Raw genomic sequence first — 57,671 nt, forward strand, 5'->3', positions numbered from 1 at the left:
CTCCCTTAACTTTTTTTATTACTTTCTTCCGCCTTTCCTTAACTCCATAATTCAACTTAAATGACCAATCTACGGCACCTCGAGGAGCAAAGGTGTTCGCCGATTAACGAAAATATGTGATGAATTGCAGTGATTCGAAGACAATGAGCCAAAAATCTAATATTTTTATTATTTAAAGTGAACCTTCTTCGCGAAATTCGTCTAAACTTTTCTTTGAATACGAAATATGATATGGGAAGTTAAAGAATGAAGGAAACTATTTATTTCAAAAGGAATCGAGCAAGAACGGACAGTTTTAAATTTAGATTGCGTGAAAACGATTCAAAACATCCCTTTATTCTTTTTTGTACTATTTGTTAGGAGTTCTTCATTATGAAAGATAAAAATCCTTCTGCCTTATTCATTCAAAACTGCATTCAATTAATCTCCGGCGAAGATAGAGAACATTATGTCCATAGATATTATGAATTCATCAACGGAGGGGATCGTATGTACGGTTCCAATGCCCCCATTTCCGAAGAGGAATGGAAGGGGCTCGCAGTAACAAAACAAGCGGAGCTTGCGGAAAAAATGCTGAATGTTCCTTCTTTAAGCATCCGATATCCAGGGACTTTCAGTGGACCTTTAACGAAAGATATGCAGATGTTTATCGGTTTGGATCAGTTGGAATCTTTGAGTGGAGATTTTATGATGGTGGAATCTTATACGAAACTTTTGGAACTACCGAAACTGGATCAAATCAGATTCGATATATTTGGACATTCAGCAGGTCACACGAACAATCATTGGAGTGTCTTAGATGCTTTGTTGTTCCTTCATACAGAAGGTTTTCAAGGCAAACTGGACGGACTTCTGAAATATAAGGAAGAACTAGATCTGGCGAAACCGTTTTCTCTCCAATATGTTTTAGAGACCGAATCCGGAATGGATACATCAACCGAATCTCTAAAAAAAATAATCACGAAAGAGTTTTTGTACAAGAACTTTGCGAAATAAAAATCGAACAGAACGAAGGAAATTTTATGACAACTAGATCCCAAGAATTCATTCAAAACTGCACTCAGTTGCTTTCCGGCGAAGAGGGAGAATATTATGCTTATAGATATTTTGAATTCATAAATGGAGGTGATTCTTTTTACGGTTCGCACGCCCCCCTTTCCGAGGAGGAGTGGAAGGGGCTTACATTCGCAAAACAGGCTGAACTTGCCGAAGAATTGCTGAATGTTTCTTCTTTGAGTATACGATATCCGGGGACATACAGCGGGCCTTCCACGAAGGATTTACAAATGTTTGTCGGTTTGGATCAATTGGAATCTTTGCAAGGAGATTTTATGCAAGTGGAATCTTATACAAAACTCTTGGAACTGCCGAAATTAAATGAAATCAGTTTCGATATATTTGCACATTCCAGCGGTTATGCCATAGGAATATGGAGCGTTTTGGATGCTTTGATGTGCATTCATACGGAAGGTTTTAAAGCTAAAGTAGAAGGGCTTTTGAAATATAAAGAAAAACTGGATCTGGCAAAACCCTTCCCTATCCTACATAAAGATCTTTCCGGGCTGGAATTAAATAATGATGAGTTATATAAATATCTAAAAGATTTGATTGCTGAAGACTTTTTATACAAAAACTTTGCGAAATAAAAAGGAGCAATTCAATGAAATGTTTAAAATGCGGACATACAAACGACTACAACTCTAAATTCTGCAACCAGTGTGGAAAAGAATTAAGCACTTTCTCAATGAGTGAAAACGATAGAGTGGCCCAACAAATCAATCCAACGAGAGAGACATTCAAATCCATTATTTCTTGGATTGCTGGAATTTTCTTTCTTCTTTTGGCAATCGCATCTTTGGTTCCAGAACAATTCCATTTATTAGGTTTCTTTACTTATGGTATTATAAGTTATTTGCTGATACCTCCCTTTAAATCTTATTTAGAAAGGTTATTAGGCTCCAAAATACCATTGGCTCTTAACATACTGATCATTGTGATATGTTTTATAGCGGGATCATCCACTATGCCTGGATTAGAAAAGGAAATAGAGAAACAAAGGAACATGCAATCACAAACAAAAGAACCTGAGCCACAACAGAGAACTCAGTCACAAAGTCAAACACAGACTCAATCGCAAAGTCAAACCCAAAGTCAGAAGATTCAAAAAAGATAATCTTTTAACCCATGCGCCAAGGATCGCAGTTCCTGCTGACCGAGCGTCCCGTCGAGGGAGAGCCTGGTCGGTGCTTGAAATCAATTTCTATTTCAGGTTTATTTCCGAGGCGCCCCACTACAATATTCAATCCTATCTAAAGTTATTGGATGAAAATTATGAAAACTATAGTTACAGATGTTATGAATTTATTAGCGGAGGGGATAGTTTATATACCAGTAGTTTTCCCGTTAAGGAACCACAATAGAAAGAGTTTTCTCACCAAAAACAAGCGGAGGTTGCGGAAACATATCTAAATGTCTCTTCCTTGTATATAGGCTATCCAGGCACAGAAAGCGGACCTTATGCGAAAGATTTACAGATATTCTATGGTTTGGACAAATTGGAATCTTTGACGGGAGATTTTATGATGGTGGAATCTTATTACCATCTCCTTAAGTTGAAAAACTTGGATCGTCTGAATGTCGACACATTTGCGCATCTCCTAGGTTATATAGATAGAATTTGGACTGTTTTTGATGCACTGATTTTTTCTCACGAATACCAACGTAGGCATATCGTAGATGTAACAGGAATTTTAAAATACAAGAAGGAACTGCAACTGGACAAACCGTTCGATTTTTACTCGGAAGACCCGAAGCTGAAAGCACCTTCCAAAGACGAAGACTTGAGCGATTGGAACGGTTGGGATGAATGGGAGGAGAATTCAAAAAAACGATTACTAAAGAATTCTTATATAAGAATTTCGCGAAATAAGAAAGAAATTCGAATCAACAATTTTGTTATTTATATGTTTTTCATAGCGCCAGGGATTGAAGCGAAGAGCCCGGTCGGTGGAAAATCCAGGTCCAATCATATAACAAATTCGAGGCGCACAAAGAACGAACTCGTAAAGGAGATCTAATGACGGCATGGTCACAAAGCATCCTCTTTCACTCGAAATTTCACCATCTTGGTGATCAAAGCCAAAGGAAGCGGTTCTCCGAAAGGAAATTGAATCGTACCTTTGGAATATTTGTATCGAGTCAGTGAAGATTCAAATTGAGTGATCGGGCCGGAAGTAGGATAAAACCCGATGTGTTTTTTATTTGCAGCAAAATAAACCAAGTTTCTTTTGAGAGCAAAAGCGGGCATTCCGTAACTGATTTTTTCCTCTGCTTTAGGAGCCGCCTTTCGGATTGTTTCTCTCAATTGTTGTAACATCTTTTGGACGTCTTTCGGGAAGCCTGAAATGTATTCATCGATCGTTTGCACCTTAGCTTTTTTAGAATCCATCTACTGCACCTCGGAACCGTATGCAGTCAGTTTATTTTGTTTTGCCTAAGTCAGGAAACTAAAATTAGAAAGGGAAATAGGAGCGAGAGAGAAGAAATAAATACTTTACATTTGAATAGTATATATTTAAATAGATATGTGCAGATTCCAAATCCGCAAAATAGAATCAAACGAGGCACCAGCTCTCATATCGAGGGAAGGTTTGCGAAAACATTCCGAGAGGAATGGACGGAAGACCGCGAAGAAGATCTACAACCGAAGTACATCAAAACGGAATACCTAAAAGAATATCCCAAATCTCTTCTTTCCAGAAACGATTCCCCCGACATCCCTTATGATTTAAGTTTGAATCCTTACAGAGGTTGCGAACATGGTTGTATTTATTGTTATGCGAGACCGAATCATGCCTATGTGGATCTTTCTCCGGGAATCGACTTCGAATCCAAAATTTTCATCAAACAAAACACTAAAGAAGTGTTTATAGAGGACTTAAAAAGAAAATTCAAATCGGGAAATAGAGATCCGATCGTTTTCGGATCCGTAACGGACAGTTATCAGCCAATCGAAAGAAAAACGGAAACCACAAGAAGGCTTTTGGAAACCGCTCTCAAGTTCAAACAGCCTGTAGAAATCATCACAAAATCTTCTCTCATCTTAAGAGATCTGGATATTTTAAGCGAAATGGCAAAACAAAATTTGGTTCGAGTTTGTTTTTCCGTAACGACTCTGGACAAAGAACTTTGGTCCAAACTGGAACCCAGAACTCCAGCACCTACCAGAAGAATGGAAGCGATCGAAACATTGACCGGTGCAGGCATTCCAGTCATCTTGATGTTCGCACCAGTCATCCCTTTCCTAAACGATCATGAAATGGAATCCATCGTCCGAGAGGGAAAAGAAAGAGGGATCTCTCAAGCCATTATGATTTTAGTCCGACTTCCCTATGAACTAGGGGATCTGTTCTCCAATTGGCTTACGGAACACTACCCTTTGAAAAAAGATAAAATCCTGGGTCTATTGAAAGATACGAGAGAAGGCAAACTCTATAAGTCGGGTTTCGGACAGAGAATGACTGGCACAGGAAATTATGCGGAGCTATTACGAGCCAGATTTCAACTCATCCGCAAACAATTGGACTTAGAAATGAAAACATACAAAAAATTGAATACGGAACTTTTTCATATTCCTTTGGAATACCAAAGAAAAAAAGTCCAAGGAGAAGAATTTTTACCAGGTTTGTTTTGAAGGTTAAGAGATGCCAGTAGTCAATTTACGATAAGCGGTTGTTATATTTTCTTCTTTCATAAAATAGGTGCCGATGAGTACGGAATCTACGATTCCTTTACAGTCATCCCAATCTTTGGAAGAATGAATTCCCGATTCAGCCACTCGAACCAAATGATTCGGAATCAAAGGTGCAATCTCTTTCACTAAATTAGGATGAATGGCGAAAGTATCCAAATCTCTCGTGTTGATTCCGATCACATCCATCCCAAGTTCCAAAGAAAGTTCCACCTCTTCTCTATTATGTGTCTCTACAAGAACGCCCAATCCTAAAGATTTGGCATATTGAAACAATTCTTGCAGTCTGCTTTTTTCCAAGATGCGAACGATGAGTAAAATTGCGGATGCTCCATAAGAATAAGCTTCCTGAATTTGGGACTCATGAATGATGAAATCTTTTCTAATGACCGGAATGGAAACGGAACGACTGACTTGGTTTAGGTCCTCAAGAGAGCCGTAAAAATAATCCCTGTCGGTTAAAACGGAAATGGCACTGGCACCGCAGGTTTCGTATTCCTTTGCGATGGAAACCGCAGAGTAATCGGAACGCAAAATCCCCGCACTGGGACTTCCTTTTTTACATTCAGCGATCATCGTAAGAGAAGAAGCTTTGAGGGAAGATGCGAACGGATACAGAGGAACTTCCCTTTTCGGAAGGGAAGAGATTGAAATGCGGGAAATTTCCTCTTTTTTGGTATCTACGATTTTATGAAGGATGGGATTCGTAGAAACTTACCTGAAAACTAAAAGGATTTGAGGGCAGCTTCTTCGGAATCGTAAATATCGAATAGAGAAGTAAGTTCAATGACATCAAAGATCCGCTTCACTGCGGGTTTGATATTGGAAATTTTAAGAGAACCTTCTTTCGAATTGAGTTTACGGAGAGTGGAAATGCAAGCTCTAAAGCCGGAAGAAGACATATATTCCACTTCTTTCATGTTCAAGAGGACTTTTCTATGGCCCCCATTGTCAATCAGGTCCATTAGACCTTCTTCTACTTCGTTTGCTACGGAAACGTCCAATCGACCTTCCAGGTAAACAACTAGTTTTCCATCTTTGATCTCGTGTTTTAGCACTCTTTCACCCGAACCTGATATGATTTTACAAAATCATCGCTTTTTCACTGACTGTCAATCAATGTTTTCTCAAGAGATTTCCGACCGTTCCGAACTGCTCCGATACGACTTTTTTCTCATTTTAGGAGGTGGTATCTCCGGCGACTCCGCCGCACGTCTTCTTAAAAAATATAATAAAACTGTTTATCTTGCGGATCGAAAACAAACGAATCCTCCCGACTCCCCCTATTCTCTTGTTTTCTCGGATGAAAACATACAAGAAGCCACTGCCAACATACAATGTGTCATCAAAAGCCCCGGGATTTCGCCGACACATCCCATTTTAGCATCTGCCAAGAGTAAAAAAATTCCCATACTATCCGAGATCGCTTTGGGAAGAATCTTCTATCAAGGAAAACTAGTAGGAATCACAGGGACTGACGGTAAATCAACTACAACCGCGCTCACCCATCATATCCTTTCTTCCGAATATCCGAATGCGGTGGTAGGAGGAAATTTAGGAAGACCGTTTACTGATTTTTGCGACCAAAATGCGGATCTTGTCGTTTTGGAACTCTCCAGTTACCAACTGGAAGATTCACCTAACTTAAATTTAACTGTATCAGCGATCACAAATTTAGCACCGGATCATTTGGAACGACACAAAACGATGGAAAATTATTTAGCCGCCAAATGGAAGGTGGCCGACTTGGAAAATCCGAACCATTGTTTTCTCACGCAAAGAAAGATTTGGAATCGAATCGAAGAAAAAAAATCAACTTATCCAAGTAAGGTGATATTTTTCGGAGAAAACTTAGACGATGGGATTCGAATCGATCCGGTGAAACGACTTATTTCGACTTCGAAAGATACCTACGAAACGAATTCATTCCCTCTGCCAGGAAATCATAATCTCCAAAATTTGGCAGTGGCCATAGGGATCGCAGAAGCATTGCATGTTCCTAAGGAAAAAATCATTTCCCGATTTTCCGACTTCGAAGGATTACCTCATCGCTTCAAAAAGCTGAAAACATCGGAACATCCTCTTTTCCCTAAACTCACAGTCATAAACGATTCTAAGTCCACAAACCTTCACAGTATGCTTTCCGGACTTTCCGGATTTTCCCACCAGGATAAAGTTTATTTAATATTAGGCGGGGAACCGAAAGAAGAAAGCCTCGATCCTTTTTTTGCCAGATGGAAAGAGATAGACTGTGAAGTTTGGATTTACGGAAAGGCGGCAGAGGTTTGGAAACAAAATTTTCAAACGAATGGGAACGATCGTTTTCACTTAGTTCCTCGTGTGGAAGAAGCTCTGCGTCAAATCAAAACGATTCTTATCTCCGAAACGAAAGACAAACTAACATCTCAAAATCGAACTTTATTATTTTCTCCCGCTTGTGCCAGTTTCGATCTTTATAAAAACTTTACGGAACGAGGAGAAGATTTCGAAAGATGTGTGAAGGAGTTGTTTCTCTCTTAAAGAGAGAAACTTTTACCCTTGCATTTTTACTAGTAGTTCTACTCAAAAAATTCTTTCTTATTTTCAGCTCCTTCTTCTTTTTTTCGAACCAATCTATAATCTTTTTCCTCTAAATACCGTTTGTTTGTTTGAGAGGAAAAAACGATGATTCAGGCAACGGAATACCCAGGATGTTATAAAGTGAATCTCACTAAATTGGATTTGGAATCTATGGGAAATTTCGAGATGGAACTCAATTCTCATCTTTCTCCCCGGGAAAAAGTCATCCTTCTGGATTTTGCGGAAGTGGAAGAAATCTCTTCCGCCATTCTGGGAATTTTACTGAAGAAAAAAATGGAGATGAGAAAAGGCGGATGTGAAGTTTATCTTTGGAACGTAAAACCGATCGTTCGCAGAATCTTAAAGATCACTAAACTAGCCCAGTTTCTGCTAATGCAGCAACAGGCTAGTCTCGGTATTCCTGCAAACTGATCTTTTGCAATAGATCCGTATAATGATAATACTTAACCCCTGAGGTATAAACGATAGAGTCAGACAATATTTGATACGCACCGATTTTATACATAAGTATGTCTTCCTCAATCGGCTCGGGATTTGCTGCCGAGTAAACGATCACTCTTTTGTTTGTGATGACTGTGGCCAAATTCCCCAAAGAAGACATTCCGCTTACAATCTCTCCTTCCAAAGCATTTTTCTTCCAACTGTCCCAGCCGGATAAATAAACATAAGTTCGACGGTCAGATTTCGCAGTGATCCCGTTGTTTCCCAATTTGAATTGCATTCTTTCGTCTCCGTAAAGACTTTCGGAAACCCATCTGCGATTCGAAGAATCGATCGCATGTAATTTTTTATTGGTGAGTATGACCGCTACGTTCCCTTGCACTTCCCGGTAAAGAACGACTTCTCCCACGATCTTTAAGACTTCATTCGAACCGTCTCCGAACAAGGCACGTAACTTATCGTAACCGGTAAAAATAGTGAGAGTGTTCGTAATGGGAGGGTAATCGGTTTGATCTGTAATTTCCGATCGGAAAGAGAAAGGTTTAGGATCGTGACCGGGATCGAATAAAGTTCCGGGAACAGGCCGGGAAGGATTTGTGTTTTTTATGACTGTGTAGGATTGAGAGAACAGAGGAAAACCTAACAACGAAATAAAAAGTAAAGTCGAAACGGTTTTAAAGATCGACGAACGAAATAGATTCGAAATTTGAGCCGGAAATTTGGCAGCCATTGAGGTTCCTTGCGGACAATGTCGCATCTCTCTTTATTAGCTTACAAGCTCAAAATACTAACAAAGAAATAAAATGACCAGGCAAAGGGATGCGTAAATGCATCACCCTTCCAAACGTTTATGAAGGGTTTTTTCGTAAACTTTGCTTTCGATAAAGATATCCAAAAGATCTCCGTCGATATGCTGGTCTCTCACTTCCATCTTTAAGATATCGAATGCTCTTTCTAGCGGCACCGCTTTTTTATAAGGACGGTCTTTGTCCGTAAGCGCATCGAAAATATCCGCGATGGCCATCATCTTCGCCTGCACGGGGATCTCCACAGCACTGAGTCCTCTGGGGTAACCTCCTCCGTTCAGTTTTTCATGATGACCATGAGCTATGGCAGGAACCATTTTCAATTCCTTGGTCCAAGGAATTTTACTTAAAAATTGAAATGTATGTTCTACGTGAGATTCGATCTCTCTTCTTTCATCGAAGTCGAGAGAACCTTTACGAATGGATAAAAAGCCGAATTCCCTAGGCTGCAATAAAGAGATTTGATTTCCATCCGTTGTTTGGTAACTGAGTTTGGAAATTTCTTCCAAAAAGTTGGAATTACTTTCTTCCAGAATGGAAGGTTCGTTGGATTGTGCGATCACACGAACCATTTCTTCCATTTTCTGCCTTTCCATTTCATATTCCAATTGGATGGACTGTTCGAACTCCGAATAACCGGAGTTACCGTGCTTTTTCAAGTAGTCTATTTTTTTCTGTGCCAGCTTCGCTTCTACGTCTTTTACGATAAAATGAAAGCGCCATCGGATGAGATCCAATTCGTATTCTTCCAATTTTTTAGCTTTGACTAGAACCTTTTCCCGAACCCCTACTTTTCCGAAGTCGTGAAGAAGAGAAGCGTATCTGATTTCCTTAATTTGGGCGGGATTAAAATTCAAATCCTTGAATCTTCCCACTCCGATGGAACTCACTGCCTCCGCCAAACCTACAGTATATTGTGCCACTCGGAAAGAGTGACCGGAAGTGGTTGGATCCCTGGATTCGATGGCGGATACGCTCGCAGTGACAAAACCTTCGAATAGGGTTTCGATCTCATGAACCAAATTATTATTTTGGATGGCGACTGCGGCTTGTCCTGCTACGGACATCACCAGTTCTTCGGAATATTTATCGTATTCCAAGGTATGATTGCTTTTTAACTGATCCAAAGTGAGCTTCAGATGAAAGTTTTTCTTTCTATTGATGAGCTGGATGACTCCCACTACTTCATCATGATGGTCTTTCATAGGAACAACTAACATAGATTTGGAGTAGTAGTTACTCATCCGATCGAAGTCGCTGTTGAATTTGTATTCCTCTTTTCCCGATAGTTCGTAGACATTAGGAATGTTCAGTTGTTTTCCCGTATAGGCAACATAACCGGCGATACTTTTTTTGTTGATAGGTAGAATGAACTCGTCGGAGTTCAAATCCAATGCGGAGATCTTAAATCGGAGATTTCGAGGATTTCCTTTTTCGTCTTTTTCAACAAGATACAAAGAACCTGAATCCGAATTGGAAATTTCCCTGGCGGAGTTTAGAATGTCTCTCAGAAGTTTCGTGAAATCTTTTTCATTCGCAAGACTGATTCCGATGCGGGTGAGTTTTGAAATTTCATTTGTGGATACATTGATTCGTTTTTGAAGTTCGAATTTATCCACCACCATCTGCAGGCTAGTGAATGCATTGACCACTGCCTTCACTAAAAAGATGACAGGAGCCTCTTCCGGAACATTGGTAAAAAACAATTCCTCTTCTATGGAGAGTGCCTGAAAACCTGTGTAGTCAATGGGTGCCTTTATGATAAAGGAACTCATCACGGAAGGATGGAGTTTTAAAAAATTGTGAATTTCCTCATGGCGGGACTCCAGTTCACCTCTGGAAATATAAAACAAAACCTTTGCAATGTTATGTTGGGAATCTTCTTCTATCTTATCCAAGTCGGAAAGAGACAGAACCTTGGCCCTGATTTTTTTGGAGTAGTCTGAGATGCGACCTTCAAAGTAAAGATCGTCGGTAATGATGAATTTATGTTCCCGTGTAGATTCTTTTGTCACATAGAAAATATCGACCTAATCGGGGCGGATGTCTATTCTTTTAATAATTTTTTCCCTCTGCGCCTTCTTTAGGCAATAGATAGACCGCAGAAGCAACTAGACAAGACAACAAAAACACTGTTAACAAAAACAAACTCTGCACGGCCAGCATAACCGAAGGAGGGTGAAGCCATTCCTGATTCGGAAGACTCAAATAGGGAAGAAACAATCCGATCCCTCCTGCAACCAACTGTCCGGAAACCAATAGAGAACTTCTGTCGGACCAGTTTTTTTTCCTAAGCCACAACTGCAAAAGATGCAGAAACAACCCTGCAGAAAATGAAACCGGAATCAAAAGCAAATGAGTGACCCCCAAAGATGCGGACACAAGCGCAGAACCCGCAAAAAAAGGAAGTAAGGACAAACCGAACCCTTCCGAGAGTTTTTTTCTAGCTTGAGAGACAGCCAAAAACCCCAGAACGGAAGAAAGGGAAGCAAGCAAAAGATCGATGGAAAGAAAATAGAACCTTTCCTCGGTTATCCGGCCGGAAACGATCGGAATAACAAAGGGAAGAGAGAGGAAAAACAAAGACGAAACGAAAGAATCAGGGATCTTCTTTTCCAAATCCTCATCGGCCAAAGGCTGAAAAAAGATCTCCTGGAACCAGGCAATGCTGCCGGAAACCAGAAACAGAATCACAAAGCCCCCTCGTTCCAAAACTCCCAGCTCCGTAAAACTACCGAGTGAAAAATGGAAGAATAGGAAGGGAAACAAGCCCAATCCGATCAAACAAATGTAAATCAACTGGGAGGATGTTTTGAGTTTAGGGAGAACCAAATAAGAACCCATAAAACTAAAACTCAAAAATAAAACCAGATTCGTAAAACTAACAATAGGTTGTTTTACAAAATAAAAAGGAAGAGAAATACGGAACTGATCCAAAACGGAAAACAATAGGTAAGCAAAAACCAGAAAGAATACCGAGATAAAATAGAATTTGGAACGGAACTGTTTCGCATAAAAGAACTCGGAAACTCCTACCAAAACAACTAAAGAGGAAAAAAAGGAGATGATGCTGGTTTCTGGCTGGAATGGATGCATTTGCATATTACCTTTCGCTCAATGTGAATTTAGAAAGAGTATAAGGAGGTTCTCCGTTTCGATCTAAACTTTGAAAGTTATGATGGAAACCTCGTATGGATTGAAAACCGATTAGGCTAAATTTTGCCTGTCCCTTCGGCTTAAACAAAATGCTTCTATTGAAAAAATATAGAACAGGATTATCTTTCAGATGAAACGCTACATCCATAAAATGCGGCTGAATTTTAGTATAAGTTTCGTAAATATCGATCGAATTCGCAGCCCGCATAATGATCGTTTTGTCTTTTAAATTTGGGATACTTCTGTTTTTTAAGATCCAATGGTTCGGATCGGAATACTCTGTTTCGAATTTCCCCACACCGTCTGCGGAAAGAATACGAATGTTTCGGAAAGAATAAAGTCTGTCCTTTTTATCGGAAGGAACTTTCTTCAAAAAAAGATCCACTTCTTTGGGAAGTTCCCAAAGCACCACTTCCATTTTTGGAAAATGATAAGCAACCGATTGGGAAGTGATTCCTGGAGCATCAGGGTTGTTCAAAGCGGGACCTATATCTAAGAAGACAATGTTCTCCCCTTTTTCAAAAGACTTCTTTTTGGGAAATAAAGACTCTTTCAAATAAGAAAGAGAAGGAGTTCCGAAAAAATCTTTTTCCAAAAGATCGGAAAGAAACTCATTCGTATCTTCCAGCCGATTTTCATAGGTTCTTGCGCGGATCTCTTCATCCTGACCGGAAAAAATATAACGACCAGTGTAGGATCGAATCACAGCTTCTTCCAAGCCGGTAAATTCATTCTCCGTAGGTTCCGCATACACTCCCGGTAAAATAAAATCGGGAACTAGGCAAACGGCAGAACCAAGAGGAACAATTGCGTTGTAAGGAGAAAGCCTGGTATAAACTTTATAAAAACGATCCGCTTCTTCTTCCGCGTTTTTGGCGGAATAAATTTTTGCCAAATTGAAGTAACTGTAACGATAAAAGAGTTTATCTTCTATGTTTAACATTCCTTTTGCGGAGAGAATGTCTTCCCAAATCGATTTTGCGACATTCGCATTTCCCAATCGGAACTGAGCCGCTGCCTGCAACACCAAAGTATGAAAATTCAGTTCATGATTGCTCAAGTTCTTTTGAAAAAGGATGGATCTAACTTTGCTTAGATAAGGAAGAGAAGCTTCGTAAGCTCCTAAGTCGTATTGCAATTTTCCTAAATCGAAATAAAACAAGGCTCTTTCGAAATCGGTGAATACGGACACTTGCGGTTCCACTTTAAAAAATCCGCTGAGAGCCACTTCCTTTTGGTTCAAATCCGCAAGAAGAAGAGAATGATACCAAAGATTGATCGTAGTCTCTTTGTCTCCGGAAAGATCCAAAGAGGAATACATTTCTTTTGCTGAAGTGAGATAATAAAGAGCTTCTTCTTTTTTTCCGATCTTCACCAAAATTTGCCCGAGAAGGGACAAAGAGTGAGCGTATTCAAAATGATAAACTTGTTTTAGATTTTCCCTGGTTTTACGGGCGATCTGTAGATACTCGAAAGATTTTTCCAAATCACCGGAAAAAAACAATTCTCTTCCGATGCGGTAGGCAAGGAGAGAGTGATACATCGTATCGGAAAGTTTTTTATCTTCCCATTCTTTCCAAATATCCTTATGAGAAGACACCGACTTCCAAACAAGCAAGGCCTTCGCCTTTTCATAATACAAAAATGCAGCCCGAGGGGAAGACAAAGCCAAAGTTTTATATATATCTAACTTTTGTTCTGTGGAAACGGAAGAAGAGAATAAAATCGTGTAGAGACCGAATTCCGTTTCGGATAAAACTTCAGAATTCAATTCGGGATTGAGCAGAGCCAGTTTGGGAGGATGCAGAAGGATTCGATGCAGTCGAATGGTTTCCCGAATCAAATGTTCATAACTCTTTAAAATGAGAAAGGGAGTTTTTCCCAAGTCGGCCCAGGGAACGGAAAAACCGGATTCGGAAAAATATTTTTTAGTCTGCGGGAAATAAATTTTAGGAGAAAAGGAGAGAGAACCTTTTTCAATTTCAAACTCCCCCTGAAGGACGATATGCAGGCGGTTTTGTTTGACGAAAGATAAATCGGAATTCTCTCCGTAATAAACAAGATCGGAACCTTGTGCAAACCCTAGACTTACAAGCTCCCTTACCGCTTTCGCATAGTTTTTGGTTTCTTGATAATCGTTCAGCTCCCAGTCACCCAAGGAAATATGAGGGATCAGATCGGGAGAATGATAGGATTTAGGAAGAGATTCCTTGCGGATCGTGTCGCGAATAGAATAGTATAGCGGAGGATAGGCGATTGTCGCCAGTAAGATTACGGTTAGAAGTGCATTTTTTTGAAAACGTGACAAGGATTTGCTTAATTCTAAAAATATGAGTTTGACCCAGTATTCTTAGAATTTTGCAAAATTCAAGGAAAAAACGGGGGAAGCCCCCCGCTATTAACGTTTGAGTCCTAGTACTTCTTGGATCATCTGATCGGATGTCACAATCGTTCTAGAGTTGGCCTGGAAACCTCTTTGGGTTACGATCATATCCGTGAACTGATCGGAAAGATCCACGTTGGACATTTCCAAAAGACCTGCGTTGATCTTTCCTCGCCCTTGGGATCCTGCTTCTCCGATGTTCGCCTCTCCGGAGTTCATGGAAAAACTATACATAGTGTCCCCTTCTTTGTTGAGACCGGCAGGGTTCGTAAAATTAGCCAATGCGATTCTGGCAAGAGGTTGTCTCACTCCGTTAGAGAAAACACCTGTTACAGTTCCAGTATTGTCAATAGAGAAAGATTCCATATAACCCATTGAGTAACCGTCCTGTTTCACCGCTTTCGTAGTGAAATCAGAAGAAAACTGTGTGATTCCTCCCACAAGGCCAGCTTCTCCCAGATTCAAACTGAACGTTTGTTGAGTAGGATTTCCAGGAAGACGGAAGGATACCTTCGCCTGAAGTTTTCCTGTAGTTTGAGAATCAACTCCGTCGGATACGCTGATGATTTTCCCGTCAGGAGTGAAAGATACTTCCAATTCAGTATTTCCGGATACTTGCGTGTTTTCCCCGCCTGTTCCAGCAACGTCTACGGAAAGTTGAGTCGCTTCATTCAAGTTCATTCTCATCTTCCAAACATTGTCTCTCAATTTGTAGAATTCCACTCCTAACTGGCGTGTATTTCCTTGTTCATCGTAGACATTAATGGAAGTTACATGTCCTCTTCTTTGGCGAGGATCCGGATCGTTGATGTAACGTTTGATGTCTTCTTCCGTTGCATCCGGCGGAACCGCAGGAACAGCAGCGTTCAGGTTGGATTGAAAGTCAACGTTTTGAGTGGCACGAGCAGGTTCTTTCGAATAAAGAGGGATGACGATGTCTTCGATGGAACCTGCGGAGTTGATGTATTTGTTACCTGTATCGTCGAGGCGGGAATTCCATCCTTGCACCTTGAGTCCGTTAGCAGGATTCACATAATATCCGTTTTTATCTACGTTGAAAGCACCAGCTCTAGTATAAAACTGTTTATCTCCGTCTTTCACGATGAAAAAACCTTCTCCGGAAACGGCAATGTCAGTGTTCTTTCCGGTAGTTTGAAGAGCACCTTGTGTCATGATTTTATCGATAGCTGCGATGAGAGATCCTAAACCGACTTGTTTCGGGTTTGTTCCACCGATATTTTCTTTCGGCTCAGAGGCGCCTTGCAATTCTTGAGAGATCATATCCTGGAATGTAACTCTCTCCGTTTTAAATCCGTGCGTGTTCACGTTTGATATGTTGTTACCAATCACATCCATACGAACTTGGTGGTTTTTCAATCCGGATACTCCGGAATAAAGTGATCTCATCATAACTTTCTGCCTCTTTTTACCTTATCGTCTACTTTCGATTAATCCTGATATGCTTCTTGTTTTTTTAGAGTATTATTCGGATACTCCGTTGGAAGTGTGGATTGTTGAAGTGGAGCGGCAACAGGTTGGTTCTGTGACCTCGCTTCCGCTTTCAACAATTCCGGATCCGAAATCAAATTGATCTTCGATACATCCATCATTCTTCCATTTACTCTAACGTATGTTTTGCCTTCATTGTCGAAAAGAATCGCTCCTGCGATTCCGGTTACGTCTTCCCCTGTCACAAGATCAGGGCCGGAAACCATCTTTCCAACAACCGAATAACTTTGTTTAGATTCCATTCTCTGAATCCCGGAAGAGATGTTTTTCATCTGCTCCAAAGAAGAGAACTGTGCCATTTGTGCGATAAAATCCTTATCCTGAACCGGATTGGTAGGATCTTGATGAGAAAGCTGAGTAAGAAGAAGTTTTAGAAAGTCATCCTTTCCCAATTCCTTCTGTTTTTCACGGATCTCAATCCCTTTCAGTCCGCTCGTTTCCTCTTTTTCCAGTTGATCCAAATGTTTATGGATATTGAATGATTTTTCCGATTCGAAATATCTGCTTCGGATTGCGTTTTGGCTGGATAAATCTTGTATTCCGTCAGGCATCTTTTTTTTTCCTTATCTATGCAAAAATCTCGAAACCTTTGTCGATTCGAGTATCCACTTCATTCACTTCGGACAAGCCGCTTAACTTTTGTTTATTTGTATTTTCGAAATATGCGTCTGCGTATTCGGGGTCATAGTTCCATCCCTTGTCTTGTCTGTTTTCGGATAAGGAAGAACCGGAATCGTCCCAAATATCCACGAGAAGGGTTTCCAATTCTAATCCTGACTCTTTCAGTTTTTCTTTGAGTCCGGAAATTTCCCCAGTAAGAAGAGACTTCATCTCTTCACTCTCCACAAGAATACGTCCTTCCACTTTCTCTCCGGTGACGCTGACCTTCAAAGTCAAACGACCGAAATCCTTAGGATTCATTACGATTTCCGCAGTGGATTTCCCGTTTTGTACGATATCGAAACGAGCTTGTTTTACCAGTTCTTCCATATTCTTTTGAAGAGCCGCTTTGGAAGGAGCCGCATTCGATTTTTCGGATCTTAATACTTCTTCGAATTTAGAACTAGATTTCAACTCTCCTCCGAGAGAAAAACCTTCCTGCTTGAAAGATCCTTTTTTATCTCCCTGATTGAAGGAGCCTTCTTCCGAATTCCCCGAAGAAGACGAATGAGTATTTACGGGAACACTGACAACTTCTTGTAACTTAGGTTTGTCGGAAACCTGAGGCTGTCTGGATTCGGATCTATTGAATTCACGATCCTTCACGCCCATGGACCGAATCGTTTTTTCGGAAATGACATTGGAATCGGAAATCATCTCCTGTTTGTCTTTGGATGTTTCTTCCTTTAAGGAAACTTTTTTGGAGGAACTCGTTTCTTTATTTTTCTCCAAGTGTTTGCCGAAAGAAACCACCTGCTCTTGTTTTACGGGCTCTGCTTTGACCGTTTCTTGCGAAAGTTTAGGTTGTTCTTTGGATACATTCGTTTGAGAAGAAGTTGTTGTTTTAGAAGTAAAAGAACCTGTTTCTTTTTTTCTATCTATGTCTCTTGTTTCCTTAAAATGAGAAAGAACCGTGATTTTTTCCTTACCGAAAGTTTTGGATTCAGGGAACTCGACCAGATTGTTCGCATTTTTATCGGAGGATTCTTTTTTAGGAACCGTTTCGCCGGATTCCGTCTTTTTAAATGACTTTGCTTCTTTTTTGAAGATAGTTTCAGCCAGTTTCTTCGCATCTTCCAAAAAGCTACCGGATTCCTTGCTTTGACCTAAGTATGCGGATGATTTCAAAAACGCAACCTGGGAAGAGGAATGCTGCCATCCGTCCTCTCGGTTTTTAGGTTTGATTTCGTTTAGATTTTTGAATGGAAAATTTTGAGCAAAAATATTCAAACTGTGGCGAAGGGCATCTTCATCTAATGTATGTTCGTCTTCTTCGATTTCTTCGTGATCATCTGAATTGGATTTTTTTTCCTCGGATTCTACGGATTTAATTTCCTCTTTAGAAGGTTCGGAAATATTTTCTTTCCTTTCGGAAGATGGGATATCCTGAGTTTTATTATATTCTTCCGTTTGAGGATTCTTTGCAATCACAGTCTCTTGCGGAGCCGGTAAGGAAGGGCCTAAAGAACCATAAGTTTCTTTTTTCAGGAGATCCGAAAATTTCTCCGTTCCTACGTCGGACGTCTTTGTAGCATCTAACACAGGTAACTTGAAATCAAGGTTCATGAGCGATATTTGTTTTCCGGGCTCACGAGAAATGTTCATGAGAAGTCTCCTTACAGGTTAAGGATCGAACTTCCTGGAAATTCCTTGAGACAATTATCTTCTTCCTATTTACGAATATGTCCCATGAGGGTTTGAGAATTTTGAAACCAGGTTTTTCCGACGGATGTGGGCAGAGGGAAATCGTAGGAGGTACTACATTTGGCCAGATTTGCCTCCCGGAAATAATAATGAAAAAATTGACAAATCAAACCCCTTCTGGAAAACTACCAAAAGATTCAATAAAACGAAGGATAAGTTCGATTTATTGACATAGGCGGTAAAAAAATGCAACGAAAGCAAAAAAACATCCAAAAAAGCAATCAAAAGCTTACAAAATTCGCTCTCTCATTTCTACTCTCTCTTTCCCTTACCCCTTTGTCTCAAATTTGGGGGCAAACCACACTTCTGAACGTCTCTTTTGATCCGACAAGAGAACTTTACGAAGAAATCAACAGCAGTTTCATCCCTGTTTGGAACCAAAAGTCCAAAACAACCCTAACCATCCAACAATCCCACGGTGGATCCGGAAAACAAGCCAGAGCGGTGATCGACGGTTTGGAAGCGGATGTGGTAACTCTTGCCTTGGCCTACGATATCGACAGTATTGCCGAAAAATCGGGGTTAGTTGCAAAAGACTGGGAGAAAAAATTCTCCAACCACTCTACTCCTTACTACTCCACTATCGTTTTCCTAGTAAGAAAAGGAAATCCGAAGAAAATCAAAGACTGGGATGATTTAGTAAAACCGGGAATCAGCCTCATCACACCGAACCCGAAAACTTCGGGAGGAGCTCGCTGGAACTATTTAGCGGCTTTCGGATACGCAAAAAGAAAGTTCAAAGCGGAAGACAAAGCGATCGCTTTCATCAAAGCGTTCTATCAAAATACCTCAGTATTGGATACGGGAGCAAGAGGTTCCACAACCACTTTCGTACAAAGAGGAATCGGTGATGTATTGATCACTTGGGAGAATGAAGCAGAACTAGCGTTAGATGAATCTAAAAAAGCGAAAGGCGGAGTTGCTGAATTCGAAATCGTTTATCCTTCCGAAAGCGTAAAAGCGGAAACTCCGGTTGCTATCGTTACAGGAGTGACTCAAAAGAAAGGAACTACGGAACTTGCTACTGCTTATCTTGAATTCCTATTTTCAAAAGAAGGACAGAAAATAATCGCAAAACATTTCTTTCGACCTGTAGATGCAACCGTTTTTAAAGCAAATGGCGAGAAATTTCCTGCAATCAAGTTCTTTGATATACGAGAATTGGAAGGATCTTGGAAAGATGCGCATAAAAAACATTTTGCTGACGGCGGAATATTTGATGCGATCTACGCCCCAGCACAAAAATAGTAAAATTTAGAGGATAATTTCCCCTAAATTTATGAGTATAACGACTAAACCTTATTCAAAGACAAGTTTTGGCTTAAGCTTAGGAACCACTGTTTTCTACATAAGTATAATGGTCGTTATACCTTTGCTCGGTTTGTTCTTTCAAACGGCAAGCATCGGCTGGAAAGGGATTCTGGATGTCTTCGTGGACGACAGAATCCGAGGTGCTCTCTATTTAACATTCACTGTTGGTGCGGTTTCCGCCTGCATCAACTTAGTAGTAGGTTTTTTATTCGCTTGGGTTTTGGTGCGTTACCAATTTCCGGGAAGAAAATTAATCGATACGCTCATTGATCTTCCGTTCACCTTACCTACTGCAGTCGCAGGGATCGCCTTAACCACCATCTACGCAAAAAACGGATGGATAGGAAGTTTGCTCGATCCTTACGGAATCAAAATCGCATACACTCCTGCAGGGATCGTCCTCGCACTCGTGTTTATAGGTTTTCCTTTCGTAGTCAGAACCGTACAACCTGTCCTGGAAGATCTTCCGAAGGAATTGGAAGAAAGCGCATTCTGTTTAGGCGCCACTCCGTTTCAAACGTTTAGAAAAGTATTATTTCCTGAACTATGGCCGTCTCTTCTTGCAGGAACTGGAATGGCATTTGCGAGAGGAATCGGAGAATACGGCTCCGTAGTATTTATTTCAGGGAACTTACCGGGAAAAACGGAAATCCTTCCCTTACTCATCATCACAAAACTAGAACAATACGAATATGCGAAAGCGACCGGGATCGCCGTAGTGATGTTGGTTTTATCCTTCATCATCATGTTTACGATCAATTATTTCCAAAACAGATCCTCCAGAAAACTGACATGAAAAAAGCGAAAATCCCATACGCAAAATGGACTTTGATCGGTCTTACCTATTTTTTTGTTACTCTGATATTGATCCTGCCAATCATTACGGTATTCAAAGAAGCATTCGCCAACGGGGTGGATGGTTATCTCAAAGCGTTGCAAGATAAAGACACAATCGCCGCCCTCTTCCTAACTATCAAAGTAGCTGCGATCGCAGTGCCATTGAACACTTTGTTCGGTTTGGCGGCGGCATTTACGATTACAAGATTCGAGTTCCCCGGTAAAAACGTAATCGTAACGATCATCGATTCTCCTTTCGCGGTATCACCTGTTATTTCCGGATTGATCTTTCTTTTGATCTTCGGACGCCAAGGATGGATGGGGGAATTTTTATCCGCTCACGATATCAAAATCGTATTCAATACTCCCGGACTTGTTATCGCCACTTTGTTCATCACACTTCCTTTCGTAGCCAGAGAACTCATTCCTCTGATGCAAAGCCAAGGAAAGGAAGAGGAAGAAGCCGGAATTTTACTAGGTGCCAACATATTCCAAACCATTCGTAAAATCATACTCCCTAACATCAAATGGGGTCTTCTTTACGGAGTGATTCTTTGTAACGCAAGAGCTATGGGAGAATTCGGAGCTGTGTCCGTTTTAAGCGGACACATTCGCGGCAAAACGAATACTCTTCCTCTTCAAATTGAAATGTTGTACAATGAATACAATTCAGTAGGTGCGTTCTCCGCAGCATCCCTCCTAGTATTTTTATCCTTACTTACATTGATTATCAAGATCCTGTTGGAAAAAAACATCGCGAGAAAATGACATGTCTATTGAAATTCAAAACGTAAACAAAAGATTCGGAAATTTCCAAGCACTCTCGGATGTAAATCTTTCCATCAAACACGGAGAGTTAGTGGCACTTCTCGGTCCCTCGGGAAGCGGTAAAACGACTCTTTTAAGAATCATTGCGGGACTAGAAACACCTGACACAGGAAAGGTGATTTTCCAAGACCAAGACTTAAATTCTTCCGAAGTGAAAAACGGAGAAGTAGGATTCGTATTCCAACACTATGCATTGTTCCGCCACATGAGCATTTTCGAAAACGTGGCATTCGGACTAAACGTCAGATCCGGCAAAAACAAACCCTCTAAGGATGAAATCAAAGAAAGAGTTTTAAAACTCCTCAAACTGGTTCAGTTGGAAAATTTTCACAACAGATATCCGAACGAATTGTCCGGCGGACAAAGACAAAGAGTCGCTCTTGCCAGAGCTCTTGCCATAGAACCGAAATTTCTTCTTCTGGACGAACCGTTCGGTGCCCTAGACGCGAAAGTAAGAAAAGAACTGAGAACCTGGTTGAGAAGACTTCACGACGAAATTCATATCACAAGCGTTTTCGTGACCCACGATCAGGAAGAAGCTTTGGAAGTCAGCGATTCCATCGTGATCCTGCGTTCCGGCAAAATCGAACAAATAGGAAGCCCTGACGAAGTGTACAACAAACCGAAAAGTCCGTTCGTATTTCACTTCTTAGGCGATGTAAATTTATTCCACGGAAGAGTCCAGGAAGGAAAGGCTAAAATCGGAGATGTTCATGTGGAAACTCCGGAACATTCCGAAATCAAAGATTCGGAAGCGGTTGCCTACGTTCGTCCTTACGATGTGGAAATTTTGAGAAATGCGGAAAACGGAATTCCTGCGGAAATCCAATACATCCATTCCACAGGCAGAAATGTCAGGATCGAATTGAAACGCCAAGATACAGGAACTTTGATCGAATCTGTCCTGGAGCAGGAGCAATACAAGGAACTGAACCTTTTGCCAGGAGAAACTGTCTACTTAAGGATACGAAAAGCGAAAGTATATGTGGACGATTTCTCGATTTAGATGCAGCATTGCATTGAATCCGAAATTTATGCCAAATATATTTTACAATTTATCCAATATAAAATACACTGGTATCAGTGACTGAGAATCCTATGGTGAACCGAGAAAAACTGGAAATTGAAATGAAAGGCCTTGGCCTAGAAGCTTCCCTTGCCTATTTGGATCGGGAATTTGGAGCAAAAGCGGTTTTTTCCACAAGTTTCGGACTAGAAGACCAAGCGATCACTCATGCCATCCATTCCCAAAATCTAAACATTCGAATCGCAACTTTGGATACTGGTCGATTGTTTCGGGAAACTTACGAACTTTGGCAACTCACCAATCAAACATACGGCAAACCCATCGACACTTATTTTCCTAACGCAAGTCAGTTGGAAAGTTTTCTCAATCAAAAAGGACCTGACTCTTTTTACGATTCCGTAGAAAATCGCAAAGAATGCTGCCATATCCGCAAAGTCATTCCCTTGGACAGAGCGCTCCAAGGTGCCGAAATTTGGATCACTGGAATTAGAAAGGAACAATCCGGCTTTAGAACGGAGATGGCTCAATTCGAAGAAGATCCAAGCAAACAAGTATTAAAGTATCATCCCATCCTGGATTGGACATGGGAAGACACATGGGATTACATCAAAAAAAACAAAGTCCCTTACAACCCTCTTCACGAAAAAGGTTATCCCAGCATAGGGTGCGCTCCTTGCACTAGAGCGATTGAACCTGGAGAAGACTTCCGTGCGGGAAGATGGTGGTGGGAAAATTCTGCGAAAGAATGCGGTCTGCACTGGGTAGACGGCAAACTCTCTCCTAAAAAAGGATCTAAATCATGACTACAAGATCGAAACTCACCCACTTACAACAATTAGAGGCTGAGTCCATATACATTCTGAGAGAAGTAGCGGCACAGTTCGAAAGACCTGCCCTTTTGTTCTCCGGTGGAAAAGATTCCATCACCCTTGTTCATCTAGCACTCAAAGCGTTTCGCCCGGGAAAATTTCCTTTCCCTCTCGTTCATATCGATACTGGACACAACTTTCAAGAAGCTTTGGATTTTAGAGACGATATGGTTTCCAAAATCGGAGAAAAATTAATAGTACGTTATGTACAAGACTCAATCGATCAAGGCAAGGCAGTAGAAGAAAAAGGAAATTTTCCCAGCAGAAACGGAATCCAAACGGTGACTCTTTTGGATACAATCGCCGAATTCAAGTTTGATGCCTGCATCGGTGGAGCAAGAAGGGACGAGGAAAAAGCCCGCGCCAAAGAAAGAGTTTTCTCCGTAAGAGATGAATTCGGCAGCTGGGATCCGAAATTGCAGAGACCTGAACTTTGGAACATCTACAACGGAAAAATCCATGTTGGTGAAAACGTAAGAGTATTTCCTATCAGTAACTGGACAGAGTTAGACGTATGGGAATACATAAGACAAGAGAACATTGAACTACCTTCCCTATATTTTTCCCACAAACGAGAAATCGTATGGAGAGAAAACCTGGTTTTTCCTGTTTCCAAATTCATCTCTTTGGATAACACCGACAAGGTGGAAGAGAAAACGGTGCGATTCAGAACCGTAGGTGACATGACCTGCACCGCCGCCGTAGAATCGGAAGCGAACCATATAGACGATATCATTAGAGAAATTCAAATCTCCCGCACAACGGAAAGAGGATCCCGTTTGGACGACAAAAGATCCGAAGCCGCAATGGAAGAAAGAAAAAGAGGAGGTTATTTCTAATGGACTTACTTAGATTTATCACTGCGGGCAGTGTAGACGATGGAAAATCGACTCTTATCGGACGTTTGCTTTACGACAGCAAATCCGTTTTTCAAGACCAATTGGATGCGATCGAAAGAGCGGGCCAAGTCAACGGAGAAATCAATCTCGCCCTTCTTACGGACGGCTTAAAAGCGGAAAGAGAACAAGGGATTACGATCGACATCGCTTATAAATATTTTTCCACTCCTAAAAGAAAGTTCATCATCGCAGATGCACCTGGACACGTTCAGTACACCAGAAATATGGTAACAGGAGCATCAAACTCTAATTTGGCGATCATACTTATCGATGCAAGAAAAGGAGTGATAGAACAAACATACAGACACTCTTATATAGCATCTCTGCTTCGCATTCCTTATATCGTAGTTTGCGTAAACAAAATGGATCTTGTCGATTTTTCCGAAAACAGATTCGAAGAGATCAAAAAAGAATACACTGAGTTCGCAAAAGATCTGGGCCTCAAATCCATAGAATTCATTCCTATCTCCGCACTTAGAGGAGACAATGTTGTGGATTCTTCGAAAGATATGCCTTGGTGGAAAGGAAACACACTACTCGGTTATTTGGAAGAGATAGAAATTCATTCCGACGAAGAACAACATCAGCCAAGATTCCCTGTACAGTATGTAATCCGTCCTCAAACCAACGAACATCACGATTACAGAGGTTATGCGGGACAAATTAGAAGCGGTGCCTTTAAAAAAGGAGATTCGATCGTAGTTCTGCCGAGCGGCCTCAAATCGACGATCAAATCCATAGACACTTATGCCGGTTCTGTGGATGAAGCTTATGCACCTATGTCCGTCACGATTCTTCTGGAAGATGATATCGATGTCAGTCGAGGGGATATGATCGTTCCCTCCGGCAAAGAACCGAATACAACTCAAGATTTGGAAGCGGATATATGCTGGATGGATGCGAAAGCACTTCTTCCCGGAAATAAATATTTACTTCGCCAAACAACAGGTATGGTAAAATCTTCCGTTCGAGAAATTTCTTTCCGAGTAGAAACCCAAACTCATGAGAAAAAATCGGCAGACCAATTGGCGCTCAATGAAATAGGAAGAATTAAAATCAGAACGGCAAAACCGATCGCTTACGATTCCTACGGCTCTAACCGAGGAACAGGAAGTTTTGTTTTAGTAGACGAAGGCACGAATAACACCGTAGGCGCAGGAATGCTCATCTAACAGGGCAAAAAGGTGAAAACAATTCAAATTTTTTGCGGAAATTTGGGTTTGCGCTCGCCTAAACCGCATTTGTCTGCTAGAGAGGAAAGGCGGGAAAAGCCCACAAGGCCCGCCTCCACCACCCAATTCGGGGCGGGGGCGCCCCCCATACTTCCAGCATTATGTCTCATACTACTGTAAACCCAACAAAACCGATTCTGCTCTTCGACGGTGTCTGCAATCTCTGCAACAAAGTAGTTCAGTTCACAATTAGAAGAGACGCCCAAGCAAAATTCCAATTTGCCAGTCTGCAATCCGAGGCAGGCCAAAATCTACTCAAACGTTTCCACCTCCCCCAAGCGGATTTCGATTCCTTCGTACTGATCGAAGGCGACCGCCATTACCTAAGGTCCACCGCAGGCCTTCGCGTTTTACTTGGATTAGGTGGTTTTTGGAAAATTTTCTACATACTGATTTTTGTTCCCGAGACCATCAGAGATTTCGTATATAGCAGGATCGCAAATTCGCGATACAGACTTTTCGGAAAAACAGATGCCTGCATGCTCCCCACTCCCGAGCTGAAATCAAGATTCTTGGACGATATGTAGTAAATTCTCTCATTTTTCCGCCATTTAGGATTTTTAATCCAATATAACAGATTTGACTTGCCTAGGAAGCATTCTTGTGTTTCAATGGAAAAATGGTTACTGCTAAGAAAACAAAATCCGTCTTTGCCCTTTCTAAATCATTTCTCACCACCGAAAAGCTACCCATAGTCTACGGCCCGGAACACGATTCCTCTAAAGAAGGTCTCATCGAATGGTTTTTAGAAAATCAAAAGGAATGGACCAGAGATCTTTCTCTCTACGGAGCCATACTGATACGAGGGTTCGATATAAAGACACCTAAAGATTTCGAAGAAGTGGCACTTGCCACCAAAGATAAGTTAGGTCAATTTTATCTGGGAACATCGCCCAGAGACCAACTAACAGACTATGTATTCACAGCAAGCGAGCTCCCTCCTCACTACCCGATTATGCAGCATGCGGAAATGAGCTTTTTGGATAACCCTCCCAAAAAACTTTTTTTCTTTGCGGAAATCGCTTCCGAGTTCGGAGGAGAAACTCCTCTTACAGATCTAAGAAAAATTTATAAAGTCATCGATCCATCCATCAAAGAAAAAATAACAAAAAAAGGAATTCGCTACAGAAGAAGATACGACGGCCCTTCCTCTCAATCCAGATTCTCACTTTGGAAAACCAAAAGATGGGACGAAATGTTCAATACATCCGACATCAAACAAGTGGAAGCGATCGCAAAAGAAAACAGATTCCAGTTGGAATGGTATGGAAAGGATTCACTCGCAATCACAAACACTCAATCGGGATTCAGAAACCATCCCAAACTTGCAAGCACAGCTTGGCACAACCATACCCAAACCTTTCATATCGATTCAGCAGTGATCGAAGTTTGGAAAATATTCAAAAGGCAAAAAACGCTTAGGTCTTTGGGAGTGGCGCTATTACTCAGTGCGATCACATGGATTAAAAAATTAGGGAACCCGAAAGAATTCGATGTGCACGTAACCTATGGAGACGGAGAAGAATTTTCTAAAAAAGAGATCGAATCGATATGCAATGCATTTTGGGACAATTTGTCCGCCTTCCGATGGCAGAACGGAGATGTTCTTATTATAGATAATTTTTCCGTTTCCCACGGACGACTTCCTTTTACCGGTAATCGAAGAATATTAGTTAGCTGGACTGCCTAATGGATCTTAATAGCGTAAAACTCAATTTCAACAAAGACAGCATCCTACTGATCAATATTTTCGTAGGAATCATCATGTTCGGGATCGCATTGGATCTGAAAAAAGCCGATTTTGTGCTTCTTTTCAAACATCCAAAAGCGGCACTGATAGGAATTCTAAGTCAGTTCTTTCTGCTTCCGATTCTAACACTCGTCATCCTGTTCATTTTAAAACCTCACCCAGGACTAGCATTAGGAATGATTTTAGTTGCTGCATGTCCCGGCGGGAACATGTCCAACTTTTTCACTCTTCTTTCCAAAGGAAATATCGCACTTTCCATAAGTTTGACGGCATTTTCTTCGACAGTATCCTTTCTAACGACTCCTTTGGGATTTTTTTCCTGGGGTAGTTTTTATGAGCCCTCCCAAAATCTGTTAAAGACAATTTCGGTGAACACCTGGGAAATGTTCGTATCGATCCTCATCATCCTTGTGATCCCTCTTGCACTAGGAATTTTCGTAAGTTTGGTCTTTCCTATATTCACTTCTAAAATCAGAAAAACAATTCGCGTTACCTCCATCCTGTTACTGGCATTCTTTATCGTAGGGGCCTTGGTAGCGAATTGGAAGTTTTTCTTAGAATACATCCATATATTGTTTTTATTGGTGCTTTTAATGAATGCTGCAGGATTAGGCGGCGGATATCTTCTCGCAAAACTATCCGGACTTCCCGTAGCGGACAGAAGAACCATTGCCATAGAAACGGGAATCCAAAACTCGTCGTTAGGTTTGGCCTTGGTATTTAATTTTTTCGACGGGTTGGGAAGCATGGCAATGATCTGCGCATGGTGGGGAATCTGGCATTTGATCAGTGGCTGGGGAATCGCAACCTACTGGAATTACAGATCAAAAACAAAAGAACAAATCACCTAATAAAACAAAAGCGATAAATAAAAATGCGGAATCTTATGATTCCGCATTCCTTTTTTCTTATTTCAAAATCCCGATTCGATTGGTGAAGTCTCCGAAAGATTCGTTCTGTTTTCTGTCCTTAGCGAACTGAGAAAATAGACCATCTAACTCTCCTAAGATTGCGGCCTCATCCAGATCTTCTTTGTATTTTTTGTTCAAACGACCGCCTTCCCAATCCGCACCAAGATGAAGATTGTATTTTCCTAAAGCAGTTCCAACAAGCCCGATTTCGGAAATATAAGGTCTGGCACAACCGTTCGGACAACCTGTCATTCTTATGGTGATCGGTTCGGATTTCAAACTGTGTTTGTCCAATAATACTTCGATTTTATCGATCAAAGTAGGAAGGTATCTCTGTCCTTCCGCAAGTGCCAACGAACAAGTATTCAATGCAACACAGGCCATCGAGTTCTTACGAATAGGAGAAGCTTCGGAAGTTTTACGCTGTACTCCGTATTTTACCAAGATGGATTCGATCAAATCCTTATCTTTCGTGAAGATATCGGAGAGAATTAGGTTTTGATTGCACGTAAAACGGAAAGTCGCTCTTCTCGTTTTGGAAACTTCCAACAAGGCAGTCTTCAAAAGATAACCGTTTTCATCCAAAACTCTTCCGTTTTCCACGAATACCGTATAATGCCAGTTACCGGCTTTATCCTGACTCCAACCGAATTCGTCCGTTCTTGTGGTGAATTTATATTCTTTCGCTGGAGAGAAAGTGATTCCGGTTCTTTTCTCAACTTCCTTTTTATAAAAATCCATCCCTACTCGGTCGACAGTGTATTTCAAACGAGATAGTTTACGGTCTTCTCTATTTCCGAAATCCCTTTGTACGGTTACGATTTCATAAACGACCTTTAGAACATCTTTTTTGGAAACGAACCCCATAACTGTTCCCACACGAGGATAAGTATCAGGATTACCGTGGGTGGTCCCCAGTCCTCCCCCGATGGAAACGTTAAAACCTTTTAATTCGCCTTCTTCAATGATAGCGATCAGACCGATGTCATTCGTAAAAACATCCACATCGTTGTAAGGAGGAATTGCGATTGCGATCTTAAATTTTCTAGGAAGATATACATCTTTGTAAAGAGGATCTTGCGGCTCTTCCTTTTCCAAAACTTGTTCTTCATCCAGCCAAATTTCGTAATAAGCTCTTGTTTTAGGAAGAAGAGAACGGCTGATCTCTCCTGCATAAGAAAATACTTCTTTATGAATCGGAGAACTGGAAGGATTCGCAGTACAAGTAACGTTTCTATTTACGTCCCCGCAAGCGGCGATGGAATCCAAAAACACTTGATCGAAAGCTTTGATGGTCGGTTTAACTTTCGATTTTAAAATACCATGCAACTGAACCGTTTGTCTTGTAGTGATCTTGATTGTTCCGGTAGAATTTTCACCGGCAACATTATGCAAAGATTCCCAATGAACCGGCCCGATCATACCGCCGGGGATACGAAGACGGATCATAAAAGAATATAATCTTTCCAACTTCTTTAACGCTCGTTCTTCTCTTCGATCCCGATCGTCCTGTTGGTACATCCCGTGAAATTTTAATAATAACTGATCATCCGACCGCAAAGAGCCGGTATGTTCGTCTTTCAAACTCTCTTGAAGAGTTCCTCGCAAACCTCTGCTTAATCTCTTGACTCGTTCCGCTAATGTTTCTTTTTTTTCAGGTGTAGACATCTTTGTTCCTAGTAAACGTCCTTTACATAACGGCCGGACTCTTCCAATTCCTTAAGAAATTCGGAAGAATCTTTGCCTGTTTCAAAATTTCTTTGTGTTAATATTTCGACTAACTTTGCGTCAACGTCCTTGCTCATAGGATCTTTGGAACCGCATACGTAAATATAAGCTCCGTTTTCAATCCATTTCAAGAGTTCCGCCGCATTCTCTGTCATCCTATCCTGCACATAAACTTTATGTTTCGTATCTCTGGAGAATGCAGTGTTCAATCTGTGAAGAACTCCGGTATCCATAAACGCCTGCAATTCGGTTTGATAATAAAAATCGTTTACGAAATTTCTTTCTCCGAAGAACAACCAGTTCCTTCCGTTCCCTCCGGATGATTCCCTTTCGAACAGAAAAGAACGGAACGGAGCGATTCCTGTTCCTGGCCCGATCATAATCAGATCCGCATCGGGAGAAGGAAGTCGGAAAGAAGGATTTCTTTGGATAAAAAACTGAATTTTATCCCCTTCTGCGAAGGAAGATAAAAATCCGGAACAAAGACCTGCTTTGATGCTGGTTTTCGTTTCAATCACAACTTCTGTCACGGTTAGGTGAACTTCTTTTTCTCCGTGAGCGCTGGGAGAGGAAGCGATGGAATAATATCTGGGAATGATCGGCTCTAAAATTTCCAAAACCTTTTTGGAATCGGTTCCTTCATTTAGAGGATAAATCGTCAAAAGAGCATCCAAATCGGACTTACCGGCAGGAATAGAAGCTTTGGCGATTTCAGCGTATTTTTGTACCACTCTGTCCGGCAAAAAACGAATCGAAAGTTTCTTAGTTAACAGATCGAACGCCATCCAAGTTTCATTTTGGTATTGGATTCTATCTTCTTTGCCCAATTTCAAAAGTTCTAGAATTCTATTTACTTCCGTCTCGGAATTCAGAGCCAAAAAGCCGGCACTGTCTCCCGGCTCATAATCAACAGGGATATCGGATTTTAATTCGATATGTCTTGTGGATTTGGTGGCCCCAATATCATTTAACACCAAATTGGTGATAATTTTTGCATCATAAATGACTTTTTTGGATCCAGCAGGTTTGTCTTTTGCAGGAGCAGTGTTTACCGCCGCTTTTCCGTTGGAGGAAGAAGCGCCCAATTTCTGGACGAGGGAATCCATCCAAGGACCGGCGACTGTATCGTAATCTACATCACATTTACCCAGATCATGGATACGGGAAGAACCGAGATCATTCAACAAGGAATCGACCTCTTCTCCCGTTTTACAGAAAAGAGGATAAGAGGTATCACCTAATGCTAATACTGCGAATTTGAGGTTCGGTAGTTTTTCTTTTTTCGATTGAAGCGCATTGATAAAAGGTTTCGCTGCGGCAGGCGGCTCTCCGTCCCCGTGAGTCGATACAACGACAAAAAGATGAGATTCATCATCCAGGTCGGTAGGTTTATATTGTTCGGTGCTTTTTAATTTGGCATTATGCCCGGCAGCCTTCAGTCTTTTTACGAACTCGGTGGAAACTTTTTTCGCATTTCCTGTCTCAGTTCCATATACGACAGTGCAGGCGATGGAAGCGGCCTTAGAAGAAGAAACAGAGGAAGAAGTGCCGGTCAAAAGAATACTTTCTTCCGGTCGGATTTCTTTTGAAGCAGGCAAACCGACAGAATCGTCTATCGGTTGTGTGATGGCAGCCAGATAACCGCTCATCCAGACCCACTCGTCTTTAGAAGACTCTTTTAAGAGTTGGAAAAACTTGGCACGTTTGTCGTCCGAAAGCATGGAAAATCTTCAATTCCTTATTTTAATATTGTCCGAAGGGGAAACTGATCGGGCAGGATCCGAAATCCAGTAAAACGTCCGAAAAGTCTTATAAATTGAATGTCCCTCTAAAACTATCCTTGGGTAAACCAAAAAACTGGACGATTTGTAAAAAATATGATGCAAAACATCCATTTTACTCTTGTTTTTTAGAAAAATCTTCTTGGTTCCCCGAAATAAATTCACTTTACCAGCGATCTCCTTGACGAGGATTTTATGAATTTAAAGATATATTGAATATGTCATCCAATAAGACGGAAATAGGATTTGTCAGCATCGTAGGAGGAGGTCCGGGCCCAATCGACCTGCTCACTCTACGAGGATTGGAGCGAATCCGAAAAGCGGAGGTCATTTTGTACGATGCCCTGCTCGATCCTTCTTTTTTGGAAGTTTTTCCCGAAGACAGCCTTTGTCTCTATGTAGGGAAAAGATCCGGCCAACATTCCAGAACCCAAGAAGAAATCAGCGGACTGATTGCAGAATATGCTTTGCAAGGAAAAAGGGTCGTTCGATTGAAAGGAGGGGATCCTTCCGTTTTCGGACGTTTGGCGGAAGAACTGGAAATTCTAAAAACAAATTCGATTCCTTATGAAATCATTCCGGGAGTGAGTTCCATCACTGCAGGAGCCGCCGCACTGCAAACTTCCCTTACCTTAAGAGGGGTAGCCAGACAGATCATCATTCTGGACGGTCATACAATTATGGAAGATAACAAAAGTTGGGTGGGAATGGAAAATTTCCAAGGAACCATTGCCATCCTAATGGGAACCAGGAAAATCAAAGAATTGTCTCTCAAATTGATCGAGAAAGGCATTTCACCAAACACTCCTATTGCGATAGTGGAAAATGCAGGAGGGAAAAAGGAAGTTCATTCCTTTTCCACCTTGGAATGTTCCAAAGAAAAAGGTTTACCGAAACAAACAGACGGCCCGGGAATTCTTTATGTAGGAGAAGCACTTAGAATTCTTTTACAAAAAGAAACGAACCAAGAAACTTCCGTTTCTCTCACCTAGTTTGGCAAAAAAATATCCCATCTATCTCAATCTCCAAAACAAAAACGTTTTGATCGTGGGCGCAGGAACTGCATGCCTTGAAAAATTACAAGGGTTAAACGGAACCGAGGCAAAAATCACAATCATCTCTCGAGAAATCAAAAAGGAAGTGCAGGATTGGCTCCTTCTTCATCCGGAAATCAAATGCGAAGTCAGAGATGTGAAAGAAGAGGATCTGCAGGATAGGGATGTTATTTTTTTAGCGACCAATCATTCCGAAACGAACAAAAGTCTGAAGGAAAAAGCGAATGCTCTTCGGATCTGGGCCAACTCCGTAGATGACCCTTCTCATTGCGATTTTTACACATCCTCACTCATCGATTTAGGTCCGGTTCAATTCTCCATATCGACGGATGGAAAATTCGCAGGACTGACAGCCGCCTTACGGAGACTTTTCGAAGAAGTGATTCCCGAAAACGAAGAGGATTTATTCGAAAAGATATTTTTTATGAGAAAGGAACTAAAAAACAAACTGCCGGATGAAAAAGAAAGAAGAAAGGTTCTAAAAGAAATCATCTCTCGTTTGGAGAACGAATACTTCCGCAAACCTTAAATTCCTTTTATTTTCAATCTCTATATTTAATCACGATTCCTGTAGTTGCATATTCGTTGTTCCAAAAAGAATGTAGAGGAAGATTGATCACCGCTTTTCCCGAACCGTCGTTTCTCGCAGTCCATTCCCCGGGAGTTCTTTGTTCGGTGAAAGAGATAGATTTGATCTCGAAAGGAAAGAACAATTCGAACTGAATGTGCTCCGCCAAAGTATTGAAGCGGTATAAATCGTCCCGATCCTTAGCTTCTTTCGCCATTCCCAATACTTCCTTACGATCGATCTCCAAAGCGGTCAGAAGTTTGGAACCGGAACTGGTATCCACAAACATAAGAATGGTTTTTAGATCCTCCCCCTCTTCCTTGTATTCGATAAATCGAATTCCTGGAGGGAGAATTTCGGTTAGGCGGTTGAATCGATAGAGACGTTCTTTAAGAACCACTTCCGTTTCGGAAATAGAATTCAGTCCGGAACCTAAAAAAGTTCCACCTTCTTTTTTTTTGATTTTTTTCTGATAAATGCTCATTTCTCCCGAAAGATCTTGGTTTAATTTGATCTTGATGTTTCCCCCCGCACAAAAGGAAAAGCTGCCTGTCAAAAAAATAAAAAAAAGAAAATACTTCATAAAACAATTCTGAAGAATCAGCAAAGAGAAACGAATTCAAAAATGATTTTTCCCAAATATTTTCCAGGAAATATTCACGATATTTCCCACGAACATGCACTTTACAAACGGTTTCAAAAAGAAATCAATCCTTCCGAAAATGTCTATTATTCACTAACTCTCATCACACCGGATGTTCCTATTCGAGAAATCGATTTCGTTGTGGTGAGTCCTTACGGAATCCTAACAGTAGAGTTGAAAAACGGAAAATGGAGATATTCCAAAGGGAAATGGGAATTTTACAACGCAAGAATGAAAGAATGGCAGGAAGTAGAGGGAAAATCATACTCCGGTCCCACCGAACAAGCGAATACGCAAATACAATTCCTAAAAGAATTTTTAAAGAACCACAACCGCCTGGAGGATGTATTCCCGGAAGAATACTACGACTCCGCCGTGTTTTTTCTGAAAAACAACGCCTCCGATTTTCATCTCAAACAAAAAACGTCCCCTTATATATTCGGTAAAGAAGAGTTAGACGATGAAAATGTGAGTTTGCAGCAGATCGTAAATCAAATACAAGACAGAGAGAACCGCCCTCCTCTCTCCGAAGATTTGATTCAAAAAGTGCACTCCATACTTTCCAAAAACCTGAACTCATTCACAAGCCTTCGTCCTTCGCGCAGGAAAAACGAAGAAGATCTTTTGCTTTTAACGAAGGAACAATTTCAATTTATAGAAGGAGCGAAGTCCGAGAAAAAAAGCCTCGTTTACGGAGTGTCCGGATCCGGCAAATCGATATTAGCGGGAGAGTTGGCACTGCAACTTTCCTCTCAAGGCAGGAAGGTATTGTTATGGCAGGGTTCTTTTCCTTTGTACCGACTCTGGAAAGAAAGTCTGGAATCTATGGAACTTACAAACAGTCCTATCCTCATTCATCATTTGGAAGAAAGCAAAGATTTGAAATTCGACGTAATCATCGCAGACCAAACGGAAGAATGGATCGCTTCCCACTCTCTGGAAGATCTATTTTTATCTTTGTCCGATCTGTTTTGGAAAGAATCCGATTGGATTTTCTTTTTGAATCGAAATTTGAAATTTTCCAACTCTCCTATACTGAAATACTTGGAATCCATTCCTCATAAATCCTGGGACATCTTAAGAAACATCAGAAACTCTCCCGAAATTTCCAAATTCGCAAATCTTCTCTACGAAAACCACGGAGGGGAATCCGCTTTAGAAAATTTAACAGATGTTCAATTGATTGAAATCGGAAAAGAAGACTCTCTCTCGGAGAAAATCAAATGGTGTTTCGGGTATGCGAAAAAAATCCTGCATATAGAATCTCATGAAATCGTAGTCATTCATCCGGAAGGAGATTTTCTTTCCCGAAACAAAGAATTGACCGACCTGCTAGAAGAATACGAAATCCGTTTTTCCACCGTACAAAAGTTTAACGGTATGGAAGAAACCTGCGGGATTTTGGTGGGGTTTGAAAACTGGAAACAATCAGAAGTGCGTCTTCAGATTGCGGAAGCTTGTTTATTCTTCAGAAGTCTGGTTTGCGTGTTTTATCCTGAAGAGGAAGAAGAAAACATTCGTTATTTGTTGAACAAAAATGGCTCTGGCCCGTAAGCCGGATTCTGTTCTATGCGATCATTTATCTGATGCTCTCTACCCACAACCTGGCGGGACATGCTCATAACGGTTGTTTACTTGAGATTGCACATCGGAGGGTTTACCCTGCCTTGATCCTCACGAAGCAAGCGGTAGTCTCTTACACTACCATTTCACCCTTACCTGTTCTTTCGAAAAGGCGGTATTTTTTCTGCTGCACTTTCCGTAAAAAAGAAGTCTCCCTCTTTTTTCCCAAGAGTTACTTGGTCCGATTGTCCCCTAGTGTCCGGACTTTCCTCTCCCTGCACCTTCCCCGAAAGGCAAATGCAAAAAGCGACCGCTCGGCCAGAGCCGTTATCTATAAAAAAAAAGATTCAAAAAGAGTCGAGAGGATTTACATTGAAAGATTTGGCATGAAATCTGCATCGTCTAATTGGATAGGTTTTTCTTATGTCATTTCGCCGATTGCTCATACTGACTGCACTTTTTTTAAACAGTACCGTTATTTTGTACGCAAATCCTATTTTGGATCAGCCAGCGGATGTCATCCTGAAGGAAACCAGGCTTTCCCGCATCCCTCAGATGATCCAGGCTTTGGAAGACAAAGCTAAAATTTATGCGGAAAATAATAAAATTTTGGAAGCAAGAGAATATCTAAAAAAGGCGATCGTTCTGAAAGATGCCATCGGAATGAGAGAATCGGAAGGAAACGCACAACTTCTCACTCAAATCTCCAAACTGGAATCGAAACTGGGAAATCAATGCGAGGCTTCTCAACTTTCCAAATTGGCAAAGAATATCTATCGCAAAATAGGTGTTAACTTTGGTGCGGTGACTTTCGAAGAACCGAAACAAAATCAGGAAACAAATATCTCCGCCGCAAAAGCTTGCGGCGAATCCGTCACCTGGCTGAAAGAATAAATCAAACTTCTACTCAGCCGGTCATAGGCTCATCAATTACACGGTCTCGTCTTTTCTAAAATTCAAAGAAAGTGAATTCACACAATATCTGAGTCCGGTAGGCTTCGGTCCATCCGGGAAGACATGTCCCAAGTGAGCGTTGCATTTGCTGCAATGAATTTCCGTCCTTACCATAGAGTGACTTTCATCCGTCTCGCTCTCAATCGCTTCTTCCGAAATTGGCTGCCAATAACTAGGCCAACCGCTTCCCGATTCGTATTTGGTTTGAGAGGAAAACAATTCCTGTCCGCAACAAACGCAAAGATATGTACCTTTTTCTTTGTGTTGATAGTATTCTCCGGTAAAAGGTCTTTCTGTCCCTTTATTCCTTGTTACTTGGTATTGTAAGGGAGTGAGTTTCTTCTTTAACTCTTCCTCGGAAATGGAAATCTTATCTGCCATACTTGCCATTAGACATCGATAGAAACCAGATCTATCAACAAATATTCCCTATGCGACTTGGAAAAAGAAAATTCAATTGAGACTAAGAATCAACTAGATGGATTTTATTTTTTCCTTACTGACAATCCTGTGACACATAGGAACATGTTTCTGATAAGATAAAATATATGTGGGCAAACCTACTTGTATTGCATAACGACAGAGAAGATCGAAACAAACTCGATTTGCATGGCTTTGTCTCATGGCACACATGCATGCGATCCGTTTATATCAGCGACGAAAGGGTTCTTAAAGAAGGCGATTTACCTTCCGATTTTTCCGGAGACCTTTATCAAGGGTACGAAGCGTACTCTTTTTTAATAGAAGTCGCTTCCGGACTTCATTCCAAACTATTCGGAGAATCCGAAATTCAGGCTCAATTCAGAGACAGGCTCAAAGAATCTAAGTTAGATTCCTCTCCTCTTTCAGAATCCTTAAAAAAACTAAGAGATCAAGTTCTGGAGCACACGAAACAAGTTCGTTCCAAATATCTTATCGGGCTGGGAAAACAAACATACGGAAGCATTGCCGAATCTTACCTGAAAGAAAACAAAACTGTTTCCCTTTTCGGAACCGGCAAACTTGCCGAATCCATCCTGCCTTATTTAGCGAAAAAAGAAAAACACATCACAGTGATAGGAAGAAACTCCGATCGTCTGAAAGAGTTCCAAACACTATACCCTAAAATCGATACTTGTCACTGGGAAGACTATTCTTCCCAAACATCTTCCGCAATCATCGCTTCCGATTTTTTTTCAGAGGAATGGATGCAAAGAATCCAAGATTCGGATATCATTCTCGACTTCAGGGAAGGTTCTAAACCGAAACAATCGGCATCTAATGCCCGCTATATATCTTTTCATGAGATTTTGGAAAATATTTCCGAAACGGAAAATCAAATCTCTCATTTAAAGCCGATCGTTCTTGAATTCGTCAAAGAACTTGCCAGAGAAAGAGAAGAAGAACAAATACACTTGTTAAATGGTTGGGAAGACCTCACTTGCCTAAGCAATTAATACTGGGGGCTCGTTCTTCAGTACTTTCCAAACTGCAAGCACATACCGTTGGAAAAGCACTTCTCCGCCACAACAAAGGGATCAAGGTTCAATATCATTTCAAGGAATCCCAGGGAGACAAAGATCTAACAACACCTTTGTGGAAGACTGCCGGTCAAGGTATATTTACGAAAGATCTGCAAGAAGACCTACTCTCCGGAAAAATCGATGCCATCATCCATTCCTGGAAAGATCTGGATCTAACGGAAAGAAAGGGAACGAAAGTGATTTCCGTTTTGCCCAGAGCGGACCAAAGGGATGTTCTTCTTTTCAAAAGATCAAAATGGATTCACAGCCCGGAAACATTATATTTTCTTACTTCCTCCCCCAGAAGAGAACACAATTTAAGCGTTTTTTTTAAAGAGTTTCTGCCGACTCCTCTTTCCCATCTTCCTATAAAATTCGAATCCGTAAGAGGAAACATTCAGACCAGAATCAAAAAGTTTTTGGAGATGGATGTAAGCGGAATCGTTCTTGCGAAAGCGGCATTGGACAGACTACTTGATTCCTCCTCACTCGACGAAGATATCCCTGAACTGAAGGAAACGAGAAACTTTTTAAGAGAATCATTAAATCAATGTTTGTTTATTGTCCTTCCTTTGTCTCAGAACCCGAATGCTCCCGCACAAAGTGCACCTTGTGCGGAAATCAGAGAGGAAGACACGGATATTCTCTCCTTTTTCGAAACCTTGAAAGATGCAAACACGGAACTCTCCGTCGTTAAAGAAAGAAATATCTTAAAAAATTACGGAGGAGGATGTCATCAAAAGATAGGCGTTTCCATCCTGCAAAAAGCCTACGGAGAAGTTCAATTTCTGCGGGGAGAAACGGAAGAAGGGGAAAAAATAGGAAAGAAAGAAATTTCCAATCTTTTTCACTCCCGATTTTCGAAAGAAGAAGTTTGGCCTCCCCTGGCTAAAATGGCAGCCAGACAAAGAGAACGATTGGGATACAGAGTCCCGGACAAATCGGATATCTTTGTCTCAAGAGGATATGCATTCCCTTTGGATTTATCCGTGAATCCTTCTCAACAAATTCTTTGGGCAGCAGGTCTTTCCACATGGAAAGATCTTTCCAAAAGAGGATTTTGGGTGCATGGCACCGCAGACGGATTAGGTGAAGCCGAGGATCCGAACATCCATATCCTTCTGGGAAAAAAACCGAACTTTATCAAACTATCTCATGCGGAATCTGATACAAGTTACAGCACTTATCCTCTGGTTGCGACATACCTGGTTTCTGCTCCTGAAATTCCCATCGAGTTTCAGCCGGAAAAAGTAAAGGCTGCTTATTGGAGAAGCGGTTCCGAATTCGAAATCATCACAAAACGATTTCCTGAACTTAAAAATGTAATTCATTTCGTGGGTCCCGGTTCCACATACATAAAAATAAAACGAGCTTTAGGCGAAGCGGGCGAAGGAAAAGTTTTTGTGTCCTTATCCTTCGAACATTGGGTAGAAAATTACATCTCAAAAGAAAAATAAAATGAATCTAAGAAGAACAAAACATCACGAGGCACTCAGGAATCTTTCCGACAGCGGCTCGCTGAATTATAAAAAAATGATCCAACCCCTTTTCGTGGTGGAAGGATTATCGGAAAAAGAACCAGTTCCCGGATTAAACAATGTTTATCGGGACACTGAATCCTCTTTATTGAAACAAATTGAATCCGATACGAAGAACGGGACCGATCAATTTCTATTATTCACAGTTCCTAAGCATAAATCCGATTCAGAGTTTTCCAGTGAATTCTATAATAGGGCGATTTCTTCCGTTAAAAAAGAATTTCCTCATATCTTCCTTTGGTTGGACACATGTCTCTGTTCCGTCACTACCCACGGACACTGCGGACATGTAAACTCAGACGGGACAGTAGATAATGCGAAATCAGTGGAACGACTTTCCCGATTGGCTTTGTTATATGCAGAAGCAGGCGCCGACGGAATCGCACCGAGCGATATGATGGACGGAAGAGTCGCCTCACATAGAAAAATCCTAGATACGAAAGGATTCCACTTAACTCCGATTATGAGTTATTCCACTAAATTCAAAAGCAGCTTTTACGGACCTTTTAGGGGAGCTGCGGAATCCTCTCCCGGATTCGGAGACCGATCCACATACCAATTGGATGTGAGAGACAGAGAAACCGCAATCTCCGCTTCGATTCGAGACAAAGAAGAAGGAGCCGATTATTTGATGTTAAAGCCGGGAATCACTTCTTTGGATCTTGTAGCTCCCATAAAAGAAGCAACAAAACTTCCTTTAGGTGCCTACCAAGTAAGCGGTGAATTTGCAAGCATCGAACTTCTTGCAGAAAACGGTTTTCTCAAAAGAGAAGATGGAATTTTGGAAACTTGGAACGTATTCAGAAGAGCGGGAGTATCCTTCCTAATCACTTATGCCGCAAGAGAAGGCAAAAAATTATTCCTATGAAGTCAGAAGAATTATTCGAAAGATCCAAAAAAATCGCACCGGGAGGGGTTCATTCCCCTGTTCGTTCTTTTTCCTCCGTAGGAGGAACTCCTATCTTTTTTCAATCCTCCGATGGAGCATTGTTATACGACGTAGATGGAAAATCATACATCGACTACTGTCAAAGTTTCGGACCGCTCCTCTTCGGGCACAGGCATCCTGAGATTGCAGAAATTGTTACAGAAACCGTAAATACTGCCTGGTCTTTCGGAGCCTGTGAACCTTATTCCCTCGAACTTGCAGAGTTCATCACCAAAAGAATTCCCTGGATCGAAAAGATCCGATTCGTCAACTCGGGAACAGAAGCGGTGATGAGTGCACTCAGAGTTGCAAGAGCCTTTACCGGTAGAAATAAAATTCTTAAATTCGACGGATGTTATCACGGACATTTGGATTCGCTTTTGGTCAAAGCGGGTTCGGGACTTGCTGGAACCAGCTCCAGCGACAGTGCGGGGATCGGAGAGGAAATGGTTCGCAATACTCTTGTTTTACCTCTGGATGACGAAGAAAGGTTGACGGAACTTTTCAAAAGAGAAGGAGAAAACATTGCTGCAGTCATCGTAGAACCACTGCCGGCTAATTATGGACTTCTTCCTCAAAGAAAAGAATTTTTGAAAAAGGTTTCTTCAATCGCTAGAGAACATGGCGCCTTACTTATATTTGATGAAGTCATTTCCGGATTTCGAGTGGGTTTTTTCGGAATGGCAGGAGATCTAGGAATTGATCCCGATTTAGTATGTTATGGAAAAGTGATCGGGGGAGGTTTTCCCGTAGGTGCTTATGCAGGAAAAGCAAAGTATATGGATCTTGTAGCTCCTCAAGGAAAGGTATACCAAGCAGGAACTTTGTCCGCAAATCCTTTCGGAATGAGAGCGGGGCTTGCCACTTTAACGAAAGCTTGGAAAGAAAAACCTTACGACAGTTTGGAAAAAAGCTGCAATCAGCTTACAGGAGAACTCGTAAAGATATTGAATACTTATACGGATTCCCTCTGGGAATCGATCAATTACGGTTCCTTATTCTGGTTCAAAGAAAAGACAGAACAAATCGTACGAAAAGTGGAAGACATTCCTCAAGGTCACAAAGAAAAGTTTGCAGCGATTTTTCACATTTTCCTTAAAGAAGGAATTTATCTAGCACCTAGCGGATATGAGGTTGGATTCTTATCTACGGCTCATACTCATTCCGTAATCCAAGACACGATCGACCGCGCAGAAAGAGGATTAAAAAAATATCAAAATGATAAAAACAAGTCCTGAAACTATCTTCAAAAATCCAAGATTCGCCAATGCTGTATTAGGGAAACCGCAAGCTGTTCCTCCGATCTGGTTTATGAGGCAAGCGGGGAGATACCATTCCCATTACCGCAAGCTTAAAGAAAAACATAGTTTTCTGGAACTTTGCAAAAACCCGGAGCTTGCCGCAGAAGTAGCGTTAGGCCCGATCCAAGAATTCGGGTTCGATGTCTCCATTTTATTTTCCGATCTATTATTTCCCCTAGAAGCTTTGGGAATGGGACTAGACTACAACCCCGGACCCATTCTTTCTTACCATGTAAAATCAGAAAAAGACATCAATGGTTTTCTGAATTTGGAAGAAGCTGTTTCCAAATTGGAATTTCAAAAAAAAGCGTTAGAGCTTACTAGGGAGATACTTCCTAAAGAGACTTCCCTCATCGGTTTTTTAGGAGGCCCTTGGACTTTGTACACCTATGCGGTCAGCGGAAAACACGATGGGAATTTATCTTCTGCAAAATCAAATCCCAATCTAATCCGTTCCTTCTTCGACAAAATCGTACCTTTATTAAAAGAAAATCTAAGACTTCAAATAGAAGGAGGTGCCGAATTAGTTATGTTATTCGACACTGCCGCAGGCGATTTAGATCCCATCCACTTTGAAGAATATGTGCGAAAACCTCTGGAAGAACTTTCCTCTCTCTATCCGGGCCGTTTGGGTTATTATGCAAAACCTACAACCCATGATCAGTTGGAAGGTTTAAAAACGATAGAAGGACTTGCAGGAATCGGAATCGATCATCGTTTTTCTTTGGAAAAAAGTTTAAAGAACCAAATCTCGAAAGGTTTTTTGCAGGGAAATTTCGATCAGTCCCTTCTTTTTCTTCCGGAAGACGAATTGAAAAAAGTTCTGAAAAAATATATAGCTCCTATCAAAGAACTTTCCTTGGAAGAAAGGAAAGGATGGGTTTCCGGTTTGGGGCACGGGGTTTTACAAGGAACTCCGGAAAAAAACGTTCTATTGATGATTCATTTCATACGGGAGGAATTTTATGCTCACTCGTAGCGAACTTCTTAAAAAATACGATATCCCTGCTCCACGTTACACAAGTTATCCGACAGTTCCTTATTGGACGGAAAATCCCACAGTAGAAGAATGGCAGTCTTCCTTGAAAAGGAACCTATCCGATCCGAATGCGAACTACTCTCTTTATGTCCATATACCTTTTTGTGAAACACTTTGTACTTTCTGCGGATGCAATACTTCCATCACTAAAAATCATTCCGTAGAAGAACCCTATCTAAACTCGGTTCTCAAAGAATTCGATCTTTATCTGGAAAAAATCCCCGAATTCAAAACCAGAAAACTCGGTGAACTTCATTTAGGCGGAGGAACTCCTACTTATCTTTCCGAATCTCATCTGGAGAAACTGGTTTCCCATATTACGAATTCAGTCCCCCTAAGAGAGAACCCTGAATTCTCCTTGGAAGTGGATCCGAGAAGAACAAGAAAGTCCCAATTGGAGATTCTTTATAAATACGGATTCAAAAGAATCAGTTTGGGAGTCCAGGACTTCGACCCGGAAGTACAAAGACTTGTGAACCGAATCCAACCTTATGAAAATACGGAAGATGTAACGGAAGCTGCCAGAGAACTTGGTTATACCTCGGTTAACTTCGATTTGATTTACGGACTTCCCAAACAAACCCTTCGATCTATGGAAGAATCCATTCGTTTGACGCTGAAGCTCAAACCGGATAGAATCGCATTCTATTCCTACGCTCATGTCCCTTGGATCAAAGCCTCGCAAAGACTATTTACGGAAACGGATCTCCCCGCAGCGGAAGAAAAAAGGGAGTTCTATGAACTAGGAAGATCCCTTTTCGAAAAGGCGGGTTACAAAGAAATCGGAATGGATCATTTCGCTCTTCCAGAAGATTCTCTTTGGCGATCCTCTCTTCAAGGCAAATTGCATCGTAATTTTATGGGATATAGTTCTCACAAAACAAATGTTCTACTAGGAATCGGAGCCTCTGCCATTTCCGAAACTGCGGATTGTTTTTTTCAAAATGAAAAACTAGAAATCAAATACAGAAAAAAATTGGAAGAAGGTATTTTGCCGGGACTCAGAGGTCATAAATTGAATCTTTCCGATGAGAATCGAAAACTCCTAATCCTGGAACTGATGACCACTTGGAAAGTGGATGTACCTTCCGAATGGATGGATGACGCAAAACAATACTTAAATGAGATGGAATCGGACGGTCTTATCCTTTGGAACGATTCCCTTCTTTCGATTACGGAGGCGGGAAAACCTTTTTTAAGGATCGTAAGCACCGTTTTCGATGAAAAACTCAGACAGTCCAAACCGAACACACCCTTATTCTCCAAAGCAATTTGAATCTGAAAACAGAAATGGAAGTTGTGATTGTAGGAGGAGGGATCAGCGGTCTGGTATCCGCCTACAAAGCCGCAAAAGAAGGCAAAAAAGCGGTTTTGATCGAATCCAAAGATAAATTAGGCGGAATGATAGGAACCACATCTACTTCTTTCGGAATCGTGGAATCCGCAGCCAACGGACTCATCCAAACCGATTCCATTTTAGATCTATGCAAGGACATAAACCTAACACCTATTTATACGAATGCGGCGGCAAAAAAAAGATATTTCTGGTCGAAAGGAAAAATAAAACAAATCCCTGTCTCTTTTTTGGAACTTCTGAGAGGATTGTATGGATTTTTCTTCAAAGAATTCACACCCAAAGAAAACGAATCTATGAAAGATATCTTCTTTCGTGTTTTCGGAGAAACTATTTCCTTAAATATCATTGAACCTGCATTTGGCGGAATTTATGCATCCGCTTTAGAAGAAATGGATCCGCAGACCGTTTTTTCAGATTTAGATTGGAACAATCAGAAAAGCCTTTATCGAAAACTAAAATCAAAAAAAGATAAAAAACGATCTGTTCCTGCAAAATTAATTTCCTTCCCTTCCGGAATGGGAGAACTCATCGAAAAACTTATAGTTTTCCTGGAAAAAAATACGACAGTTCTTCTGAATCAAAGGATAAACTCGATCGAGGAAATTCAAAACCGATATCCGAATGCGGAAATAAAAATCGCACTCCCCTTCCATTCCGTTTATCATCTTTTAAAAGATTCAGAAGTTACCGAAAAAAAAGTTTCTCCTTTCTCTGAATCGGATCTGCCTCTGCAATCCATCACAAGCATTACCGTTTTTTCGAAATCCAAACTTTTTCCCTCACAAGGATTCGGGATTTTATTTCCTAAGAATGAAACGATACGAGCGAAAGGTGTTTTATCAAACACTGATATTTTTCCAGGGAGATCGAAAGAAGGCGTTTTTTCGGAAACATGGATTTATGCGGGAAAAATTGCAAAAGAACAATCGTTAGAAGGTTTAATCTCAATCTTAAAACAAGATAGAAAACAAGTTTCAGGAAAAGAAGAAGAACTTTCGGGTGTATTTGGAAATGAATGGAAACAATCTTTTCCTATATATGACAAACGATTGAGATTTTGGAATGAAACGATCGATGAAATCGAAAAAGAATTCGAAAATAAAGGCACATCCATTCGCTTTTTAGGAAATTATAGAAGAGGGATAGGATTGAGAAATTTAATCGAATCTGCTTTGCGTCTCTAAAATTAAATCCGCAAGAAAATCGATAAACAAAGGATAGGTGCCAAAAGCAGGGATACGCATATAAGAGTTTGCCCCTGATTGCAGTGCCAAATCTTTAAGTTCAACTCCTATCTCTTCCAAAGTTTCCAGATGGTCACTGACAAAACTCACCGGATAAACTGCTATATCTTTGCCGGAGGAACCCAGTCGCTTTAAAACCTCTTTCGTATTCGGCTCAGTCCATTTTGCAGGACCGACTCTGCTTTGATAGGATATATGAGTTTCTCCGGAAAAACCTTTCTGCCTCAATCTGTTTACGATTCCCTCGACTGTGGCTTCAATCTCCCGCACATAACTATCCCCTTTGCGAACCAACCGCATAGGAATTCCATGAGCGGAAAACACCAAATCGATCTGGTTCCAATTTTTGGGCAGGTTCTTGGTGTCCAAATGGAGAAAATCTTTTGCATCTAAATTTCCTTGGAAAAAGTCGGAAATCAATGAGGCAGAAGCATCTAAGAAACGTTTGTCGGAAGAAAAAGAAGAGACCCATCCCGGTTTCCCGAAAGGAAGTTCCCCCGTCAAGGATTCGATTTTTTTAGCGGTCGAAAGCACGGTAGAACGGGAATATTGAGGATACAATGGCAAAAAGAAATTATTCGAACTAGGCTTATCGTTTTGAGAAAGAACATCTCTTAGATTAGGAAATCCGCAGGTCATTAAAACCCTACCGTTCCATTTTCTTTTCGATTTTTTTTCCAAAGAAGAAACCAAAGCTAACATCTGCTTTTCGGTTTCGGAAACGAGAGGAGATCCTCCTCCGAATCCCATGGAACGATAAGTTCCCGCTACACGAGGAGCTCTTTTCTCAGCAATCCAAACCGCCAGTCTTTTACGGATCGGCTCCCACAAAGGCAGATCGAAGACATAGGGATCTAAAAATAAATCTTTCAAAAAAGGTTCCACTTCTTCGGGAGATCTGGGACCGCCCAGATTGATCAAAGTGATTTTGGAAGATTCTTCAAACAGGCTCATAGGATAATAAGTCACAGTGAGGGTAGTTCGAGCAGAAATAAATCGTTTTCCCTTTCTTAGAGAATTTAGTGAGAATAGTGCCGTCGGAACATTTAGGGCATTTTTTTCGGGAAGGATGCTGCATTGTATCCGGAATTTTAGAAATACCTTTTTCCGTTTTAGGAAGGATGTTTTTCGGTTTCTCTTTTTTTAATTTCAAAACCTTTTTATAGAAACTATCGATTAATGACAGTTTATTGCCTTCTCCTTTTGCTAAAACGTCCAAAGATTTTTCCATATCTTTGGTGAAAGACTCTCCGATCAATTCCTCGAAAGAAGAAATTAAAAAAGCATTTACCTTCTCTCCCAAAGGAGAGGCGCCTAATTTTTTCTTCGCTTCATAGATATATTTTCTCTTTTGCAAAGTGGCGATTGTCTGGGTATATGTGGAGGGCCTTCCTACTCCCGTTTTTTCCATCTTTTGAACGATAGACCCTTCCGTATAACGAACAGGTGGCGAAGTTTTTTTATCCTCCCATTGCCATTCCAAAATGGAGACATTGTCCCCTATTTTCAAACCATTCCCATTGTCTTTAGGCAAAGGTTCGTTTTTACGAAATCCTTTATAACCTGTCGATTTGCCTTCTTTTTCTTTCAGACTCCAGCTTTCTTTTTTGCCTTCGAAAATATAATTTCTTTCCGTACCGGTTTCAGGATTCATAAAACTTTCCAGAAAACGGCTCCAGATAAGTTCGTATAACTTAGCTTCTTCGGGTTTTAAAAAACCTTTTGCTTCATCGGGAGTCAAATAAGGATCGATCGGAAGAATCCCCTCATGAGCACCTTGCGCATGTAATTTGGTTTTTCCTTTTGTAGGTCCTCCCCTAAGCAAAGAAGGGAAATTCTCTTTTAAAAAGCCGAAGGCAAGATTCTTTTTTCCGGAAGAAACATGAGTGGAGTCCGTCCTCATATAAGTGATAAGCCCCGTGTATTCCCCTTTTTTCGTTTTTTTTCCTTCGAAAAGAGACTGGGCGATTTTCATCGTTTGGGAAGAGCTCATTCCTAAAACTCTGGAAGCTGTCTCTTGCAGGCTGGCAGTAGAAAAAGGAGGAGGAGGGAAATTTTTATATTCCTTTTCTTCGATGAATTTTAGAACCAAACTTTCTTTATGCGACAAAGGCCCCGGTTTGGAAGATCCGTATTTTTTCAGAACTTCCAAAGCATCCTTCTCTAACAGCCTTTCTTTTTCTTCAGGCAAAACATAATCCAAAAGAAACTCATCTTTGGAATCACTTACGAGTGCCTTTAAACTCACATAATTTTCAGGAGTGAAATTTCGGATTTCTTCTTCTCTCTGGCAGATCCAACGAAGAACAGTGGACTGAACTCTTCCTGCGGATAAAGAGTTTCCTTTCAATGCCTTCCAGAGCTCAGGAGAAATTTCAAATCCGAAAATGCGGTCGATGACTCTTCGAGCGACTTGGGACTCTACTAAAAAGGAATCAATGGAAGAAGGGGATCCTATTTCTGTAAGAAGTTCCGACTTGGAAATTTCCTTCAATCGAAGACGATAGAGATGGAACTTGCCTCCTTTCAATTCATCTGCAATATGTTTGGCGATTACTTCCCCTTCCCTGTCGGGATCGGAAGCAAGATAAACGGATTCGCAGGATAAAGCAAGTTTGCGGATAGAGGAAAAAACCGCTTTTTTGCCTTTCAGCCAGTCGTATTTAGGTTGGTAGTCGTTTTGAAAGTCGATTCCGTAATCGCGGGGAGGAAGGTCTTTGATATGACCTTTCGTAGCGACAACCTTCCAATCCTTACCTAAGTAAGTTTGTAAGGTCGCCGCTTTAGTAGGAGATTCAACAATGAGAAGTTTGGTGATGATCTCCTCCTAAATCAAACGAAAAGACCTTCGATAGAAAGGTATCTTTCTCCCGTGTCGTAACAGAAAGTAAGAACTTTGGAACCGGCAGGGATTTCTTTCAGTTTTTTAGCGACCGCAGCAAGGCTGGCACCGGAAGAAGTTCCGATAAAAATACCTTCTTTTTTCGCTACGGAAACGGCCATTGCGAAAGCTTCGTCCTTTCCTACAGTGATGATTTCGTCCAAAAGTTCCGTCTTACAGTTCTTAGGGATAAAACCGGCACCTATCCCTTGTAAGGGGTGAGGACCTGGTTTTCCTCCGCTGAGAACGGGAGAACCTTCCGGCTCTACTGCGATCACTTTGAGTTTAGGAAATTTCTTTTTGAGGTTTTCCGCACAGCCGGAAATGTGTCCGCCGGTACCTACTCCTGTGATGATATAGTCTAGTCCGTCCGGAAAATCTTTCGCGATTTCTTCTGCGGTTTTTTCCCGATGCACTTGAATGTTCGCTTCGTTTTCGAACTGTTGAGGCATCCATGCTTTAGGATTAGAAGCTAAAATTTCTTTCGCTTTTTCGATCGCTCCCGGCATTCCCTTTTCTCTAGGAGTGAGCTCGAATTTCGCACCGTAAGCCGCCATGATTCTTCTTCTTTCCACGGACATATGCTCTGGCATAACAAGAGTTATTGCATAACCTTTCACAGCTGCGACCATAGCCAGACCGATTCCCGTATTGCCGGAAGTAGGTTCTACGATCACAGAATCTTTGGTGAGTTTGCCGGATTTTTCGGCATCTTCAATCATCGCTAAAGCAATTCGATCTTTGATGGATCCGCCCGGATTTTGGCGCTCCAACTTCATCCATACCTCATGAGTGTCTCCGAAAAGTCGGGACAAACGGACATGAGGGGTATTTCCAATCGCTTCTAAAATGCTATTTAATTTCATAATTACTCCGCAAATGTTAGTACGCTGCGGAAATCTGATTTTGTCCACGAAGAAATCAGTTCGGATTTCCTCATGGATTGCGCAAAATAGCTAAAATATTCTCTAAGGAACCCGGAATGATTCCAATTGTTTATAGTCCTCTTTCATTTGTGCGAGGACTCCGGGATGGTTCTCCAAGGAAATCGCCTTTTCCAGGTATGGCGAAGCGATTCTAAGATCGAGACGCACAAGTGCTTCCGAAGCCTTTTTTCTGATTTCAGGATCGCTGTCTTGAAGGGATTCCAATACGGATTTAAAATTTTGATTCGGTTCTCTTTCCAAACCGACTAACGCACTCAATATGGAGATTTTGGCATAAGGGTCTTTTTCTTTTCCGTAAGATTCCGAAAGCCCGGAAATAAGTCCTTTTTTACCGCTCTGATAAATTGCATCCGCTGCGGACGCTCTGATATAAAAGTTTTTATGAGAAAGAGACTGTTTGATTTCTTTTTCCGAATTTTCGTTCAGAGGAATGTTTCCCAAAGCTCGTAACATTTCCCCGCAGGCGAGAACCATGGAAATATCATCTTCGAGAAAAAAATAAGGGCTGGATAAACTCTCGTTTCCGTTCACTCCGTCCTTCAAACTGCGAGGTTTGATTTCCCTTTCCACAAGAGGTTCCGCATTTTTTTTAAACTCGGAAAGAAGAGGTTCGATCGCAATTTTTTCTTTCTTTTTGCCGAGTGCTTTCGCTGCATAAAATTTGATCACGGGAGAATTGCCGCTGTAACTAGGGAAGGTAGGATTTCCTTTCAATGCGGAGATGATGTCTCTGACTCCGGAACTATTACTAACATAGGTTAATCGGTCTATGGCGTCTCGGATTTCGTTCGTATCCGCAGAATCCAGTCGCCTTCTCTGCTCTCTAAAAAAAGCGGACTGTTCTTCGGAAACGTCTTTGTTTCCCTGAGGAAACACTTCTGAAAAATATAAAAAACAAAAGGTAAGTGCGATTTGGAAAAAAGTTTTTGCATTGATCATGTTCTTCTTTATGACTCGAAAAAAGAAAAAAAAGGATCAATTGTCTTTCAATTTTTCCGCAACTTCTTTCAATTTTTGAGATAAATCTCCCAAAGTAGCGGTTTCTTTTTCCTGAAGGCTGAGAGAAAATTTTTCCAAATCTTTCTGGATTTGCTCTTTTTTCTCACTGGCACGAGAGGCCATTTTGCGTAAAAGATCTTCCCGATAATGGCTGAAATCGGCCTCTTTGAGTTCCCCCAAATCGACCATGGAATTTACGATTTTTTCCAATCGTTCCGAAGTTAGATAATTGGCTCCGATCCCTCCCAAAACCAACCTTTCGAAAAGACCGGAGATGTCTCTCCCCGTTTCCCGAATGAGAGAAGTCAGCATAAAATTGGAAAAATCTTCGTTTCTTTGCCCCAAACTCACCTTCAAGAAGGTTTGTCCCAAAATTTTAGGGGTAATGTCTTCTCCCGACATATTGTCCAAGACTTTGATCTCTTCTCCACCGATGATCATCCTGGCCACATCCTCTAAGGTGATTGTGGAACTGGTCTCCGGATCGTAAAGTCTTCGATTGGCGTAACGCTTGAGTAGCTTCATGCAAGGAACGTATTTTAAAATGACTTTTCGAGGTGAGGGGTCAACTAAAATACAATCTGAATGGTTCCTCTCTTCGGCGCAGTTTTGACATCTCTTCCTGAAAATGACAGAAATCTAGTTTCTGCCTGGCTGCGTTATTCAGGACTGCATCTCAAAGAAGTGAATGCAAAAAACTGGAAAGATCATTCGGAAGGAATTTTATTTTTTTCAAAATCCTCTCCCGAACTTGCGAAAGAACTTCTGGAATGGAGCATTGAACCATTATTATGCGGAAACTTCGACGAACAGGAAAAACTGAATTATTACGAATCAGGAGCAAGCCTTCTTTGGGAAGAGAGTTGCAGGTCCGTGAACAGCCTCCCCTCTTATCCGCCGAATTTATCTTATACGAATTGGGCGGTATATACTGCGAATCCTATATTTGACAAACATATCTCCACATTGCTTCGTTCCCTGGGAGAAACGGTTTATGTGGAAGGGAAGTTCGAACATTTGCTCAAACGAATCCAAACATCTCCCATCCATTTGGCGATCTTGGATTGGGACAGTTTGGGATCCTCTCTTCCTCAGTGCATAGAAAGATTGAAATCGATCCATAAGGAAAGACAAACCTTGTTTTTAGGTCTGAAAGATTTCGATAGAGACCACCTCTATCGAGACTTAAGTTTGGGAATCTCTCAAATTTCACCTTCTCTTTTTTCAGGAAAAGATCTTTTGGAAGTATTAGCAAGGTCTCTTCCCGTTCGAAAAGAAAGGGAAGAAGAAAACACCAGAACATCGGAATTCAGAAGGATCAAGTTCGAATTTCAGGAAAAAAATCTACCAATGAGATACGAACTGACAGAGGAACGGGAAAAAACGGTTTTGGAAAATAAAGAAGATACGAACGTAAAAAATGTCAGAAACTTATTTCGCTGGCTATACGGAAGATCATTCGAAAAGAAGAAGATCATCTGACGAGAGTTCGCTGGCCCCTCGATTAGGGAATGCCTGCTCGAAAAACAAGGCGGAAAGCAGATCAAAATCCTCATCTTCGGGACGATTCTCCTCTTCCCAAAGTTCGTTTCTTCTTTTGATGAGAAGAGATACAGTGGCATCTTCGAGGGAAAATTCGATTTTGGCACGATTCAATTCTCGAATAAAATAATTCAGATTATAAATCACATAATCTCTGAAATAACGAAGGCTTGCTAAAGTTGGTTCGTATTTCAAAAGAGCTTCCGTCAGATAACAGGCTGTTTTTAAATCTTCCGTATCACCTGTCTCTTTAAAATTGCGAAAGATATTGCTGATGGTTTCGTGCATGGATAGATTGCTGTGATAAGAGGCGCGAATAAAGTCACTCTCTTCTCCGTGTTCTTTCAAATACCGCCAAACATCGATAATTCTTTTTTCTGCGATTGCTGATTTCAATTCCCGATCGGAATCCTCTTCCGTAGGTTTAGGATCCATCAGATGAATGAATAAAAATTTGGTTTCGTATGCGAATCTGGATTCTTTAGGGATATAGTATTCGATCCAGACAGGTTCTCTGAAATAATGAACCGCTTCGGAAGGGCTGATCTCGGGGCTGACTTTTAAAGACTTGAGTTTGCGGACATCGTCGGTGATTACCTTTTTCCCTTCTACCCTAGTTCTGCTTTTTTTGATCTGCCTAAGTTCGGACTTATTAAGCAGTGGTTTGGGTTTGAACGGCTGTTCCATATTCTGATCATCGACAGTTCAATAGAGAGATGTGAGAAAAGAACGCAGCCAAAAACTAAAAGGATTGATCAGTCCCGTGTCGGAAAACAAAACCTTTCCCTCTGCATTGAGGAAAACGGTAGTAGGATAGGCTCCTATCTTCCAATCACGTAACAACTGATAATTTGCGGAATAAACGGGATAATCGATTTTATTTTCTTTCAGATAGTTTTGAAGTTCCAGGGACTCTTCATCTTCCACAACGGATAAAAACACGCTTTTATCGTTCAAAAACTTCAAATTCGTATTCAGCAGATAGGAGTAGGTTTTACAGACAGTGCACCATGTGGCCCAGAAATAAACCACCTTGGGTTTCTTTTCCCAACGGGCGGCTTCGACAGGAGTGGAAGCGAGGGATTCTATGGAAGTTCTAGGCAGAAAACCTCTCCCTTTCAGAAAGGCAAAACCCAAAGTAACGGAAAAAAAGATGATAACAGCAATGACTACTTTGGACCAATAAGGCCAGTTTTTCCAGAAAATCATATACACATCCCTCTTAATGTAAGACAGGGGAAATCGAGGATAAGTTGCCAAACATTAAAAATAAGATGAGGCAAAGCCAGATAGCTCCTGCAACCAGAACACTTTTGTCCGTTAAAATGGCACGAGTCGGATCATGGCCCATATTCTTGATATAGATGATATAAAGGGATCGGAATATGGCATAAACCACAATCGGAACCGTATAGATCATACTTTCAGTGCCTAAATTTTTCGCAGTAGAAGGGCTGATCGTATACATCACATAACTGACCAAGGTTAAAGTGGCGACCACTCCCATCATCAGATCCAGAAATTCTACGGAGTATTCTTCCAGGATTTTACGATGTTTTCCCGCATCGGAGCGAAGGATCGTAATCTCCCCTCTTCTTTTGGAAAATCCCCAAAAGAGAGCTAACATAAACGTACAAAGAAGAAGCCATTGGGAAAACTGAACCTGAATGACAACAGCACCTGCGATCGCACGAACGACAAAACCTACAGAGATACTCATCACATCCAAAATCACTACATGTTTCAAAACTTTGCTGTAGAGAATGTTGAAGATAAGATAAAACAAAGTCAGAAAGAAAAACGCAGGAGACAACCAATAAGAAGCGACAAGCGCACAAGGAAGGATCACTCCTGTCAATGCCAAGGCAAGTCCTGAATCCAAAGCACCGCTGGCAAGAGGTCTGTGTTTTTTCTCAGGATGTTTGGCGTCCTCGTCCTTATCCAAAAAGTCGTTAAACACGTATTGGGAACTTGCGACGAGAGAAAACAAAACGAAAGCGATACACACCTTCGTCAAAGAAGGGATTTCAAATACCTTTTTGGAAAAAATGAGCCCGGCAAACAAAACAATGTTTTTCAGCCACTGAGGGATTCTCATTAATTTAAAATATAGAAATATCATGGAGTAGGTTCGTTTTGGAATTTTTTATGAGCTTCCAAATGTCTCATCTTTAACTCTACTTTGGCGGCATCCTTCACTTGAGGAAAAAAAACAGTGAAATAAGGATCGTTTCCTGTGGTCTCCATTTCGATTAGGTTTCCGGGTAAAGCTTTGTTCGTGACCTTAACATCGTTGATTTGACCGAAGTTGCCCTTGCCTTCAGGGAGTAGATCAGGTCCGATTAGAAACCCTCTTTCATACAAGATTTTTCCATCCGCATCGAATACTTTCAAAGAATCTACGGAGAATTTCATTCTTTTTTGTTCCAAAGGATCGATTCGAACTCCACTAAGCGCTTGTTTTTTGGGAAGTACGAACTCGTAAATGTTCCATTCTCCTTTTTTGGCCAATAATAAAGGAAGTTTTGTGGAAGCAGGATCGGAAGGAGGAGTGTTTTCCGTTTCCAAATAGAACACTTGAACATCTGTTTGGCTCATTTCCGGATAACGAACCTTATTGTAAATCACTGAGCCCACTGCAATGAGTACAAGAGAAACCAAAAACATTCCTTGTATGAAGATTCTTTTTTTAAAGAGTTCGATAGGAGTGAATAACTCGGAACGTCTTAAAATTCGGAAATGTTTTTCCAAATAGGCAAGAAAGTCTCCCAATCCGTTTTCTATTTTTTCCGATTCCTTTTCCGAATAGGTTTTGTTTTCTCTCAGAAGATCGAGCACTTCGGAAAGATTTTCAGATCCGGAAAACTTGGTTTCTAAGTTTGATGAGGAAAGAGCGGCCTTCCAATCATCTCCGAAATTCAACTTAGGTTTATGAGAGTATTGCAATAAAAGATTGATTAGATCCAGTCCTAGATAACGGGAAAGAATGGAACTGTCTTCCCATTTCCCGTTTGAATTCAGAATCTCAAGTGACTCCAAACGAGAGTATGCATTTTCCAAAAGAACTTCGATTTGTTTTTTGCGATCTTCTTTCTCCGTTTCTTCCGAAGAAAGGCTCGGTTTTTTCCATTGAATTTTCAGATATTCCTGTAAAGCCACGTTTGCCTGCCAATCCTTGCAGAATTTTCCCGGGAAGATGTTCGGTAAAGTGATTTTCTAACCGACTTGAATCTTCACACCATCATCGCTTCCTCCCATCTTAGGAACGCCGGAATGACCGGTAGCAGCGATTAGGATGGTGAATATGCCGACCCTTCCTACAAACATAATGGATGCATAAAGAAGTTTCTCTATGTCTCCCAACTGAGGAGTTAAATTCAAAGAAAAACCAACCGTAGAGAAAGAGGAGATCAATTCCAGAAAAATCACATGTAATGAATGTTGATTTTGATCTACGATTCCCAACACAATAAAAGCAAGCGCCAAAGAAAGAGTCGCCAGGAAGTAAACGCGAATGGCGATCGCAACCGAATTTTTGGAAACCACTTCTCCGAAAAGCATCACCGGTTTATAAGGCTGGATCACGTTTTTCAGATAGGCAAGTAACAGAACGAATGTGGTAATCTTGATTCCTCCTGCGGTTCCTTGCGGTCCTCCTCCGATAAACATAAGCACAACGATAATGATAACGGAAGCATCGTTCAAATTCGCAAAGTCCATCGTCGCAAACCCTGCGGTTCTGGAACAAGCGGAGATAAAAAAAGCGTTCGCCACACGATCCCAGAACTCAAGTTTTGCGAATGTATGAGGATTCCCTCTCTCCAAAAAATAAAAACCGAGTCCGCCAAATACAAGCAAGGTGAGAGATCCGTATGTCAAAAGTTTGGATTGGATACGGGTAGATTCTCCCCTGAGATGAAGATTGTAATTATGAATCCTCGCCTCCAAAAAGGCGGAAAACTCCGTAGGAAAAAGAAGAAGTTTGGGAATTCTCCCCGTTGTCAGGGTTTTTCTAAGAAGAATCGTTTCCGTAGAGATTTCGATTCGGCTTACGATACGAAACAGAACCGTCAAAAGAATTTTCTCAAGAAGAATGATGACAGGAAAGCCGATTCCTCCCAAAATCACCAATCCGGAAACGATACAAAGACTGAAAGGATCGTATCTCAATGCAGACAAATCGTTCGTAATCGAAAAACCTGCGTTATTGAAGGCGGAGATTGCGGTGAACATGGAAAAGAACCATCTTTCGTTCGGACCTTCCGTTCCTTCCGGCATATGAAGATAAAGACCGATAGCTCCTAAAAATTCCAAAGTAAAAGAGATGTTGATGATGGAAAGAAGCATCCGATTCACTTCATTGGATTTCAATTTTTCGGTCTCTTCTCCCTTATCGATGGCAGCGGAAGCGAACGCATTGAATTTGGAATTTCTAGAAATCCCTTTGATGACTAAAAAACCTACGATTACGGTAAAACTGATGATCCCTAATCCTCCCAATTGGATGAGAGAAAGTATGATCCAGTGGGTGCTGCCATTCAGTTCGGAAAGATTAACGGGAGAAAGTCCGGTTACACAGATCGCTGAGGCGGAAAGATAGAAGGAATCCACATAAGAAATCTCCCCGGCTTCACTCGTATAGATAGCAAGGGAACCGATGAGGATGGCGGAAAGAAATCCCAGACATACCACCCGCGCAAAAGACATGGTTCTAAAAAATCGCCTAAGGCGTGATAAGATCATTTGCGGTAAAAGGCTCTCTGGAAGCCCAATATTTCCCTGCCGTTAAAAACCCCAAGTACTTTACAAATGAGGCCGATTTCAGAATTTGGTAGAATCTAAATTTATTTTCACACAATATTTTCGAGGAAAGTATGACCTCTGCAGCAGCAACCAAACGCGATCCAAAAATTGAGAAGATTCGTAATATAGGAATCTCCGCACACATCGACTCCGGTAAGACAACCCTTACTGAACGTATTCTATTCTATACAAACAAAATTCACGCGATCCATGAAGTTCGCGGAAAAGACGGCGTTGGTGCGAAAATGGACAGTATGGAACTCGAAAGAGAGCGTGGAATCACGATCCAGTCCGCTGCAACGTATACTACTTGGAAAGACATCCAAATCAACATCATCGATACTCCGGGCCACGTTGACTTTACCATCGAAGTAGAGCGCTCTTTACGTGTCCTTGACTCCGCCATTATGGTTCTTTGCGGGGTAGCGGGAGTTCAGTCTCAGTCCATCACTGTGGACAGACAAATGAAACGTTATAACGTTCCTCGTGTGGCCTTCATCAATAAGCTAGATAGAACTGGTGCCAATCCTTGGAGAGTGATCGATCAACTCCGTGAAAAATTATTCCTCAATGCGCACGCGGTTCAACTTCCTATAGGTCTGGAAAACGACCTAAAGGGAATTGTGGATCTCGTTGAGATGAAGGCTTACTATTTCGAAGGCCCGAACGGACAAGAAATCAAAATCACAGAAATTCCTGAAGAATTGCAAGCGCAAGCCAACGAAAAAAGAGAAGCTCTTTTGGATGCTGTCTCTTTATTCAGCGATGAATTGACGGAAGAAATGTTGGAAGGAACTCCTTCCGAAGAAAGAATCAAAGAAGCGATTCGCAGAGGGGTTCTTGCCCTTAAATTCGTTCCTGTTTTTATGGGATCTGCCTTCAAAAACAAAGGCGTTCAAAAACTTTTGGACGGAGTTTCAGACTACCTTGCTTCTCCTTACGATGTAGAAAACAAAGCGAAAGAAATCGGAAACGAAGCCAATGAGCTTATCATGGAATCCGATCCTGAAAAACCTCTCGTTTGCCTTGCTTTCAAATTGGAAGACGGAAGATACGGTCAGTTAACTTACGTTCGTGTTTACCAAGGCCGCTTGGAAAAAGGGATGACCATCTACAATTCATCCAATAACAAACGTCATAATATCGGTCGTCTGGTGCGTATGCACTCCGACGAAATGGAAGATATCACGAAAGCAGAATCCGGAGACATCGTAGCTCTTTTCGGAATCGATTGCGCTTCCGGGGATACTTTCACAGACGGAAAAACAAAGCTCACTATGGAGTCTATGTTTGTTCCTACTCCTGTAATCTCTCTTACAATCGAATGTAAAGAGTCAAAACAACTTCCTAACTTAGCGAAGGCCCTCAACCGATTCACGAAGGAAGATCCTACTTTCCAAACGGAAATCGACAAAGAATCCGGCCAAACCATCATCAAAGGGATGGGAGAACTTCACTTGGAAGTTTACATCGAAAGGATGAAAAGAGAATACGGTGTGGATCTGGTTACGGGAGCTCCTCAGGTGGCTTACCGTGAAACCATCACTAAGTCCGCAGAATTCGACTATACTCATAAAAAACAAACCGGTGGTCAAGGTCAGTTCTCTCGCGTTGCGGGAATCATCGAACCGATCCCGTTGGAAGA

General features: G+C 41.2%; 53 protein-coding genes, 1 other RNA gene and 2 pseudogenes (1 of these 56 running past the window's edge). 30 read left to right on the forward strand and 26 right to left on the reverse strand.

What is annotated here, in order from left to right; genetic code table 11:
• Positions 1-372: 372 nt before the first annotated feature.
• The 4 genes from EHS15_RS02695 (at position 373) to EHS15_RS02710 (ending at position 3,077) form a co-directional block, all read left to right on the forward strand.
• Positions 373-996, forward strand: coding sequence for a hypothetical protein (locus EHS15_RS02695; protein ID WP_135759007.1), 624 nt, complete (start codon positions 373-375; stop codon positions 994-996).
• Positions 997-1,022: 26 nt separating this feature from the next.
• Positions 1,023-1,646 carry a hypothetical protein gene (locus EHS15_RS02700; RefSeq protein ID WP_135759008.1) on the forward strand — a complete coding sequence of 208 codons (624 nt, stop codon included), beginning with the start codon at positions 1,023-1,025 and terminating at the stop codon, positions 1,644-1,646.
• Positions 1,647-1,660: 14 nt separating this feature from the next.
• Complete coding sequence (locus EHS15_RS02705) at positions 1,661-2,173, forward strand: hypothetical protein (RefSeq protein WP_135759009.1); 513 nt, start codon at positions 1,661-1,663, stop codon at positions 2,171-2,173.
• Between the two features lie 307 nt (positions 2,174-2,480).
• Entirely contained in the window at positions 2,481-3,077 is a 597-nt protein-coding gene (locus EHS15_RS02710; RefSeq protein WP_135759010.1) for a hypothetical protein, read from the forward strand.
• 11 nt (positions 3,078-3,088) lie between these two features.
• On the opposite strand, the gene EHS15_RS02715 is transcribed toward EHS15_RS02710, so the two are convergent.
• Positions 3,089-3,448: an iron chaperone gene (locus EHS15_RS02715; RefSeq protein WP_135759011.1), complete on the reverse strand. Its 360-nt coding sequence runs from the start codon at positions 3,446-3,448 to the stop codon at positions 3,089-3,091.
• Between the two features lie 138 nt (positions 3,449-3,586).
• Here EHS15_RS02715 and EHS15_RS02720 point away from each other — a divergent pair, with 138 nt between their 5' ends.
• Positions 3,587-4,693, forward strand: a complete 1,107-nt coding sequence (locus EHS15_RS02720; protein WP_246051863.1) for a PA0069 family radical SAM protein — start codon at positions 3,587-3,589, stop codon at positions 4,691-4,693.
• Between the two features lie 3 nt (positions 4,694-4,696).
• Here EHS15_RS02720 and trpC read toward each other — a convergent pair whose 3' ends face one another.
• Both trpC and EHS15_RS02730 read right to left on the reverse strand, forming a co-directional pair.
• On the reverse strand, positions 4,697-5,449 hold the full coding sequence (gene trpC, locus EHS15_RS02725) for an indole-3-glycerol phosphate synthase TrpC (protein WP_135759012.1): 753 nt from the start codon (positions 5,447-5,449) through the stop codon (positions 4,697-4,699).
• A gap of 26 nt (positions 5,450-5,475) precedes the next feature.
• A complete protein-coding gene (locus EHS15_RS02730; protein WP_135759013.1) occupies positions 5,476-5,808 on the reverse strand; it encodes an STAS domain-containing protein in 333 nt (110 codons plus the stop codon).
• Positions 5,809-5,869: 61 nt separating this feature from the next.
• Here EHS15_RS02730 and murD point away from each other — a divergent pair, with 61 nt between their 5' ends.
• Positions 5,870-7,270, forward strand: a complete 1,401-nt coding sequence (gene murD, locus EHS15_RS02735) for a UDP-N-acetylmuramoyl-L-alanine--D-glutamate ligase (RefSeq protein ID WP_135759014.1) — start codon at positions 5,870-5,872, stop codon at positions 7,268-7,270.
• A gap of 144 nt (positions 7,271-7,414) precedes the next feature.
• On the forward strand, positions 7,415-7,741 hold the full coding sequence (locus EHS15_RS02740; protein ID WP_135759015.1) for an STAS domain-containing protein: 327 nt from the start codon (positions 7,415-7,417) through the stop codon (positions 7,739-7,741).
• Here EHS15_RS02740 and EHS15_RS02745 read toward each other — a convergent pair.
• The 7 genes and pseudogenes from EHS15_RS02745 to EHS15_RS02775 form a co-directional block, all read right to left on the reverse strand.
• Positions 7,716-8,501: a hypothetical protein gene (locus tag EHS15_RS02745; RefSeq protein ID WP_135759016.1), complete on the reverse strand. Its 786-nt coding sequence runs from the start codon at positions 8,499-8,501 to the stop codon at positions 7,716-7,718. The genes EHS15_RS02740 and EHS15_RS02745 overlap by 26 nt on opposite strands.
• A gap of 102 nt (positions 8,502-8,603) precedes the next feature.
• The gene (locus tag EHS15_RS02750) at positions 8,604-10,592 is read right to left on the reverse strand and encodes an HD domain-containing phosphohydrolase (RefSeq protein WP_135759017.1); all 1,989 of its coding nucleotides are present in this window, start codon (positions 10,590-10,592) and stop codon (positions 8,604-8,606) included.
• Between the two features lie 40 nt (positions 10,593-10,632).
• A complete protein-coding gene (locus EHS15_RS02755; protein ID WP_135759018.1) occupies positions 10,633-11,673 on the reverse strand; it encodes a hypothetical protein in 1,041 nt (346 codons plus the stop codon).
• Positions 11,674-11,680: 7 nt separating this feature from the next.
• Complete coding sequence (locus EHS15_RS02760) at positions 11,681-14,041, reverse strand: tetratricopeptide repeat protein (RefSeq protein WP_135759019.1); 2,361 nt, start codon at positions 14,039-14,041, stop codon at positions 11,681-11,683.
• A 90-nt stretch (positions 14,042-14,131) separates the two neighbouring features.
• A complete protein-coding gene (flgE, locus tag EHS15_RS02765) occupies positions 14,132-15,526 on the reverse strand; it encodes a flagellar hook protein FlgE (RefSeq protein ID WP_135759020.1) in 1,395 nt (464 codons plus the stop codon).
• An 83-nt stretch (positions 15,527-15,609) separates the two neighbouring features.
• Positions 15,610-16,176 (reverse strand): annotated as a pseudogene (locus tag EHS15_RS02770) (flagellar hook capping FlgD N-terminal domain-containing protein); the annotation flags it as partial.
• Positions 16,177-16,192: 16 nt separating this feature from the next.
• Positions 16,193-17,851, reverse strand: a complete 1,659-nt coding sequence (locus EHS15_RS02775; protein WP_167884138.1) for a flagellar hook-length control protein FliK — start codon at positions 17,849-17,851, stop codon at positions 16,193-16,195.
• Between the two features lie 324 nt (positions 17,852-18,175).
• Between EHS15_RS02775 and EHS15_RS02780 the strand changes: the two genes are divergently transcribed.
• The 10 genes from EHS15_RS02780 to EHS15_RS02825 all read left to right on the forward strand — a co-directional run bounded on the left by EHS15_RS02780 (position 18,176) and on the right by EHS15_RS02825 (position 27,593).
• Positions 18,176-19,237: a sulfate ABC transporter substrate-binding protein gene (locus tag EHS15_RS02780; protein WP_135759023.1), complete on the forward strand. Its 1,062-nt coding sequence runs from the start codon at positions 18,176-18,178 to the stop codon at positions 19,235-19,237.
• Between the two features lie 31 nt (positions 19,238-19,268).
• Entirely contained in the window at positions 19,269-20,096 is an 828-nt protein-coding gene (gene cysT / locus EHS15_RS02785) for a sulfate ABC transporter permease subunit CysT (RefSeq protein WP_135759024.1), read from the forward strand.
• The gene (gene cysW, locus EHS15_RS02790) at positions 20,093-20,905 is read left to right on the forward strand and encodes a sulfate ABC transporter permease subunit CysW (RefSeq protein ID WP_135759025.1); all 813 of its coding nucleotides are present in this window, start codon (positions 20,093-20,095) and stop codon (positions 20,903-20,905) included. The genes cysT and cysW overlap by 4 nt, the downstream gene beginning before the upstream one ends.
• A 1-nt stretch (position 20,906) precedes the next feature.
• Positions 20,907-21,971, forward strand: coding sequence for a sulfate/molybdate ABC transporter ATP-binding protein (locus EHS15_RS02795; protein ID WP_135759026.1), 1,065 nt, complete (start codon positions 20,907-20,909; stop codon positions 21,969-21,971).
• A 92-nt stretch (positions 21,972-22,063) separates the two neighbouring features.
• A complete protein-coding gene (locus EHS15_RS02800) occupies positions 22,064-22,795 on the forward strand; it encodes a phosphoadenylyl-sulfate reductase (RefSeq protein ID WP_425460615.1) in 732 nt (243 codons plus the stop codon).
• A complete protein-coding gene (cysD, locus tag EHS15_RS02805) occupies positions 22,792-23,700 on the forward strand; it encodes a sulfate adenylyltransferase subunit CysD (protein WP_135759027.1) in 909 nt (302 codons plus the stop codon). Before EHS15_RS02800 ends, cysD begins: the two co-directional genes overlap by 4 nt.
• Positions 23,700-24,932: a sulfate adenylyltransferase subunit 1 gene (locus EHS15_RS02810; RefSeq protein ID WP_135759028.1), complete on the forward strand. Its 1,233-nt coding sequence runs from the start codon at positions 23,700-23,702 to the stop codon at positions 24,930-24,932. Before cysD ends, EHS15_RS02810 begins: the two co-directional genes overlap by 1 nt.
• A gap of 161 nt (positions 24,933-25,093) precedes the next feature.
• Positions 25,094-25,519: a thiol-disulfide oxidoreductase DCC family protein gene (locus EHS15_RS02815; protein ID WP_135759029.1), complete on the forward strand. Its 426-nt coding sequence runs from the start codon at positions 25,094-25,096 to the stop codon at positions 25,517-25,519.
• Positions 25,520-25,611: 92 nt separating this feature from the next.
• Complete coding sequence (locus tag EHS15_RS02820) at positions 25,612-26,682, forward strand: TauD/TfdA family dioxygenase (protein WP_135759030.1); 1,071 nt, start codon at positions 25,612-25,614, stop codon at positions 26,680-26,682.
• A complete protein-coding gene (locus EHS15_RS02825; RefSeq protein WP_135759031.1) occupies positions 26,682-27,593 on the forward strand; it encodes a bile acid:sodium symporter family protein in 912 nt (303 codons plus the stop codon). Before EHS15_RS02820 ends, EHS15_RS02825 begins: the two co-directional genes overlap by 1 nt.
• A gap of 57 nt (positions 27,594-27,650) precedes the next feature.
• On the opposite strand, the gene EHS15_RS02830 is transcribed toward EHS15_RS02825, so the two are convergent.
• Together EHS15_RS02830 and EHS15_RS02835 are read right to left on the reverse strand one after the other, a co-directional pair.
• Positions 27,651-29,321 (reverse strand): NADPH-dependent assimilatory sulfite reductase hemoprotein subunit, encoded by a 1,671-nt coding sequence (locus EHS15_RS02830; RefSeq protein ID WP_135759032.1) that lies wholly within the window; start codon positions 29,319-29,321, stop codon positions 27,651-27,653.
• 8 nt (positions 29,322-29,329) lie between these two features.
• Positions 29,330-31,102 (reverse strand): diflavin oxidoreductase, encoded by a 1,773-nt coding sequence (locus tag EHS15_RS02835; protein ID WP_135759033.1) that lies wholly within the window; start codon positions 31,100-31,102, stop codon positions 29,330-29,332.
• A 278-nt stretch (positions 31,103-31,380) separates the two neighbouring features.
• Between EHS15_RS02835 and cobA the strand changes: the two genes are divergently transcribed.
• Complete coding sequence (gene cobA / locus EHS15_RS02840) at positions 31,381-32,154, forward strand: uroporphyrinogen-III C-methyltransferase (protein ID WP_135759034.1); 774 nt, start codon at positions 31,381-31,383, stop codon at positions 32,152-32,154.
• 1 nt (position 32,155) lies between these two features.
• Positions 32,156-32,746 (forward strand): precorrin-2 dehydrogenase/sirohydrochlorin ferrochelatase family protein, encoded by a 591-nt coding sequence (locus EHS15_RS02845; protein ID WP_135759035.1) that lies wholly within the window; start codon positions 32,156-32,158, stop codon positions 32,744-32,746.
• A 13-nt stretch (positions 32,747-32,759) separates the two neighbouring features.
• Here EHS15_RS02845 and EHS15_RS02850 read toward each other — a convergent pair whose 3' ends face one another.
• Positions 32,760-33,368 carry an LBF_1134 family protein gene (locus EHS15_RS02850; protein WP_135759036.1) on the reverse strand — a complete coding sequence of 203 codons (609 nt, stop codon included), beginning with the start codon at positions 33,366-33,368 and terminating at the stop codon, positions 32,760-32,762.
• 42 nt (positions 33,369-33,410) lie between these two features.
• Here EHS15_RS02850 and EHS15_RS19465 point away from each other — a divergent pair.
• Positions 33,411-33,752 (forward strand): annotated as a pseudogene (locus EHS15_RS19465) (nuclease-related domain-containing protein); the annotation flags it as partial.
• Positions 33,753-34,285: 533 nt separating this feature from the next.
• Here the strand turns inward: EHS15_RS19465 and EHS15_RS02860 are convergent.
• On the reverse strand, positions 34,286-34,483 hold the full coding sequence (locus EHS15_RS02860; RefSeq protein ID WP_135759037.1) for a hypothetical protein: 198 nt from the start codon (positions 34,481-34,483) through the stop codon (positions 34,286-34,288).
• A gap of 480 nt (positions 34,484-34,963) precedes the next feature.
• An RNA gene (gene rnpB / locus EHS15_RS02865) (RNase P RNA component class A) lies at positions 34,964-35,317 on the reverse strand.
• Positions 35,318-35,414: 97 nt separating this feature from the next.
• On the opposite strand from rnpB, the gene EHS15_RS02870 reads away from it, so the two are divergent.
• Entirely contained in the window at positions 35,415-35,885 is a 471-nt protein-coding gene (locus EHS15_RS02870) for a hypothetical protein (RefSeq protein ID WP_135759038.1), read from the forward strand.
• 36 nt (positions 35,886-35,921) lie between these two features.
• Here EHS15_RS02870 and msrB read toward each other — a convergent pair whose 3' ends face one another.
• Positions 35,922-36,326: a peptide-methionine (R)-S-oxide reductase MsrB gene (gene msrB, locus EHS15_RS02875; RefSeq protein WP_135759039.1), complete on the reverse strand. Its 405-nt coding sequence runs from the start codon at positions 36,324-36,326 to the stop codon at positions 35,922-35,924.
• Between the two features lie 167 nt (positions 36,327-36,493).
• Between msrB and EHS15_RS02880 the strand changes: the two genes are divergently transcribed.
• The 7 genes from EHS15_RS02880 to hemG are packed head-to-tail and all read left to right on the forward strand — an operon-like array spanning position 36,494 to position 44,794.
• Entirely contained in the window at positions 36,494-37,381 is an 888-nt protein-coding gene (locus tag EHS15_RS02880; protein ID WP_135759040.1) for a Rossmann-fold NAD(P)-binding domain-containing protein, read from the forward strand.
• Complete coding sequence (locus EHS15_RS02885; protein ID WP_135759041.1) at positions 37,366-38,904, forward strand: type 2 periplasmic-binding domain-containing protein; 1,539 nt, start codon at positions 37,366-37,368, stop codon at positions 38,902-38,904. Before EHS15_RS02880 ends, EHS15_RS02885 begins: the two co-directional genes overlap by 16 nt.
• 1 nt (position 38,905) lies before the next feature.
• Complete coding sequence (gene hemB / locus EHS15_RS02890; protein ID WP_135759042.1) at positions 38,906-39,853, forward strand: porphobilinogen synthase; 948 nt, start codon at positions 38,906-38,908, stop codon at positions 39,851-39,853.
• Positions 39,850-41,151, forward strand: a complete 1,302-nt coding sequence (gene hemL, locus EHS15_RS02895; RefSeq protein ID WP_135759043.1) for a glutamate-1-semialdehyde 2,1-aminomutase — start codon at positions 39,850-39,852, stop codon at positions 41,149-41,151. The genes hemB and hemL overlap by 4 nt, the downstream gene beginning before the upstream one ends.
• On the forward strand, positions 41,132-42,193 hold the full coding sequence (locus tag EHS15_RS02900; protein ID WP_135759044.1) for a uroporphyrinogen decarboxylase family protein: 1,062 nt from the start codon (positions 41,132-41,134) through the stop codon (positions 42,191-42,193). Before hemL ends, EHS15_RS02900 begins: the two co-directional genes overlap by 20 nt.
• Entirely contained in the window at positions 42,180-43,529 is a 1,350-nt protein-coding gene (hemN, locus tag EHS15_RS02905; protein ID WP_135759045.1) for an oxygen-independent coproporphyrinogen III oxidase, read from the forward strand. Before EHS15_RS02900 ends, hemN begins: the two co-directional genes overlap by 14 nt.
• A gap of 14 nt (positions 43,530-43,543) precedes the next feature.
• Positions 43,544-44,794, forward strand: a complete 1,251-nt coding sequence (gene hemG, locus EHS15_RS02910; protein ID WP_135759046.1) for a protoporphyrinogen oxidase — start codon at positions 43,544-43,546, stop codon at positions 44,792-44,794.
• On the opposite strand, the gene hemH is transcribed toward hemG, so the two are convergent.
• From hemH to EHS15_RS02935, 5 genes are all read right to left on the reverse strand, one after another.
• The gene (gene hemH / locus EHS15_RS02915) at positions 44,768-45,808 is read right to left on the reverse strand and encodes a ferrochelatase (RefSeq protein ID WP_135759047.1); all 1,041 of its coding nucleotides are present in this window, start codon (positions 45,806-45,808) and stop codon (positions 44,768-44,770) included. The two genes, hemG and hemH, sit on opposite strands and share 27 nt — an antisense overlap.
• Positions 45,795-47,675 carry a type I DNA topoisomerase gene (topA, locus tag EHS15_RS02920; RefSeq protein ID WP_342775496.1) on the reverse strand — a complete coding sequence of 627 codons (1,881 nt, stop codon included), beginning with the start codon at positions 47,673-47,675 and terminating at the stop codon, positions 45,795-45,797. The genes hemH and topA overlap by 14 nt, the downstream gene beginning before the upstream one ends.
• Before the next feature lie 11 nt (positions 47,676-47,686).
• On the reverse strand, positions 47,687-48,601 hold the full coding sequence (cysK, locus tag EHS15_RS02925; protein WP_135759049.1) for a cysteine synthase A: 915 nt from the start codon (positions 48,599-48,601) through the stop codon (positions 47,687-47,689).
• 102 nt (positions 48,602-48,703) lie between these two features.
• On the reverse strand, positions 48,704-49,621 hold the full coding sequence (locus tag EHS15_RS02930; protein WP_246051864.1) for a HEAT repeat domain-containing protein: 918 nt from the start codon (positions 49,619-49,621) through the stop codon (positions 48,704-48,706).
• Positions 49,622-49,657: 36 nt separating this feature from the next.
• Positions 49,658-50,206: a polyhydroxyalkanoate synthesis regulator DNA-binding domain-containing protein gene (locus EHS15_RS02935; RefSeq protein WP_135759050.1), complete on the reverse strand. Its 549-nt coding sequence runs from the start codon at positions 50,204-50,206 to the stop codon at positions 49,658-49,660.
• 60 nt (positions 50,207-50,266) lie between these two features.
• On the opposite strand from EHS15_RS02935, the gene EHS15_RS02940 reads away from it, so the two are divergent.
• A complete protein-coding gene (locus EHS15_RS02940; RefSeq protein WP_135759051.1) occupies positions 50,267-51,163 on the forward strand; it encodes a response regulator transcription factor in 897 nt (298 codons plus the stop codon).
• Here the strand turns inward: EHS15_RS02940 and EHS15_RS02945 are convergent.
• Genes EHS15_RS02945 through EHS15_RS02965 form a run of 5 tightly spaced genes read right to left on the reverse strand, consistent with a single transcriptional unit; the run spans position 51,137 to position 55,966 of the window.
• Positions 51,137-51,910: a hypothetical protein gene (locus tag EHS15_RS02945; RefSeq protein WP_135759052.1), complete on the reverse strand. Its 774-nt coding sequence runs from the start codon at positions 51,908-51,910 to the stop codon at positions 51,137-51,139. The two genes, EHS15_RS02940 and EHS15_RS02945, sit on opposite strands and share 27 nt — an antisense overlap.
• 18 nt (positions 51,911-51,928) lie before the next feature.
• Positions 51,929-52,432: a TlpA family protein disulfide reductase gene (locus tag EHS15_RS02950; protein WP_135759053.1), complete on the reverse strand. Its 504-nt coding sequence runs from the start codon at positions 52,430-52,432 to the stop codon at positions 51,929-51,931.
• A gap of 13 nt (positions 52,433-52,445) precedes the next feature.
• Positions 52,446-53,345, reverse strand: a complete 900-nt coding sequence (locus EHS15_RS02955) for a decaprenyl-phosphate phosphoribosyltransferase (protein ID WP_135759054.1) — start codon at positions 53,343-53,345, stop codon at positions 52,446-52,448.
• Positions 53,342-54,382 (reverse strand): hypothetical protein, encoded by a 1,041-nt coding sequence (locus EHS15_RS02960; protein WP_135759055.1) that lies wholly within the window; start codon positions 54,380-54,382, stop codon positions 53,342-53,344. The genes EHS15_RS02955 and EHS15_RS02960 overlap by 4 nt, the downstream gene beginning before the upstream one ends.
• Before the next feature lie 57 nt (positions 54,383-54,439).
• The gene (locus EHS15_RS02965) at positions 54,440-55,966 is read right to left on the reverse strand and encodes a potassium transporter TrkG (RefSeq protein ID WP_135759056.1); all 1,527 of its coding nucleotides are present in this window, start codon (positions 55,964-55,966) and stop codon (positions 54,440-54,442) included.
• A gap of 131 nt (positions 55,967-56,097) precedes the next feature.
• Here EHS15_RS02965 and fusA point away from each other — a divergent pair, with 131 nt between their 5' ends.
• On the forward strand, positions 56,098-57,671 hold the 5' portion of the coding sequence (fusA, locus tag EHS15_RS02970; RefSeq protein WP_135759057.1) for an elongation factor G. It continues 544 nt past the right edge of the window; only the first 1,574 of its 2,118 coding nucleotides appear in the window; the start codon lies at positions 56,098-56,100; the stop codon falls past the right edge of the window.

The sequence above is a fragment of the Leptospira idonii genome (genome assembly GCF_004770995.1).
Lineage (GTDB): Bacteria > Spirochaetota > Leptospiria > Leptospirales > Leptospiraceae > Leptospira_A > Leptospira_A idonii.

What these genes read in the sequence shown, in the direction of transcription:
- EHS15_RS02695 (WP_135759007.1), top strand. Translation starts at nt 373, where the DNA reads ATGAAAGATAAAAATCCTTCTGCCTTATTCATTCAAAACTGCATTCAA.
- EHS15_RS02700 (WP_135759008.1), top strand. Translation starts at nt 1,023, where the DNA reads ATGACAACTAGATCCCAAGAATTCATTCAAAACTGCACTCAGTTGCTT.
- EHS15_RS02705 (WP_135759009.1), top strand. Translation starts at nt 1,661, where the DNA reads ATGAAATGTTTAAAATGCGGACATACAAACGACTACAACTCTAAATTC.
- EHS15_RS02715 (WP_135759011.1), bottom strand. Translation starts at nt 3,448, where the DNA reads ATGGATTCTAAAAAAGCTAAGGTGCAAACGATCGATGAATACATTTCA.
- murD (WP_135759014.1), top strand. Translation starts at nt 5,870, where the DNA reads ATGTTTTCTCAAGAGATTTCCGACCGTTCCGAACTGCTCCGATACGAC.
- EHS15_RS02740 (WP_135759015.1), top strand. Translation starts at nt 7,415, where the DNA reads ATGATTCAGGCAACGGAATACCCAGGATGTTATAAAGTGAATCTCACT.
- EHS15_RS02745 (WP_135759016.1), bottom strand. Translation starts at nt 8,501, where the DNA reads ATGGCTGCCAAATTTCCGGCTCAAATTTCGAATCTATTTCGTTCGTCG.
- EHS15_RS02755 (WP_135759018.1), bottom strand. Translation starts at nt 11,673, where the DNA reads ATGCATCCATTCCAGCCAGAAACCAGCATCATCTCCTTTTTTTCCTCT.
- flgE (WP_135759020.1), bottom strand. Translation starts at nt 15,526, where the DNA reads ATGATGAGATCACTTTATTCCGGAGTATCCGGATTGAAAAACCACCAA.
- EHS15_RS02775 (WP_167884138.1), bottom strand. Translation starts at nt 17,851, where the DNA reads ATGAACCTTGATTTCAAGTTACCTGTGTTAGATGCTACAAAGACGTCC.
- EHS15_RS02780 (WP_135759023.1), top strand. Translation starts at nt 18,176, where the DNA reads ATGCAACGAAAGCAAAAAAACATCCAAAAAAGCAATCAAAAGCTTACA.
- cysT (WP_135759024.1), top strand. Translation starts at nt 19,269, where the DNA reads ATGAGTATAACGACTAAACCTTATTCAAAGACAAGTTTTGGCTTAAGC.
- cysW (WP_135759025.1), top strand. Translation starts at nt 20,093, where the DNA reads ATGAAAAAAGCGAAAATCCCATACGCAAAATGGACTTTGATCGGTCTT.
- EHS15_RS02795 (WP_135759026.1), top strand. Translation starts at nt 20,907, where the DNA reads ATGTCTATTGAAATTCAAAACGTAAACAAAAGATTCGGAAATTTCCAA.
- EHS15_RS02800 (WP_425460615.1), top strand. Translation starts at nt 22,064, where the DNA reads ATGGTGAACCGAGAAAAACTGGAAATTGAAATGAAAGGCCTTGGCCTA.
- cysD (WP_135759027.1), top strand. Translation starts at nt 22,792, where the DNA reads ATGACTACAAGATCGAAACTCACCCACTTACAACAATTAGAGGCTGAG.
- EHS15_RS02810 (WP_135759028.1), top strand. Translation starts at nt 23,700, where the DNA reads ATGGACTTACTTAGATTTATCACTGCGGGCAGTGTAGACGATGGAAAA.
- EHS15_RS02815 (WP_135759029.1), top strand. Translation starts at nt 25,094, where the DNA reads ATGTCTCATACTACTGTAAACCCAACAAAACCGATTCTGCTCTTCGAC.
- EHS15_RS02820 (WP_135759030.1), top strand. Translation starts at nt 25,612, where the DNA reads ATGGTTACTGCTAAGAAAACAAAATCCGTCTTTGCCCTTTCTAAATCA.
- EHS15_RS02825 (WP_135759031.1), top strand. Translation starts at nt 26,682, where the DNA reads ATGGATCTTAATAGCGTAAAACTCAATTTCAACAAAGACAGCATCCTA.
- EHS15_RS02830 (WP_135759032.1), bottom strand. Translation starts at nt 29,321, where the DNA reads ATGTCTACACCTGAAAAAAAAGAAACATTAGCGGAACGAGTCAAGAGA.
- EHS15_RS02835 (WP_135759033.1), bottom strand. Translation starts at nt 31,102, where the DNA reads ATGCTTTCGGACGACAAACGTGCCAAGTTTTTCCAACTCTTAAAAGAG.
- cobA (WP_135759034.1), top strand. Translation starts at nt 31,381, where the DNA reads ATGTCATCCAATAAGACGGAAATAGGATTTGTCAGCATCGTAGGAGGA.
- EHS15_RS02850 (WP_135759036.1), bottom strand. Translation starts at nt 33,368, where the DNA reads ATGAAGTATTTTCTTTTTTTTATTTTTTTGACAGGCAGCTTTTCCTTT.
- EHS15_RS02860 (WP_135759037.1), bottom strand. Translation starts at nt 34,483, where the DNA reads ATGGATTCCAAGTATTTCAGTATAGGAGAGTTGGAAAATTTCAAATTT.
- EHS15_RS02870 (WP_135759038.1), top strand. Translation starts at nt 35,415, where the DNA reads ATGTCATTTCGCCGATTGCTCATACTGACTGCACTTTTTTTAAACAGT.
- msrB (WP_135759039.1), bottom strand. Translation starts at nt 36,326, where the DNA reads ATGGCAGATAAGATTTCCATTTCCGAGGAAGAGTTAAAGAAGAAACTC.
- EHS15_RS02880 (WP_135759040.1), top strand. Translation starts at nt 36,494, where the DNA reads ATGTGGGCAAACCTACTTGTATTGCATAACGACAGAGAAGATCGAAAC.
- hemB (WP_135759042.1), top strand. Translation starts at nt 38,906, where the DNA reads ATGAATCTAAGAAGAACAAAACATCACGAGGCACTCAGGAATCTTTCC.
- hemL (WP_135759043.1), top strand. Translation starts at nt 39,850, where the DNA reads ATGAAGTCAGAAGAATTATTCGAAAGATCCAAAAAAATCGCACCGGGA.
- EHS15_RS02900 (WP_135759044.1), top strand. Translation starts at nt 41,132, where the DNA reads ATGATAAAAACAAGTCCTGAAACTATCTTCAAAAATCCAAGATTCGCC.
- hemN (WP_135759045.1), top strand. Translation starts at nt 42,180, where the DNA reads ATGCTCACTCGTAGCGAACTTCTTAAAAAATACGATATCCCTGCTCCA.
- hemG (WP_135759046.1), top strand. Translation starts at nt 43,544, where the DNA reads ATGGAAGTTGTGATTGTAGGAGGAGGGATCAGCGGTCTGGTATCCGCC.
- hemH (WP_135759047.1), bottom strand. Translation starts at nt 45,808, where the DNA reads ATGAGCCTGTTTGAAGAATCTTCCAAAATCACTTTGATCAATCTGGGC.
- cysK (WP_135759049.1), bottom strand. Translation starts at nt 48,601, where the DNA reads ATGAAATTAAATAGCATTTTAGAAGCGATTGGAAATACCCCTCATGTC.
- EHS15_RS02930 (WP_246051864.1), bottom strand. Translation starts at nt 49,621, where the DNA reads ATGATCAATGCAAAAACTTTTTTCCAAATCGCACTTACCTTTTGTTTT.
- EHS15_RS02935 (WP_135759050.1), bottom strand. Translation starts at nt 50,206, where the DNA reads ATGAAGCTACTCAAGCGTTACGCCAATCGAAGACTTTACGATCCGGAG.
- EHS15_RS02940 (WP_135759051.1), top strand. Translation starts at nt 50,267, where the DNA reads ATGGTTCCTCTCTTCGGCGCAGTTTTGACATCTCTTCCTGAAAATGAC.
- EHS15_RS02945 (WP_135759052.1), bottom strand. Translation starts at nt 51,910, where the DNA reads ATGGAACAGCCGTTCAAACCCAAACCACTGCTTAATAAGTCCGAACTT.
- EHS15_RS02950 (WP_135759053.1), bottom strand. Translation starts at nt 52,432, where the DNA reads ATGATTTTCTGGAAAAACTGGCCTTATTGGTCCAAAGTAGTCATTGCT.
- EHS15_RS02955 (WP_135759054.1), bottom strand. Translation starts at nt 53,345, where the DNA reads ATGATATTTCTATATTTTAAATTAATGAGAATCCCTCAGTGGCTGAAA.
- EHS15_RS02965 (WP_135759056.1), bottom strand. Translation starts at nt 55,966, where the DNA reads ATGATCTTATCACGCCTTAGGCGATTTTTTAGAACCATGTCTTTTGCG.